Consider the following 56,687-nt stretch of genomic DNA (forward strand, 5'->3'; position numbering starts at 1 on the left):
GAATGGCGCGAGTGACGGGGCTCGAACCCGCGACCTCCGGCGTGACAGGCCGGCGCTCTAACCAACTGAGCTACACCCGCTTAAAGCGTCGAGGCGCGCCAACTAGGCGAGCCGCCGGGGGGTGTCAACGGTCTAATCCGCGCGTCTATTCGCTGGGCTCGTCGGGCGAGCGCTTGCGGTCGCGCTGCTGGTGAACGAGCGTGCCATGTTCGAACAGGAAACCGGTGATGTCGGGCTTGCCCGCGGCACCGATTACAGTCTGGATGATGATCAGCAGCGGCACGGCTAGCAGCGCCCCTGCCGTACCCCATACCCAGCCCCAGAAGCTCAGCGAAATCAGGATCAGGATCGGGCTGATCGTTAGCCGGTGACCAACCACCAGCGGCGTGATCACATTTGCCTCCACTAAGTGGCAGCCGATCATGATCGCCGGGGGGAGCAGTGCGACCCAGATATCCGAAAAGGTCATCAGCCCGCCGACCGCCATCAGGAACGCCGCGACGATGGGCCCGAAGTATGGAACATAGTTGAGCAGCGCGACGATGCCGCCCCACATCAGCGGATAGGGCATGCCGACCAGATACAGCGCGCCGGACACCACCATGCCGAGGATGATGTTGATCACGGTGATCGTGCCGAGATAGGCCGAGACGTCGTCCACCACGTCCTGGATCACCCGCGCCGTCGCCATCGCGCCATCGAAGCTGGTGCGGCCGGTGATGGTGCGCTTGCGCATCCGTGTCCAGCCGGAAAGAAAGAAGAACACGATCAGCACGCCGAAGAAGAATTGCACGATCACCGCCGGCGCCGAGGTGGCGGCGAGTTCCAGGATCGAGCTCGGCGGCGCCACCGCGGCGGTTTGCGGCTGGCGCACCGGCGTGGTCGCAATCTGCCGGAACAACCGGTTTACCGATTTTTCCAGCGTCGAATAGAGATCGAGCAGTGGCGACAGATTGTGCTGGATTCGCGAGATGCGGGTCGGCAGCAGCTGGAAGAAGTCGGTGGCGGGCACCACAATTGCGGCGATCGCAACGTTGGCGACGAGCAGGAAGACCAACACGCAGAACATGGCCGCGATCGGCGACGGCACGCCGCGCCGCTCGAGCCATTCGAGCACCGGCACCAGCGCGATCGCGATCACCAGCGCGGCGGTGAGCGGCATGAAGAATTCGGCGCCCGACTTGAGCGCGAATGGCGTGCCGACCACCAGGCCGATGCCGGCGATCAGCGTCAGCGCCGCGAGCAGACGATCGCGCCGCTGCGCGATCCGCACGATGTCGTCGATCGGCACCCCCGCATGATGGGCGATCGCCTCTTCATTGTCCGCCGCGGCGGGAAAACTGGGGGGGGACGCACCTAGGTCTGCCATGACGACACCCTAGCGTCATTCCCGCGCCGTGTAAGCATCCAGCCACCAGGGCCGAATCTTTACAGAGTTGAACAGCCGGTGTGGTGCGCATGAAGCCCAGTCATGTTTTTCGCTTGATGATATCGGCCAATCCAGCAATATCTTCCGCAGGTTTGAAGAGCGGGTACGCTGCTGAAGCAGTTTCGTGCCGCGCTACGCCCAGTCAACGCGGAGAGAAGAATGGCTGCGTCGATCCGTACCGAGCGGCATGATGACGTCCTCGTCATCATCGCCGACAACCCGCCGGTCAACGCGCTGGGGGCGGCCGTGCGCAGCGAATTGGCAGCCGCGATTGATCAAGGTGAGCAAGACCCCGCAATTGGGGCAATGGTGATCCGCTGCGACGGTCGCACCTTCTTTGCCGGCGCCGACATCACTGAGTTCGGCAAGCCGATGCGGGAACCGGGGCTGCCCGCAGTGGTCGATCGCATCGAGGCTAGCACCAAGCCGGTGGTCGCGGCGATCCACGGTACCGCGCTCGGCGGCGGCTGCGAGGTCGCGCTGGGCTGTCACTATCGGATTGCCGTCGCCTCGGCCAAGCTCGGCACGCCCGAGGTGAAGCTCGGCCTGCTGCCCGGTGCGGGAGGCACGCAGCGGCTGCCGCGGATCGCCGGGGTGGCGCTGGCGCTCGAGATGACCGCGCTCGGCACGCCGATCAGCGCAGCCCGCGCGCTCGATGCCGGGCTGATCGATGGGATCGCGGCGACTGATGATCTGGAAGCCGAGGCGATCGCCTTCGCGCGGAGCAAGGTCGGCGAAACGCCCCTGCCCCGCGCGTCGGCGCGCACGGTCGCGCCCGATCCCGCTGCGGTCGAGGCGTTCACCCGCACACACGCCCGCAAGTTTCGGGGGTTCGACGCACCTGCCGCCAACATCGCCTGCGTGATCAAGGCGACCGAGCTGCCCTTCGCCGACGGCATTGCCTATGAGCGCCAGGCATTCATCCGGCTGATGACCGGCACGCAATCGGCAGCGCAACGCCATCTGTTCTTCGCCGAACGCCAGGCCGCCAAGATCGACGACCTGCCCGCCGGTACGACCCCGCGGACGATCCGCCGCATCGGCGTGATCGGCGCCGGGACGATGGGCGGCGGCATCTCGATGAACTTCCTCGCCGCGGGCCTGCCGGTGACGATCGTCGAGACCGCAGCCGAGGCACTGGACCGCGGCACCGCGGTGATCCGCGCCAATTACGACGCCTCCGCCAAGCGCGGGCGCTTTACCGAGGCTCAGGTCGACGCCATGATGGGGCTGCTCACGCCGACGCTGGACCTTGATGCGCTTGCCGACTGCGACCTGATCATCGAGGCAGTCTATGAGAATATGGCGGTGAAGAAGGAGCTGTTTGGCCGCCTGGACGCAGTCGCCAAGCCGGGGGCGATCCTCGCCTCCAACACCTCCTATCTCAACATCGACGAGATTGCAGCAAAGACGACGCGCCCTGCCGACGTGGTCGGCCTGCACTTCTTCTCGCCCGCCAATGTCATGAAGCTGCTCGAAGTGGTGCGGGGTGCCGCGACTGCGCCGGATGTGCTGGCGACGGTGATGGCGCTGGCGCGGACGATCGGCAAGGTCGCGGTCGTCAGCGGCGTATGCGAAGGCTTCATCGGTAACCGCATGCTGTCGCAGCGTCAGATCCCGGCGACCGCGATGCTGATAGAGGGCGCACTGCCGGCGCAGATCGATCAGGTGCATACACGCTTCGGCCTGCCGATGGGACCATTCCAGATGGCCGACCTCGCCGGGGTCGATATCGGCTGGCACAGGGATCCAACCCGGATCGAGAGCATCCGCGATGCGCTCGCTGCCGAGGGGCGCTGGGGGCAGAAGACGCAGGCCGGCTTCTACGATTACGACTCGCAGCGCACGCCGACGCCATCGGACAAGGTCGCCACCATCATCGACGATTTTCGCCGTCGTGCCGGCGTGACCCCGCGGGAGATCAGCGACGAGGAGATCGTCGAGCGCACGCTCTACCCGATGGTCAACGAAGGTGCGCGCATCCTTGCCGAGGGTATCGCGCAGCGCGCGTCCGATATCGATGTGGTGTGGGCGTTCGGCTATGGCTGGCCGGTGTATACCGGCGGCCCGATGTTCTGGGCCGACACGGTAGGCTTGCCCCGGATCGTCGCCGCGCTCGACAAGCATGGCATCGAGGTAGCGCCGCTGCTTCGCTCCAAAGCCGAGAAAGGTGAGCCCTTTGTCGGATGACGGCGCTGCCCTGGCCGAACCAGCAGGAGGACATGCATGAGCGATCTCGACGCGTTCAGGACCGACGCCCGCGCCTGGCTTGAAGAACATTGCCCGCCGGCGATGCGCGAGCCGGTGCGCAGCGAGCGAGACGTGTGCTGGGGCGGCCGTCGCTACACGCCCAGCTCGCCCGAGCAGAAGGCCTGGCTCGACGCGATGGCGGCGCGCGGCTGGACTGTGCCCGATTGGCCGCGTGCCTATGGCGGTGGCGGCCTGTCGCCGGCCGAGACCAAGATCCTGCGCGAGGAGATGGCCGCGATCCGCGCGCGCAATCCGCTCAACTCGTTCGGCATTTCTATGCTCGGCCCGGCGCTGCTAAAATATGGCACCGAGGCGCAGAAGCTCGAGCATCTGCCACGGATCGCGCGCGGCGAAATCCGCTGGTGCCAGGGCTATTCCGAACCCAACGCCGGCTCGGATCTCGCCGCCCTCGCCACCGCGGCCGAGGACGGCGGCGACCATTATCTGGTCAGCGGCCAGAAGGTGTGGACCTCCTATGCGGACAAGGCCGACTGGATCTTCTGCCTGGTGCGCACCAGCAAGGCGAGCAAGCAGGGTGGGATCAGCTTCCTGCTGTTCGACATGGCGAGCGAAGGCGTCTCCACCCGCCCGATCCTGCTGATCAGCGGCAACTCGCCATTCTGCGAGACCTTCTTCGACAAGGTGAAGGTGCCCAAGGCCAACCGCGTCCATGACGAGAACAAGGGCTGGGACGTCGCCAAATATCTGCTCGGCCATGAACGCGAAATGATCAGCGGCATGGGCTTGGGCCAAGGCGCGCGCAATCCGCTGATCGACGGCGCGCTCGCTACGATCGGTCTCGACGCCGAGGGTCGGTTGGCCGATCCCGTACTGCGTGCGCAAATCGCGCTGTTCGAGGTTCGTGCCCGCGCCTTTTCCGCCATGTCGGAGCGGTTCATCGACCAGCTGAAAGCCGGCCAGGCTCATCCCGCCCAGCCTTCGATGATGAAATATGTCGGCACCGAGCTCAACAAGCAGCGCCATGAGCTGGCGATGGCGGCGGGTGGGTCCGACGCACTCGAATGGGAGAGCGAGGTCTCCAACGGCGGTGCCGCCGCGCGCACCTGGCTGCGCACCAAGGCCAATTCGATCGAGGGCGGTACCAGCGAGATCCAGCTCAACATCATCGCCAAGCGGATCCTCGATCTGCCGGGTGCCTGATCGCCGCTGCCGCAACCACCTCCACGAAGGTTAAGACGATGCCGCTGTACCTTACCGATGAACAGGACATGCTGCGCGACACCGCGCGCGACTTCATCGCCGAGCACGCACCGGTCGCCCATCTGCGCCAATTGCGCGACACCGATGATGCGACCGGCTTCTCGCGTCAGCTGTGGAAGCGCTTCGCCGAAATGGGTTTCACCGGGATCCTGGTTCCCGAAGCCGAGGGCGGGCTCGCGCTGGGGCACGTCGAGGCGGGCATCGTGCTCGAGGAGATCGGCCGCAACCTGTCGCCTACCCCCTTCCTGTCTACCGCGGTGGCGGCGGTAGAGGCGCTGAAGGGCAGTGCGCAGGCCGCGCACTGGTATCCAGGGATTGTCGCCGGCGACACGATCGCGGCGCTCGCGATCGACGACGGCGCCAAGCACCGCGACGCCATCGGGCTTCGCGCCGAACGGGCCGGCAACGGCTTCGTCCTCACCGGGCGCAAGCAGTTCGTGGTCCACGGCCATGTCGCCGATCTGCTGATCGTCGCCGCGCGCACGGCGGGCGCTGTGCAGGACCAGGAAGGCGTCACCCTTTTCGTGGTCGATTCAAAGGCAGCCGGCCTGACAGTCGCGCCGCAGCGCCTCGCGGACGCGAGCCTGGCTGCCCGGATCGACTTCGACCGGGTGACGGTGGACGGCGATGCGGTGATCGGCACCGTCGACCATGGCCGCACGCCGCTCGACCGGCTGCTCCGCGCCGGCCGCGCCGGCGTGGCCGCCGAGCTGCTTGGGGTCGGCGGCGGGGCGATGGCGATGACGCTCGACTATCTCAAGCAGCGCACCCAGTTCGGCCAGGCGATCGGCAGCTTCCAGGCGTTGCAGCATCGTGCCGCGCATCTCTACAGCGAGCTGGAGATCGCGCGCGCGGCGACGCTGAAGGCGCAGCAACTGCTCGACAGCGGCGAAGCCGCGGCCGACGAGGCGGTATCGGTGGCCAAGGCGATGAGCGCGATGGCGGCGACGCTCGCGGTGCAGGAGGGCGTGCAGATGCACGGCGGCATCGGCATGACCGACGAATATGACATCGGCTTCTTCATGAAACGGGCACGAACCCTCACCGAGTTCTTCGGCGACATCGGCTTCCATGCGGACCGGCTGGCGCGGATCGCGGGCTATTGAGGAACGCTAAGCGCTTGTGCCGCGCTTGTGACCCTCTCTAGGCTGGCGCCAACCGGCGCCTGGCGCCCTGATGCGAGACGGTGATGACAGACAAGCAGTCCCCCGAACAACTGACCGCCGGCCTGGTGGCGCTGCTCGATGTCGAGGAGATCGACACCGACCTCTACCGCGGCGCGCGCCAGCCCGGCGGTCGCGGGCGGGTGTTCGGCGGGCAGGTGATCGCCCAGGCGCTGCAATCGGCGCAGCGCTCCACCGAGGGCAAGGACGCGCACTCGCTTCACGCCTATTTCATGCGGCCGGGCGACGAGAACCACCCGATCATCTTCCGCGTGGTGCGCGACTTCGAGGGGCGCAGCTTCGCCACCCGGCGGGTGATCGCGATGCAGCAGGGTCGGCCGATCCTCAACATGGCCGCCTCGTTCCAGACTCCCGAGGAGGGCCTTCACCACCAGGATGCGATGCCCGACGTGCCGCCGCCCGACGAGCTCGCCTCGGAGCATGAGCTGCGCCATCGGCTCGCCGATCAGATTCCCGAGGCGTATCGCGAGACCTTCCTGCGCCGGCAGAGCGCGATCGATATCCGGCCGGTCGATCCGCGCAGCTGGCTTGAGCCGGCCAAGCGCCCGCCGCACGGCGCCTGCTGGTTCCGGATCGTCGCGCCGATCGCCGACGATCCCGCGCTCCACCGCGCCGTGCTCGCTTATGCCTCGGACATGGCGTTGCTCGGGACCTCGATGCTGCCGCATGGCGTGACCTGGCTGATGCCGCAGATGCAATGCGCCAGCCTCGATCATGCCTTGTGGATCCACGAGCCGCTGCGCGCCGACGACTGGCTGCTCTATGTCACCGACAGCCCTTGGGCCGGCCATGCGCGCGGCATGAACCGGGGCACCATCTTCACCCGCGACGGCCGGCTGGTCGCCAGCGTCGCGCAGGAGGGGCTGATCCGCCAGCGCGGCTAGATTAGAACGCCAGGCCGATGGTGACGCCGCCGTCGACCACCATCGCCTGGCCGGTCATGTAGCGGCTGGCATCGCTGGCGAGATAGACCACCGCCCCCGCGATATCGACGGGGTCGCCGAGCCGGCGCAGCGGGGTGGCGCGGCTGCTGCGCTGCTCGGCCTCGGGCGTGTCCCACAAAGCGCGGGCGAAGTCGGTCTTGATCAGCCCGGGGGCGATGCAGTTCACCCGGACGTTGTCGACGCCATATTCGACCGCATAGTTGCGGGCGAGCTGGAAGTCGGCGGCCTTGGAGACGTTATAGGCGCCGATCACCGGCGAGCCGCGCAGGCCGCCGACCGAGGAGACGATGACGATCGAGCCCGCTTTGCGCTCGCGCATCTCGGGGGCGACCATCTGGATCAGCCAGTGGTTGGAGAGGACGTTGTTCTCGAGGATCTTGCGGAACTGGTCGTCCTCTATGCCGGCCATCGGCCCGTAATAGGGGTTGGAGGCGGCGTTGCAGACGAGGACGTCGATGCGGCCGAAGGCGCGGCGGGTCTCGTCGACGAGGTGCTGGAGCGCCGGCTTGTCGGAGATGCTCGCCGCGACCGCGATCGCGCGGCCGTCGCCATGCTCGGTGTTGATCGCGGCCGCCACCGCGTCACAGGCTGCCTGCTTGCGGCTGGAGATGACCACCCGGGCACCCTGACGGGCCAGCTCGATCGCGCTCGCCTGGCCGATGCCACGCGACGAGCCGGTGATGATGGCGACCTTGCCGGTGAGATCGAACAGCGACATGGCTAACTCCCTATCTTGTCTAACTTCACGCATATCGCACACGGTGCGACGCTGAGAGGTGGTGTGAACGGCGGCGGTTAAGCCCCGGCCATTTGGGCGAAATGCCATGAAGCACTCGCCAGGCGATAGACCTGCGCGGCCGATGCCTCGGCCTGGGCGTTCGAGGCCGTGCCATCGACTATGCGCTTCTTGATGCCCTGGACGATGCCGGTGAGGCGAAACAGATTGTAGGCGAAATACCAGTTGAGATCGGGGACGCCGTCGCGGCCGGTGGCACGGCAGTATCGCTCGGTCATCGCCTCGATCGTCGGGATGCCGGTGGCGGCGCCGGTACGGCCGAGCACGCCCGAGCGGCCTTCGGGCTCCGTAACCCAGCTCATCAGGAAGTAGGAGAAATCGGCGAGCGGGTCGCCGAGGGTGGACAGCTCCCAGTCGAGCACCGCGATCACCTGCGGCGCGGCGGGGGCAAAGATCAGATTGTCGACGCGGTAATCGCCATGGACGATCGCGGTGCGGGTCTGCGGCGGCAGCGTGCGCGGCAGGAACTCGATCAGCTGCTCGACCTCGGGCATCGTCTCGGTCTCGCTGGCGCGATATTGCCGGGTCCAGCGCTCGACCTGGCGGGCGAAGTAGTTGCCGGGCTTGCCGTAATCGGCGAGCCCGGCAACTTCATAGTCGATCGTGTGGAGCGCGGCGAGCGTGTCGACCATCGCCTTGTAGAGCGCGGTGCGCTCGGCGGGCGCGCTGCCGGGCAGCGTGCCGTCCCACAAATTGCGGCCATCGGCGAGCGCCATGACGTAGAACATCGCGCCGATCACGCTCTCGTCGGTGCACAGCGCATAGGGGCGCGCGACCGGGAAGCCGGTGGGATGGAGCGCGGCGATCAACCGAAATTCGCGGTCAACGGCATGGGCGCTCGGCAGCAGTGCGCCGAACGGCTTGCGGCGCAGGACATAGGCGCCGCCGGGGGTGTCGAGCCGATAGGTGGGGTTGGACTGCCCGCCGGGGAATTTGGCGTAGCTGAGCGGGCCGGCGAAGCCGGGGATGTGGGCTTCGAGCCAGGGGACGAGCCTGGCGGTGTCGAGGTCTTGCGTGGTGGTCATGGGATCATCGCCCGAGCTCCCCGCTTTCACCGGGATGACGGAACAGTGGCTGGCTCATGCGTGGCGGCCGAGTTCGGCGCGGGCGATGGCGCGGTTGTGGACCTCGTCGGGGCCATCCGCGAACCGCAGGGTGCGCATTGCCGCCCAATCATGGGCGAGCGGGAAATCGGCGGAGACGCCGGCGCCGCCATGCGCCTGGATGGCATCGTCGAGGATCTTGAGCGCCATAGTCGGCGCCTGGACCTTGATCATCGCGATCTCGAGCTGCGCCGATTTGTTGCCGGCGCGGTCCATCATGTCGGCGGCCTTGAGGCAGAGCAGCCGGGTCATCTCGATGTCGATGCGCGCGCGCGCCAACCGTTCTTCCCACACCGAATGCTCGGCGATCCGCTTGCCGAACGCGATCCGCGCCTGCAGCCGCCGCGCCATCGCCGCGATCGCCTCCTCGGCGACGCCGATGGTGCGCATGCAATGATGGATGCGGCCCGGGCCGAGCCGCCCTTGCGCGATCTCGAACCCCCTGCCCTCGCCGAGCAGCATGTTGGCGGCGGGCACGCGGACGGCGTCGAGCACCACCTCGCCGTGGCCATGCGGCGCGTGATCATAGCCGTAGACCGAGAGCATCCGTTCGATCCGCACCCCCGGCGTGTCGAGCGGGACCAGGATCATGCTCTGCTGGGCGTGGCGGCTGGCGGCGGGATCGGTCTTGCCCATCACGATCGCGATGCGGCAGCGCGGATCGCCGACCCCGCTCGACCACCATTTGCGCCCGGTGATGACGTAATCGTCGCCGTCACGGGTGATCCGTGTCTCGATATTGGTCGCATCGGACGAGGCGACCGCCGGTTCGGTCATCAGGAAGGCGGAGCGTATCTCGCCGTCCATCAGCGGGCGCAGCCACTCGTCCTTCTGCGCGCGCGTACCGTAACGATGAAGAACCTCCATGTTGCCGGTGTCGGGCGCCGAGCAGTTGAAGCATTCCGACGCCCAGCCGACCCGCCCCATCTCCTCGGCACAGAGCGCATATTCGAGGTTGCTGAGCTGGGTGCCCGCGAAGGCGAAGCTGTCATCGACCGGCGCCGGCCCGGCGTGAGGCGGCATGAACAGGTTCCACAGTCCCTGCGCCCTGGCGAGCGCCTTCACCTCCTCGATCACCGAGATCACTTTCCAGCGCTCGCCCTCGTTCGCCTGGCGATCATGCTCGGCTTGGCGGGGACGGATGTGCTGGTCGATGAAGCCGCGGACCGAATCGCGCAGCGCGGTCTCGCGTTCGCCCAGCGTGAAGTCCATGACCGCTCTCCTGCCCGTGTCGTTGCCGCGATCTAGACCGTACCGCATCTTCGGTAAAGCACCCCGCACCGTCGCGATGCCACGCCGTTCAGCAGATGGTTGGGCGGCATGACACGGCTTTGGAAAAAACACTGTTTGTTCGAATAGTCGGTTGGTAAGGTGGCCGGATGCAGGAAGACGGCACGGCGGAACCAGACGGCGAACCCCTCGGCGAACAGGGCACCAAGCGGTTTCGGGCGAAACGCGATGCGATCCTCGCCGCGGCGGCGGAGGCGATCAACGAACAAAGCGCGAAGGGCATGACCTTTGCCGACGTGGCGCGGCGTGTGGGGCTCAACACCACCAGCGTCACTTATTACTTCAAGCGCAAGGAGGATCTTGCCGCGGCGGCGTTCGAGCACACGCTCGATTATCTGCTGGTGATGCTCGACACCGCGCTGGAAGAGCCGACGCCGCAGCAGCGGGTCCGGCGCTATCTCGCGCTCAACATGGCGCGGCTGGAGCGCGTGCAGCGTGGCGACGAGCGGCCGATGGCGGTGCTCGCCGATCTGCGCGCCACCGAGGAGCCGATCCTCGGCCGGCTGATGGCGGGCTGGCGCGAGGTGTTCCGGCGCACGCGGAGCCTGTGGGGGACGCCCAAGGGCCGTGCCCAGACCGATCTGTTCGGCGCGCGCGCGCATGTGCTGCTCGAGAACACCTTCTGGCTGCCGGCGTGGCTCGATCGCTACGAGCCCGATCAATATGCGCGGGTGGAAGCGCGGCTGATGGACGTGTTCGCGCATGGCATCGCCGGCGCCGATGCGCGCTGGTCGCCGGCGATGCTCGATCTGTCGCATGGCGAGGCCGAGCCGGGCCGCGCCCAGTTCCTGCTCGCGGCGACGCGGCTGATCAACGAGATGGGCTATCGCGGCGCCTCGGTGCAGCGCATCGCCGCCGAGCTCAACGTCACCAAGGGCAGCTTCTACCACCATCTCGACGCCAAGGACGATCTCGTCACCGCTTGCTACCAGCGCAGCTTCGACACGATCAACCAGGCGCAGGAACTCGCCGACACTGCCGGCGGCAGCTATTGGCACCGATTGTCGAGCACGATCGCGACGCTGCTCGACGTCCAGTTCGCCGAACGCGCGCCGCTGCTGCGGACCACGGCGCTGAGCGGGCTGCCCGCCGCGGAGCGCAGCGCGATGGTGGACCGCTCGAACCGGATTGCGCGGCGCTATGCGGGAACGATCATGGACGGCATCGCCGAAGGATCGCTGCGCGCGGTGGACGCGCTGATCGCGGCACAGACGCTGATGGCGCTGCAGAATGCGGCGTTCGACATGCGCAAATGGGCCTCGACCATGCCGCGCGAGCGGGCGATCGGCATGTATGCCTCGACGCTGCTGTTCGGGTTGTTCGACGACCGGGTGGCGGCGGGATAACGCATTGGGCGATGCCCTTGGACAGGAGCCGCACGAGACCCCAGCTTTCGCTGGGGTGAAGGTTCTACTCGGTGACGGCTCTGCTTGGTGTTGCCCGGCATCAGCCGGCGGTTGCCGCACCCGCCACCCCGCCCCATCTGGCGGGTTCACGGCATAGGAGCTGCGCATGATCGACCTGCATTATTGGCCCACCCCCAACGGTCACAAGATCACGCTGATGCTCGAAGAGACCGGGCTCGATTACCGGATTTCCCCCGTCAACATCGGCAAGGGCGAGCAGTTCGCCCCGGACTTCCTGCGCATCGCACCCAACAATCGCATGCCCGCGATCGTCGATCAGGCGCCGGCTGATGGCGGCGCGCCGGTGTCGGTGTTCGAATCGGGCGCGATCCTGCTCTATCTTGCCGAGAAGACCGGGCGGTTCGGCGGCGACGGCCTGCGCAAGCGGGTCGAGATCACCCAATGGCTAATGTGGCAGATGGGCGGGCTCGGCCCGATGCTCGGCCAGAACCATCATTTCAGCCGCTATGCGCCCGAGAAGGTGCCTTATGCGATCGAGCGCTACGTCAAGGAGACCAACCGCCTTTATGGCGTGCTCGATCGGCGGCTGGCGGATCGCGACTTTGTTGCCGGCGACTATTCGATCGCGGACATGGCGGCCTATCCGTGGATCGTGCCCCACGAAGCGCAGGGGCAGCGGCTGGAAGAATTCCCCAACCTCGCCCGCTGGTTCGCCGCGATCGCCGCGCGCCCGGCGACGGTGGCGGCCTATGCCAAGGGGGAAGCGGTCAGCGCCGGTACCCAGCCGATGACCGACGAAGCCAAGAAGGTGCTGTTCGGCCAGACCGCGCGCTGATCCGTCGTCACCAGGGGACCGACCATGACCGACCTGCCTGCCACCATCGCCGCGCTCGAACCGATCGACGGCGGGTGGCGCGGCGAGGTGCCCGCCAACTGGCTGCAGGGGCGCACCGCTTATGGCGGGTTATCGTCGGCGCTGGCGCTGCACGCGGCGCAGCAGGTGGAGCCAGACCTGCCGCCGCTGCGCTCGGCGCTGGTGGCGTTCATCGGTCCCTTGTCGGGCGCGGTGACGGTCCGGGCGACGCGGCTACGGCGCGGGCGCAACGCCGCCTTCGTGCAGGCGGATGTGTCGAGCGAATCGGGCCTCGGCCTACGCGCGACTTTCGTGTTCATGGCGCCGATCGCCTCGGCGCTCGATCACCGCGGCGGCGGCGCACCCGCGGTGGCGGCGCCGCAGCCGGGCGATCCGATCAGCCGCGGGCGACCAGAGATCGCCTTTACCGGCAATTTCGCGATGCTCGATGCGCCGGCGGGACTCGCGGGGCCGGCCGACTGGCTGCGCTGGGTGCGGCTGGAGGGACGTGCGGGGCTCGACCCGATGGTGGAACTGATCGCGGTGGCCGATGCGCTGCCGCCGGCGGCGCTCAAGCTGCTCGGGCGGTTCGCGCCGCTGAGCTCGATGACCTGGCAGCTCAACCTGCTGACGGCGCAGCCGCGCACCACCGATGGCTGGTGGCTGCTCGGCGCGCACACCGATCATGCCCGCGACGGCAATTCGAGCCAGCGGATGACGATCTGGAACGCCGATGGCGTCGCGGTCGCCGAACAGATGCAGAGCGTCGCGCTATTCGGCTGATGGCTGGCCGATGGTGCCGGCGCGACAGGTTGCGACAGTTTTGCCGGCCGGCCGACACATGGATGCGACATGGCGACGGCATAAGCCTCAGCATCGGGCAGCGGAGGGCCGCGCCTGTTCGGAGACGTACACGTGATGCGCAAGACCATTCTCACCCTCGCGCTCGCCGTCGGCGGGTTGGCGGCGGCAGCGGGAAACGCCCAATCGGCCGATGCCGGCCCGAACGCGATGCGACAGCCGCGCGGCGGACCGATGATGCACGCCGACGCCAATGGCGACGGCGTGATCACCCACGCCGAAGCGATCGCCGACGCCGAGGCGCGGTTCGCGGCGATGGATACCAACAAGGACGGGCGGATCACGCCGGAGGAGCGCCAGGCCGCGCGCGAGGCGATGCGGGCGCGCTTCCGTGATCGCGCCGGCGCCGATGGCGACGCACCGCCACCGCCCCCGGGGATGGGTGGCGGTGGGCCGGACGGCGACCGCGTGATCACCCGCGCCGACTATATCAAGCGCGCCACCGAGCGGTTCGACCGGATGGATGCCAACCACGATGGCAGGCTCGATTCGGGCGAGCTGGCGCGGATGCGACCGATGCGGGGGCCGCGTGGTGGTGGCGACATGCCGCCGCCTCCCCCGGCACCCGCCGACGCGGGCTGATCGAATCGCGCCGGGCGGATGACCTGCCCGGCGCCTCGTCGACGGCGAGCCAAGATCCGCTGGGCAGGAGGCGATGCCATGCTACACCCGCACGCCATGGGAGACATGCCGCACCTGTTGCTCGTCGATGACGAGCGCTCGATCCGCGAACCGCTCGCGCACTATCTCACCAAACAGGGGTTTCGCGTCACCCAGGCGGGCGATGCCGAGAGCGCGCGGACCAGGATGGCGGCTTATGCGATCGATCTCGTCATCCTCGATGTGATGATGCCGGGCGAGGATGGCCTCAGCCTGTGCCGTCACATCGCCGAGACCAGCGACACGCCGGTGATCCTGCTCACCGCGCGTGCCGAGGAGACCGACCGGATCGTCGGGCTCGAGATGGGCGCCGACGATTATGTGGTAAAGCCGTTTTCGCCGCGCGAGCTCGCCGCCAGGGTCAAGGTGGTGCTGCGGCGGCTGACCGCGGGCGGCGCGCGGCAGCATGCGCCGGAGAGCGGCTCCTATGCCTTTGCCGGCTGGGTGCTGCGCACCGGCGAGCGCGCGCTGGTCGATCGCGACGGAGTGTCGGTGCCGCTGTCGACCGGCGAGTATAATCTGCTGCTCGCGCTGGTGACACGGCCGCGCCAGGTGCTGACCCGCGACCAGTTGCTCGACCTCACCCAGGGCCGCGAGGCGGCGGCGTTCGACCGTGCGATCGACAATCAGGTGAGCCGGCTGCGCCGCAAGATCGAGGGCGACGCCAAGACGCCGGAGATCATCAAGACGGTGTGGGGCGGTGGCTACACGCTGGCGGCCGAAGTGACGCGGCTGTGAGGCGGCCGTGAAGACGCTTCGCCAGCGGCTGCGGCCGCGCAGCCTCGCCGCGCAGATCGCGCTGCTGGTCGCGATCGCGCTGTTCGTCGCCCAGGGCATCAACTTCGCGCTGCTGCTGCGCGAGCGCCGCTCGCTCAGGCTCGAGCAGGTCACCGGGCCGGTGGTGGCGCGGCTGATCGACGCGAGCGACCCCGATCCGCGTGACGATCGCCGCGGGCGGGTGCGGCGCGTCGCTACCAACCCGATCGATCCGCGCAGCCCGCGGGTGCCGGTGGTGGAGCGCGCGCTCGACGAGGCGCTGACCGAGGCGGGGATCGCCCATGGCACGATCGTCACCGGGTTGCGGCCGCTGTCGCGCGACGACCACAGCGTGCGCCGGCTGCCGCCGCGACGGGTGGAGCGGTTCATCCGCAGCGGCGCGCAGCTGCAGATCGCGGTCGCGCAACCCGGCCATGGCTGGCTGGTGCTCAACTCGCTGTGGCTGCGCGACGACAGCGACCTGGTCTGGCGGCTGATCGGGCAAACCGTGATCCTCTATGTGGTGGTGCTGGCGCCGCTGCTGCTCGCCGGGCGGCGGCTGTCGCGGCCGCTGAGCGCGCTGACCCAGGCGGCGGAGCGGTTCGGGCCGAGCGACAGCAGCGATCCCCTGCCCGCGCGCGGGCCCGACGACGTCGCGCAGCTGATCGCGGCGTTCAACGCGCTGCGGCTGCGGGTGACGGCGATGCTCGACGAGAAGGACCGGATGCTCGGCGCGATCGGCCACGACCTGCGTACCCCGCTCGCGGCGCTGCGGGTGCGGATCGAATCGGTCGAGGACGATAACGACCGCGCGCGGATGGTGGAGACGATCGCCGAGATGAACCGGACTCTCGACGACATCCTCTCGCTCGCGCGCCTCGGCCGCCCGAGCGAGGCGATCACCGAAGTGGATTGCGCGGCGCTGGTCGACGCGGTGGTGGAGGATTTCCGCGACCTCGGCCAACCGGTGAGCTTCGTCGAGGCCGAGCGGCTGCGGATGCGGCTGCGGCCGTCGCTGATGCGGCGCGCGGTACGGAATTTGATCGAGAATGCGGTGAAATATGCCGGCGCCGCCGAGGTCTCGCTCGAGGCCGGGGCGGAGCAGGTGGCGATCACCGTCGCCGACCGCGGGCCCGGCATTCCCGAAGAGCGGCTGGGCGATGTGTTCGAGGCGTTCACCCGGCTCGAGACCTCGCGCAACCGCGACACCGGCGGGATCGGCCTTGGCCTCGCCCTGGCGCGGACGATCGTGCGCGAGGCGGGCGGCGATATCTGTCTCGCCAACCGCGCCGGCGGCGGGCTGGCGGCGACGATCACCCTGCCGCGCCGCTAGCCGGCGAACTCCCTCAGGCGTCAGTCCTCGCTGATCTGGCTGTGCGTCCTGGTGTCGCGCATGCGCAGGTAGACGATCAGCGACACGCCGATCATCGCGGTGACGTACCAATAGAAGCCGCGCTCGATGCCGGCGTTCTTGAGCCACAGCGCAACATATTCGGCGGTGCCGCCGAAGAGGGTATTGGCGAGCGCATAGGGCAGCGCGACGCCGAGCGTGCGGATGTGCGCCGGGAACAGCTCGGCCTTCACCACCGCGTTGATCGAAGTATAGCCGGTGACGATCACCAGCGCGCCCAGCACCAGCGCCCAGGCCAGCACCGGGCTGGTGACGCGTTCCAGCGACAGGAAGATCGGCACGGTGCAGATCAGCCCGAGCACGCCAAAGCCGACCATCAGCGGCTTGCGGCCGATCCGATCCGACAAGGCTCCCGCCGCCGGTTGCAGCGCCGCATAGAGCGCGAGCGCGGCGGTCATGATCCAGCTTGCGGTCTCACGGCTGAAGCCGCTGGTGTTGACCAGGAACTTCTGCATGTAGGTGGTATAGGCATAGAAAGCGAGCGTGCCGCCGGCGGTGAGCAGCAGCACCGTGAACGCCTCGCGCGGGTGGTCGCGGAACAGGATCCAGCCGCTCGATCTGGGCTTGCCGTCACCGCTCACGTTCTTGAACGATTCGGTTTCGAGCAATCCGCGCCGGATGCGGAACACGGCGATCGCGAGCAGGCCGCCGATCGCGAACGGGATGCGCCAGCCCCAGCGTTCGAGCTGCGCTTCGCTGAGCGTGTTCTGCAGGATCAGCAGCACGCACAGCGCGGTCAGCTGGCCGCCCACCAGCGTGACATATTGGAAGGACGAGAAGAAGCCGCGGCGGTTCTTGCCGGCCATCTCGCTGAGATAGACCGCCGAGGCGCCGTATTCGCCGCCGACGCTGAGGCCCTGGAGCAGCCGCGCGAGCACCAGCAGGGCCGGTGCACCCCAGCCGATCGTCGCATAGCCCGGCGTCACCGCGATCATCAGCGCGCCGACGCACATCAGCGTCACCGACAGGGTCAGCGCCGATTTGCGGCCGTGACGATCGGCATAGATGCCCATGATCCAGGCGCCGACCGGGCGCATCAGGAAGCCGACCGCGAAGATCGCGGCGGCGTTGAGCAACTGCGCGGTGGCGCTGCCCTTGGGAAACATCACCGGGGCAAAATAGAGGGTGAAGGCGGAGTAGACGTACCAGTCATACCATTCGACGAGATTGCCCGCCGAGCCGCCGAGGATCGAGCGGAGACGATGCTCGGGTGGCGGTGCGCCTGCCGGTGCTGCGGTGGCCATGATCGTCTCCCTCATTTTGGGGTATACCTAGAGTATGATGACGTCGGTCGAACCACCTAATCCGTTCGCCCTGAGCTTGTCGAAGGGCATGAGACCCACAGTGCTTCGACAAGCTCAGCACGAACGGATCAATCCCCAGTCGATGTGCTCTACGTGGCTTGCCCGGCGGTGCCGTTGCTGATCGGGTGAAGACGTGGACCCCGAACGAGCTCAGCGCGATGGGGAAGATGGGGCGGCGTTAGCCCCTCTTCGCTGTCCTAATAATGCGTCGTCGAATAGGGCCGCGCGGTCTTGGCGGTGGCCCAGCTCTTGTTGGGAGTGGCCTGCATGGTGAAGCGCAGCTCGCCGCCGGCGACGATCTCCTCGTGGCGGATGAAGCTGCGGTCCAGCGGCTGCCCGTTGAGGGTGACGCGGCCGATGTAGCGGTTGGTGTCGCTGAGCCCGTCGGCGATCACGGTGAAGCGCTTGCCGTTGGGGAGGTTGAGCGCGGCGCGCGACGCGAACGGCCGGCCGATGACATATTGGTTGCTGCCGGGCGTGACCGGATAGAAGCCGAGGCTGGTGAACACGTACCAGGCCGACATCTGGCCGAGGTCGTCGTTGCCGGCGAGTCCGTCCGGCGTCGGCTTGTACTGGCTGTCGACGATCTGCTTAAGCCGCTCCTGGGTGCGCCAGGGCTGGCCGGCGAGCGCATAGAGATAGGCGACGTGGTGGCTCGGCTCGTTGCCGTGGATGTACTGGCCGATCAGCCCGGCGATGTCCTCGGCATGGCTGTAGTCGAGCTTGCTGTTGTCGTAATCGAACATCGCATCGAGCTTGGCGACGACCTTGCGGTCGCCACCAAGGATGCGGAACAGCCCGCCCTGATCCTGCGGCACGAACCAGCTGTACTGCCAGGCGTTGCCCTCGGTATAATCCGAACCATAGTTGATCGCGGTGGGATCGAACGGCGTGCGGAAGCTGCCGTCGCTCTTGCGCGCGCGCAGGAAGCCGGACTTGGCATCGAAGCTGTTGCGCCAATTGCCGGCACGCTTGTCGAATCGGTCGGCGATGTCGGTGCGGCCGAGCGCGCGCGCCATGCGCGCGATGGTCCAGTCGTCATAGGCATATTCGACCGTCTTGGACGCCGCCTCGGGCTCCTTGTCGATCGGCACATAGCCGCGCTTCATATATTCGCCGAGGCCGCCATAGGGCGCGTAATCGGCAGAGGCGACCATCGCATCAAGCGCGGCATTGGCGTCGAACCCGCGCAGGCCCTTCAGATAGGCGTCGGCGATTACCGGCACCGCATGGTAGCCGATCATCGTCCAGGTCTCGCGGCCGTGGAACTGCCAGATCGGCAGAATGCCATAGGGGCTGTAGCGCTGGCTCGCGAGCAGCGACTGGACGACGTCGCTGGTGGTGCGCTCGGGCTGGATCAGGGTCAGCAACGGATGCTCGGCGCGGAACGTGTCCCACAGCGAGAAGGTCGAGCGGAAGGTGTAGCCGGTCGCCTGATGGACCTGATCATCGGGGCCACGGAAGCGGCCGTCGACGTCGCCGAACACGCTTGGCGCGAGCAGGCTGTGGTAAAGCGCGGTGTAGATGTTGGTGCGGGTCGCGGCCGGCGCGTCGAGCTCGACGGCGCCCAGCGCCTGATCCCAGGCGGTGTGGGTCTGGGCGCGGATGGTGTCGAAGTCGCCGGGTTCGCCCTCGAGGTTGGCGAGCGCGCCGGCGGCATCGACGCCGGAGATGGCGACCCGGACCTCGAGCGGCTTGGCGAGCTTACCGAAATCGAGCCGCGCTTCGAGCGCGCGACCGAGCTTTTCGGCGACCTCGTCGCTGTCACGGCTCGGCCCCTGGAAACCCTTGTAGGGCACCTTGGTGTCGCTATCGACGAAGGCATGGCCGGTGAGCGGTGTCGAGAAGCGCATCGCGAAGAACAGTTTGCGGCCAGGCGCCCAGCCGCGGGTCTCGCGCATGCCCGTCACGGTGCCGTCGGGCAGCAGCCGCAGCGACGACCACAGGATCTTGCCGGGATAATCGTACAGCGACGAGCGCAGGTCGATCACCAGATGCGCTGCCTTGCCGCGCGGGAAGGCGTAGCGGTGGACGCCGACGCGGGTGCCGGCGGTGAGCTCAGCGCGGACACCGCTGTCGGCTAGGGTGACGGCATAATAGCCGGGCTTGGCGATCTCGGTGGCGTGGCTGAAGCGCGAGCGATAGCCCGAGTTCGGCGTGGTGGGATCACCCGGATCGAGCGACACCGTGTCGCCCGCCGCGGGCATCACCAGGATATCGCCGAGATCGGAATGGCCGGCGCCGGAGAAATGGGTGTGGCTGAAGCCCTGGATGGTGGGATCGTCATAGCGATAGCCGGCGGCATGGCCGTAGCATTTACGGATCTCGCAGCCGGTGTCGGTATCCGGGCTAAGCTGGACCATGCCAAACGGCGCGGTCGCACCGGGGAAGGTATGCCCCTCCCCGCCGGTGCCGATCATCGGATCGACCGCGTCATAGGGCGACACCGCAGTCTGTGCGGCGAGCGGGGTGGCGGCGAGTGCCGGGAGCAGCGAGGCGGCGGCGAGCAGGACGACGGATAAGCGCATCACCGCCTTAGAGCAGGCAAGGTCGGCGCTGAAAAGCCCGTCAGCGCTGCTTGTTGGCCTCCTTAGCAGCGAGGATCAGCCGCCGTCCGGTTTCGTCCGCCGATTCCGGCGTCATCGACACCGCGACGCCGTCCGGCCCGTCGAGCATGACCTCGCCAGCTTCGGCAACGGCGCTGCCCGGACCTGGTTCCGGGCTATGCGGCACGCCGGTGTCGTTATCGCCATCGTGCTCCGCGGGCATGTGCGACATTACCTGTGTTCCCCATAGAGATAACTCGGTTCGAATTCGGCTATCTGCGCCAAACGCTTGGGATCGAGAATGGTCACGGCGCCGCTGCGAAACAACAGCACATTCGTCTCGCGCAACGCCTTGAGCGTACGGTTGACGTGAACGCCGGTGAGCCCGCAGGCCTCGGCGAGATCGGGCTGGGTGAGCGGCAGATCGAACCGGCCGTCGCTGGCCAGCCCGACCATCTCGAGCCGACAGTTGAGCTCGCAGAAGAAGTGCGCCAGCCGGCCTTCGGCGCCGAGCCGGCCGAGGCGGAAGATCCATTCGCGGTGCATCGCCGCGTCGACCAGGGTCGCGAACCACAGATGGCGGGTGAGTTGCGGGTGAGTGGCGGTGAGATCGGCGAGCACGCGATGCTCGAACATCGCCACCGTCACTGGCCCGAGCGTGCCGACATCATGATCGAGGCGCTTGAGCGGAAAGGCGTGAAGATCGATGAAATCGCCGGGGACATGCACCGACACGAGCTGGCGATGGCCCTCGCGGTCATCCATGTTGCGCGCGACATAGCCGTCGACCAGCAGCATGCTGACGTCGAGCGCCTCGCCGGCGCGGACCAACTGGTGGCGCGCAGGGTAGCGGCGCACCGTGCCGACCGCCGCCTCGAGCGCGGCCTTTTCCTCGTCCGACATCCGGTCGCGGCCACGACCGAGCAGGAAGCGCCCGGTGATCGGCTCCCCGGTCGGCGCTGCTGCCGTTGCTAGCTCCCGATCCTGGTTCGTCATCGCCGTCAATCTCACTTCGCTGCCAAGCAGCGGCGAGCCAAGCCTATTCCGCGGCGCAAGGCAACGCCTCCGTCAGCTGGGGCCGGGCGTTGCCCAGCTCGGCGGCGAACCAGGCGACGGTCTGGCGCAGGCCGTCGGCGAGCGGCACGCGCGGTGCCCAGCCGAGCAGCGTGCCCGCGCGGGTGATGTCGGGACGGCGGCGGCGCGGGTCGTCGACCGGCAGCGGCATGGTCACGGTCGAGGCGGTGCTGCCGGTGAGCGCGACCACGTCGGCGAGCAGTTCGTTGACGGTGAGCTCGACCGGGTTGCCGAGGTTGACCGGGGCGAGACCGTCGAACTCGCTGTCCATCAGCGCGATCAGCCCGGCGACCATGTCGGACACGTAGCAGAAGCTGCGGGTCTGGCTGCCGTCGCCATAGATGGTGATCGGCTCGCCCGACAGCGCCTGGCAGATCAGGTTGGAGACGACGCGGCCGTCGTCGGGGTTCATGTTGGGGCCATAGGTGTTGAAGATCCGCGCGACGCGAACCTCGGCGCGGCCCATCCGCGCGAAGTCGAACGCCAGCGCCTCGGCGGCGCGCTTGCCCTCGTCATAGCAGGCGCGCGGGCCGGTGCAGTTCACCCAGCCGCGATAGCCCTCCTGCTGGGGATGGACCTCGGGATCGCCATAGACCTCGCTGGTCGAGGTGAGCAGGAAGCGGGCGCCCGCGGTCTCGGCGAGGCGCAGCAGGTGGCTGGTGCCGACGACGTTGGTGAGCATCGTATGCTCGGGGTCTGCCTGATATTGCGGCGGCGAGGCGGCGCAGGCGAGATTGTAGACGCGGGCGAAGCGGCTCGCGCGATCGGTGACGGCGGCGGGCAGCGGGTTGACGACATCGGCCTCGATGAACTCGAAGCGGGGATGATCCTCGAGGCTGCGCAGGTTGGAGGGCCGCGCCGTCTGCAAATTGTCGAGGCAGACGACATGCTCGCCGCGGTCAAGCAGCGCCTTGCACAGATGCGAGCCGATGAAGCCGGCGCCGCCGGCGACCAGGGTGATCGGCCTGTCGGTCATGGTATTCCCCTTGTTGTTCTGTTCTGCGGCGGCGGTGAGATAGGCCTCGAGTTCGGCGGCGCGATGCTGCGCGGTGTGGGCGGCAAGCACGCGGGCGCGCGCGGCGTGACCAAGCGCCTTGGCGTCCCGCTCGAGCGCGGCGACGACGTCGGCGGTGGTGTCGGCGAGGATGATCTCGCTGCCGGCCGCGAAGATCTGGTCGAGCCCCTCCCAGCGGTCGGAGATGATCGGCGTGCCGCAGGCCGCCGCCTCGAACAATCGCACCGACGGCGACCAGCCGGCGGCGATCATGTCGGCGCGGGTGACGTTGAGGGTGAAGCGCGACGCCGAGTAGAAAGCGGCATGGTCGGCGGGGGGCAGATGCTCGATCCGCTCGACGTTGGCGGGCCAGTCGATGGCGGCGGGATATTGCGGGCCGGCAACGGCGAAGCGCTTGTCCGGGCAGGCGCGGGCGACGTCGATCAGCAGGCGTGTGAGCGTCGGCTGGCGATCGTCGCTATAGGTGCCGAGATAGGACAGGTCCCAGCGCAGCGGCACGTCGAGCGGGCGATAGGCATCGGCGTCAACCGAACAATAAAGCGCGCGGGCGGCGGGGGAGCCAAACTCGCGCTCGAGCCGGTCGAGCGTCGGGCCGCCGGTGAAGGAGAGGTAGACGTCATAGCCCGGGATCACCGCGGGCGAGAGATACTCGAAATCGTCGCGGGCGAGCTTGGCGAGCGTCACCGGGGTGTCGATGTCGTAGAAGGCGGTGACGCCCCGCGCCTCGCGCTGGACGTAGCGGCCGACCGCGACGCCCTCGGGAACGTAGGAGCCGACGATCACGGCGTCGGCGCCGGCGATCTCGGGCTGCCAGCGTTCGAGGTCCGCCAGATCGGCATAATATTCGAGGCGACAGAAATCGGGGTTCGGCAGGTCGCGGTGGTCGCCGGCGTACCAGGGCACCTCGCGTTCGAGGAACAGGATGTCGTGGCCGCGCGCGGCATAGGCGCGGAGCAGCGCGCGGAAGGTGGTCGCATGGCCGTTGCCCCACGACGACCCCAGGCTGAGACCGATAACGACCAGCTTCATGCGGCCACACTCGCGCGGTGATGCCGGAACAGCGCGTCGACCTCGGCACCGCGCAGGTCATAGGTATGCTCGGCGAGCACCTTGGCGAGCGCGGCCCGACCGATCTCGCGGGCGCGCGCCTCGGTAAGCCCGGCAAGATGATCGGCGACATCCTGGCCGTCGCGCGCGACCAGCACTTCCTTGTCGGGGATCAGGAACTGCTCGATGCCCTCCCAGGCATCGGTGATCAGGCAGGCGGCGGCACCGGCGGCCTCGAACACGCGGGTCGCCGGCGAGAAGCCGATGTGCGCCATCGAATCGCGCGCGACGTTGAGCACCGCGCGGGGAGTGCAATTGAAGGCATTGTGCTCGGCGGTGTAGACGTGGCCGCGGTGGCGGACGTTGGCGGGCATCGCCTTGCTGTCCCAGCCGTTGCCGCCGATCAGGAAGCGCTGGTCGCCGAGCAAGGCGGCGGGCTTGAGGAAGAACTCCTCCACCCGCGCCTCGCGATCGGGCAGGCGGTTGCCGAGGAAGGCGAGATCGCAGGCGAAGCGCTCGTCGCGCGGCACCGGGTGATGCGTCTCGGGGTCGAGCGCATTGTAGACGGGGATGCACTGGGCCGCGCCGAAGCCGGTATAGGCGTCGATCACCGGCGGGCCGCCGCCATAGGTGAGCACCATGTCGAGGTCCGGCAGCGCGCGGAGCACCGGGTGGGAGGCGTCGGCGCGCATCTCGTCGAGCGTCGCCGCGGCGTCGACGTCCCAGAAGATCTTGAGCGCGCCGGGACGGGCATGGTCGACGATGCCGGCGAGCAGCTCGGCATCGAACACGCCGACGCCATTGGCCTTGACGACGATGTCGGCGCCCGCGGCTTCGGCGAGCACCCCCCGCAGGGCATCGTGGGTCGCGGGGTAGACTACCGACTTGGCATAGGGCGGCGGATCGATGTCGCGGTGCTGTTGGCGATCGAAGGCGTCGGGCTCGTAGAAGGTGATGTCATAGCCGCGGGCGTGGAGCGCCTTGAGGATGCCGCGATAGTAAGTGGCGGCGCCGTTCCAGTAGCTCGACACGAGGCTGGAGCCGTAGAATGCGATCTTCATGCGGCGTCTCTCTGTTGGGCGCGGTTCTGGAGGGTGGCGACGATGGCGAGCAGCTCGTCGACGCGGTGGCCGCAGGTGTGGCGCGCGAGGATGGTCTCGAGGCCGGATGCGACGAGCGAGGCCCTAAGTTCGCTATCTTCGCGCATAGCGCGCAACGCCGCGGTCATTTCGTTTCCGGAACGAACCATCAGGAAGTCACTGTTAAGGCGGAACAATCCCTCGGAGTCGTCCCAGGGCGCCGAGACCAGCGGAATGCCGCAGGCAAGCGCCTCGAACACCCGGATGGTCGGGATGCCGGGGAGGATCGTCGCATAATAGCGGCGCGGGACGTGGACGGTGGCAAGATGGCTGGCGAACAGCCCCGGCGCGGCGGCGTTGGCGGCCCAGCCGTGATAGGCGATGCCGTAGCGCTTGAGCGTCGCCTGCGCCGCGGCGGGATAGCGGACGCCATAGATGTCGAGCGGCAGGCCGGCGGCCTCGGCCGGGCGGAACAGATAGTCCTCGAGCTCCTCGGTGCGCTCGCCGTCACCCCAATTGCCGACCCAGACCAGCCCTGCGCGATCCTGCTCGACCAGCGGCGGATGGAAGCGGCGGATGTCGGCGGCCTCGTGCCAGGTCCACACCCGTCCACCCCAGCCCCAGCCGCGATAGACCTCGCTCAGCGTCTCGCCGAAGGCGAGCACGCCATCATAGCCCGACAGATCATAGGCCTTCATCGCCTCGGGCTCGCTGACCGCGCGGTGATGGGTGTCGTGGAACAGCAGGTTCCAGGGCGCCCCACGCTTGCGCAGCGCGCCGATGTCGGCGACCAGCTTGTGCTCGTTCCACTCGTGGACCACGACCAGATCGGCGCCGTCGACCATCTCGGTGACGTCCGCCTCGGCCGGATAGGATACCGAACCGAGCTCCGGGTAAGCGGCGCGATAGGCGTCGAGTCCCTCGGGGCCGTGATCGGCGACGAGGTTGGTCAGGCTCCAGCTGTTCTCGGGCGCATAGACGCGCACGTCATGGCCGCGCGCGATCAGCTCGCTCAGCACGCCGCGCAGGAAATGGGCGTTGCCGTGGTTCCAGCAGGAGGCGAGGCTGTGGGTGAAATAGACGATCTTCAAGGATGATGCCTCATGCGGCAGCTTGGCGCTGGGGTGGACGGGCAGCGATGACCTCGCGGTAGAGCGCGAGCATCTGGGTGGCGGTGGCATCGGGCGTATAGCGGGCGGCGCGGACGCGGGCGGCCTCGCCGAGCGCGCGGCGGCGATCGGTGTCGAGCACCAGCGCCTCGATCGCGGTGCACCAACCGTTGCCGTCGAGCGCGACGAAGGTGGCGGCGCCATCCCACAATTCGCGGAACACCGGATTGTCGGCGAGCACCAGCGCGCAGCCAGCCTGGGCGGCTTCGAGCACGGCGAGGCCGAACGGCTCGAAGCTCGCCGCGGAGACGAAGATCGGCCGCCGGGCAAGGTGCGCGGCGATCGCGTCGGCGCCGAGCTGGCCGAGTTCACGCAAATGGCTAAGCGCGATCGTCTCGCCATGCGGCCCGCGGGTGGCGCCGGCAGCGAGGAACGGGATCGGCAGCCGCGCGGCGGCGCCGTCGAGCAGCGCGGCGTTCTTCACGCCGTCCCACAACCGGCCGACCGTGAGCGCGACATCCGCCATCGGTGCGGCGGCATCGAAGCTGCGCAAGGGGCTGCGGCCGTTGTGGATCGCCAGCACCGGCCGCGCGAGCTGGTAGTGATCGGCGACGATGGCGGCATAGGCAGCGCTCGGTGCGACGACGCGGTCGACCGCAGCCAGGCCATCGGCGGTCAGCGCGCGATGCCACCGATAGTCGGCGGCGAGCGGCGTGCTCCGCGCATGCGCCCACCAGGTCGCGACGCAGCCATGGGTGACGGCGATCGACGGGATCGGCAGCGTCGCGGCGGCAGCGAGCGTCGGCATGTTGAACTGGACGAGATCGACCGCATGATCGGCGGCGAGCGCGGCGATCGCAAGCCCGGCGGCGCGGACCGGCGCGGCCGAATCGCACATCCAGTCGAGCGGCAGGCCGGTATCGATCAGGGTGATAGGAGCGAGCGGCCCCCTGCCCGCCTGCTCCGGCGGACGCAGGCGCACGGCGGCTGGTGACGAGCCATGACCGACCAGGGTCGCCCGCTGGTCAGCCGTTGGCGCCGGACCCAGCACCGCGACGACGCTCTCCACCCCCTGCGAGGCCAGCGCGTGGGCGAGCTCGGTGGTATATTGCCAGACGCCGCCGACCGCATCGGTGGTGAGCAGAAGCTTCATCCCGCGGCGTCGCTCAGCTCCGCCACGGCGGCGCCGATCGGATGATTGAAGCCGCGTTCGGCGGCAAGCCAGCGGGCCAGATTGGCGACGCCCTCGCGCCACGACACCTTCGTGCCGAGGCCGAGCTCGGCCTCCGCCAACCGGGTGTCGGCGACGAAATAACGCTGGTCGCCGGCGCGCCAGTCCGAGAAGCTGACATCGACATCGCGGCCGATGAGCTGGCCGATGTGGGCGAGGAGGACGCGCAGCGACACCGCGTTCGACGCACCGCCGCCAAGATTGAACGCCCTGCCCTTGACCGTATCGATCCGCTGCCAGGCGCCGAGATAGGCATCGACCGCATCGGACACGTCGAGGATGTCGCGCACCTGATAGCCGTCGCCGTACAGCGTGATCGGCTTGCCTTCGAGGGCACGGATCAGGAAGTGGGCGACCCAGCCCTGATCCTCGGTGCCCATCTGGCGCTGGCCGTAGATGCAGCTCATCCGCAGCACCGCGGCGGGCACGCCGAAGCTGCGCGCGTAATCGAGCACATATTGGTCGGCGGCACCCTTCGACACGCCGTAGGGCGTGTGGAAATCGAGCGGGCGGGCCTCGCCGATGCCATGGGCATGGATCTCGGGGTCGACGGGCACATAGGTGTCGCCCTCGCGCGCGAAATCGAGGTCGGCGAGGTCGCCGTACACCTTGTTGGTCGAGGCGAAGACAAGCGGGGTATCGCCCTTCTTCCGCAGCGCCTCAAGCAGGTTGAAGGTGCCGAGGATGTTGATCTCGAAGTCGTCGCGCGGATTGTCCATGCTGGTCGTCACCGCGACCTGCGCGGCCATGTGGAACACAGCCCTAGCCTCGCCCACCGCGCGCGCGAGTTCGTCATTCTGGCGGATATCGGCCTTGATCGCCGTGATCCTGGCGCCGTGACGATCCTTCAGCCACTGCAGGTTGCGCTCGACGCCGGGACGGGTGAGCGCGTCATAGATCAGGACGTCGTGCCCCTGGCCGGCGAGGCGGTCGGCGATGTTGGAGCCGATGAAGCCGGCGCCGCCGGTGACGAGGATGGGGGCGTCAGCCGCCATTATGCGACCAGTCCGCGCTTCTCGAGCTCGGCGCGCGCCTTGCTGACATTGTCTTCGGCGGTCTGCTCGCCGACCCATTCGGCGAGTTCGGCGAGACCCTCGATGAAGTCCTGGCGCGCGGTGAAGCCGATCTTCTCGGCGGCGAGGCTGGTGTCGCAGAAGCAGTGGCGGATGTCGCCGATCCGCGCCTTACCGACGATCTCGGGACGGATGTCGTTCTTGCCCATCGCCTTGGCGAGCGCCTCGGCGACCTGGGTGACCGAGCGATCATGCCCTGAGCCGATGTTGAAGGTCTGGTCGACCGCCTCGGGCAGCACCAGCGCATCGGCGAAGGCGCGCGCGACGTCCGAGACATGGACGAAGTCGCGGCGCTGCTCGCCATCCTCGAAGATCATCGGCTGCTGCCCGTTGAGCAGCCGCGAGGCGAAGATCGCGAGCACGCCGGTGTAGGGATTGGAAAGCGCCTGGCCGGGGCCGTAGACGTTGAACAGGCGCAGGCACACGCCCTCGATGCCATAGGGCTTGGCCATGATATGGGTGGTGCGCTCCTGGACATATTTGTTGAGCGCATAGATCGAGGCAAGGCTCGGCCGCTTCCACTCGGGGGTGGCGACCGGGGTCAGCGTGCGCCCCTGCGCGTCGACCGGATCCCAATTGGCCATGCCGTCACGCACCGCGCCGCGCTCGGCATTCTCGACCAGCGCGCCATCGGCGTCGCGGTACAGGCCCTCGCCGTAGATCGACATCGACGAGGCGGTGACGACGCGGCGGACCGGGTTGTCGATCAGTTTCTCGAACAATACCGCGGTGCCGACGTCGTTGGTGGAGGTGTAGCGCTCGACCTCGTACATCGACTGGCCGACGCCGACCTCGGCGGCGAGATGGATGACGCTGTCGACGCCCTTCAGCGCGCGGGCGACCGCGTCGCCGTCGCGGATGTCGGCCTTGATCAGTTCGACGTCGTCGCTGAGCAGCGGCGGCCGCTCGACGTCACCATGGACCTGGGGAATGAGGCTGTCGAGCACGCGGACCTTGTTGCCGCGGCGCATCAGTTCTTCGCCGACGAAGCGACCGATGAAGCCGGCGCCGCCGGTGATCAGAACGGTTTCGGTCATGCTGCGTCAGTTCCCCTATTGATCGAGATCAACGACAAAGCGGCCCGGGAACGCCGACAAGGCCAGCACATCATTGTTCCCCCCGCAATCGCTTGATCGCCGTATTGCCAACCAATGCATCTTCTTCTTCTTTGTTCCCGGGCATGAGGAACTTAGATGCTGAATGATTGGTTCAGCCGCCGTAACGATCGTCGTGGCGGCGATCCTGGGGCCATGTGCGGGGAATTTGGTGACGGCGACGCTCTACTTCATTCGCCACGCGGCGCATGGCCATCTCGGCCAGACGCTGTCCGGTCGGATGCCGGGGGTCAGCCTCAGCGACGACGGCCGGGCGCAGGCCGCGGCGCTGGCGCGGCACCTTGCCGGGCGCTGGTTCGCCGCGATCCATGCAAGCCCGGTGCAACGCGCGCGCGAGACCGCCGCGGCGCTCGCAACCGGTCGCGACCTTGCCGTCAGCGTCGCGCCCGCGCTCGACGAGATCGATTTCGGTGCCTGGACCGGTCGCCGCTTCGCCGAGCTGGACGGCGATCCGCACTGGACACGCTGGAACTGCGAGCGCGGCTCGGCTCGGGTGCCGGGCGGCGAGACCATGGCCGAGGCGCAGGCACGCGCGCTCGGCTTCGCCGCCGCGGTTGCGGCGCGCCATGACGGTGGGGCGGTGGCGCTGGTCAGCCATTGCGACGTGATCCGCGCCGTGCTGGCGGGGTATCTTGGCCTGCCGCTCGACCAGGCGTTGCGCTTCGACATCGATCCCGCCTCGGTCAGCCGCGTCAGCGTCGGCGACTGGGGCCATCAGATCCACTCCATCAACGAGGTAATGGCATGAGCGCACGCGAGGATGTAGATCCCGCCCCCGGCAGCCTGCGAGCCCGCGTCGAAGCGCTGGCGCCGTGGTTTCATAACATCGATCTCGGCGACGGGCTGACCACTGCGCCCGAGCATTTCCTCGGCGATTATCCGAGCTTCAAGTTCAAGCGTTTCGCCGACGCGATCCCCGCCGATCTCACCGGCAAGAGCGTGCTCGACATCGGCTGCAACGCCGGCTTCTATTCGGTGGAGATGAAGCGGCGCGGCGCGGCGCGGGTGGTCGGGATCGACAGCGACGAGCGCTACCTGGCGCAGGCGCGGCTCGCCACCGAAGCGCTGGGGTTCGACGGCATCGAGTTCCGCAACCTCTCGGTCTACGACGTCGCCGCGCTTGGTGAGACGTTCGACCTCGTGATCTTCATGGGCGTGCTCTACCACCTGCGCCACCCGCTACTGGCGCTGGACCTGATCCGCGAGCATGTCGCGGGCGACCTGCTGCTGTTCCAGACCATGCAGCAGGGATCGAAGGAGGTGTATCCGGTGCCGGACGATCACCCCTTCCACAAGCCGGGCACGCATCAGCCGCCAGCGTTCTTCGACGAGCCGGGCTATCCCAAGATGCATTTCATCGAGCGCGAATTCGCGCACGACTGGACCAACTGGTGGGCGCCGAACGCGGCGGCGAGCCAGGCGATGCTGCGCGCGGCAGGCTTCACGATCGAGGCGCAGCCCGAGAGCGAGGTTTATCTGTGCCGGGTCGCGCCGGTGCCTTATGGCGACTATGGGCCGCATGCCGTCTACCCGGCAGCGGGCTCGAACAAGGGGGAATGAAGCGTTGATCGAAGCCGCGATGATCTGGAACGAGCCCAACAACAAGTCGCATTGGGATCCCGAGGTCGACCCCGACTGGACGCTGTTCGCGGACACGGTGATCCGCGCCGGCACCGCGATCCAGGCGGCCAATCCCGCGGTCAAGCGCGTGCTCGGCGGCATGTCGCCGATCGACCCGGCGTGGGTGGAGCGGATGCGCAGCCTCGGCGTGCTCGACGCGGTCGACGTGGTTGCGGTGCACGGCTTCCCGCTCGACTGGAACCTGTGGCCGATCCACGCCTGGCCTGACAAGATCGCCGAGATCGAGGCGGTGGTGCCCGACAAGGAGATCTGGGCGACCGAGGTCGGCGTCGGCTCGTTCGGTGCCGAGGAAGTGCAGCAGTTCGGCGTCGCCAAGACCGCCGAATTGCTGCTCGGCCGGGTGCCGCGGGTGTTCTGGTATTCGCTCTACGACCTGCCCCACGCCTGGGGCGCGACCACCCGCCACCGCGAGGCGGAGGGATCGAGCTATTACCGACATTTCTACATGGGGCTGATCCGCGAGGACGGCACGCCCAAGCCCAGCCTCGACGATTACGCCAAGGTCGCCGACCGAATGGGGCTGATGCAATGGTTCCATTACCAGGACCCGCGGCTCGACGATGCGGTGGCGTGGATGAAGCGGCTCGGCACCCGCAAGCTGCGCACCGGGCTCAGCTGGGCGGACAGCTTCCGCCCCGACGCGATCGACTGGTTCGACCGGCAGATGGCGGCGCTCGCCGATTTCGACGTCACCGTTACCTTCTGCTTCACGCCCGAGCATCTCGGCATCCAGCCGCATCATACCAGCGCCGCGCGCGACCCGCAGCAGTTCGCCGATTTCTGCCAGTGGATGATCGAGCGCTATGCGCCCGCGGGGGTGAGCGTCGAGGCGGCCGAGCCGGTGGCGGCATCGGCCTGATCCGCCGGATGACCCGGCTGTTCCTGCGTTGAAGGGTGTACGATTGACCGACCATATGACCGCCGCGGTGCTCGCGGCCCCGCGGACCATCGCCATTGAGGTAGCGCCACTGCCCCGGCCCGGGGCGGGCGAGGTGCGGATCCGGCTGGAGGGCTGCGGGGTGTGCGCGTCCAACGTCGAGCCGTACGAGGGCCAGCCGTGGTCGACCTTCCCGGGCCAGCCGGGCGGCATGGGGCATGAAGGCTGGGGCGTGATCGACGCGGTCGGCGACGGTGTCGATCCGGCCGCGATCGGCACGAGGGTCGCGGCGCTGTCGGGCAACAGCTTTGCCGGCTATGACATCGCCAGCGCCGATATGGTCGCCCCCCTCCCCGCCGCGCTCGACGGCCAGCCGTTTCCCGGCGAGCCGCTGGGGTGCGCGTTCAACATCTTCCGGCGCGCCGACATCCGCGCCGGCCAGACGGTGGCGATCATCGGTATCGGCTTCCTCGGCGCGGTGCTGACCAAGCTCGCGAGCGATGCCGGCGCGCGGGTGATCGCGATCTCGCGGCGGCAGGAGAGCCTCGACCTTGCCACCCACTATGGCGCCGCGGAAACGGTGCCGATGCACGATCATTGGGCGATCATCGATGCCGTCAAGCAGCTGACCGGCGAGGCGATGTGCGAGCGGGTGATCGAGGCGGTGGGCAAGCAATGGCCGCTCGACCTCGCCACCGCGCTGGTCGGCTTCGGGGGCAAGCTGGTGGTCGCGGGCTATCACCAGGACGGGCCGCGGCAGGTCAACATGCAGGAGTGGAACTGGAAGGGCATCGACGTGGTCAACGCGCATGAGCGCGACCCCAAGGTGCAGATGCAGGGGCTGACCGAAGCGATCGACGCGGTCGCGAGCGGCCGGCTCGATCCCGCGCCGCTCTATTCGCACCATTATCCGCTTGACCGGCTGGCCGAGGCGCTCGACGCGACGCGCGACAAGCCGCAGGGCTTCGTCAAGGCGCTGATCGACCTCGCATGAGCACCGCAGCTGGACATGACCGCGTGATCAGGCCGCGGGTCGGCTTTCTCGGCACCGGCTGGATCGGCCGCCACCGGATGGCGGCGATGATCGGAACCGGCGGCATCGAGGCGGTGGCGATCTGCGACCCCTCCGCCGATTGCCTCGCCGAGGCAACGGCGCTGGCGCCCGGCGCCGCCGTGGTCGACTCGCTCGAGGCGATGCTCGCGGGCGGCGTGGATGCGGTGGTGATCGCCACGCCGAGCGCGCTCCATGCCGACCAGTCGATCCAGGCACTGCAAGCCGGCGCCGCGGTGTTCTGCCAGAAGCCGCTCGGCCGATCGGGCGCCGAGACCCAGGCGGTGATCGACGCCGCGCGGGACGCCGACCGCCTGCTCGGGGTGGACCTTTCCTACCGGCACACCGAGGGGATGCAGCGCATCGCGCCGCTGGTGCAGGACGGCACGCTCGGCGCGCTGTTCGCGATCGATCTGACCTTTCACAACGCCTATGGGCCCGGCAAGCCGTGGTTCTTCGATCCCGCGCAATCGGGCGGCGGCTGCGTGATCGACCTTGGCGTCCACCTCGTCGACCTCGCGCTGTGGACGCTGGGCTTCCCCGCGGTCGACGATGTCCAGGCGACGCTGCTCGCCGGCGGCAAGCCGCTGAAGCCAAGCCAGGTGGAGGATTATGCCACCGCGCGCTTCACCGCCGGCGGCGTCGACATCCGCCTCGCCTGTTCGTGGAACCTCCACGCCGGGCGCGAGGCGGTGATCGAGGCGGCGTTCTACGGCTCGGCAGGCGGCGCGGCGCTGCGCAACGTGGCCGGGTCCTTCTACGATTTCACCGCCGAGCATTTCACCGGTACCGGCTCCACCCTGCTTGCAGGTCCACCCGATGCCTGGGGGGCGCGCTCGGCGGCAGCCTGGGCGGAGCAGCTTGCGCGCGACGCGCGCTTCGATCCCGCCGCCGAGCAGTTCGTGCAAAGTGCCGCGGTGCTCGACCGCATCTATGGACGTTAACGCAACCGGCGCTACGACGGGGCCGATGCTGGAACCCGGACGCAATTGCTGGCGGATCGAACCCGCCGAGCGCCTCGCCGTGATCGTCGACGCCGATCGTTATTTTGCCGTGGCACGCGAGGCGCTGCTGCGCGCCAAGCGGCGGATCATGCTGATCGGCTGGGATTTCGACGCGCGGATCGACCTGTGCGGCAGCGAGGGCTGCAACGAGGGACCGCGACGGATCGGCGAGTTCCTCTACTGGCTGGTCGAGCGTAACCCCGAGCTCGACCTCTACCTGCTGCGCTGGGACGTGGGCGCGGTGAAATCGATGTTCCGCGGCTCGACGCCGTTCACGCTGCTGAAGTGGCTGCGCCACCCCCGCATCCACCTCAAGCTCGACGGCCATCATCCGCTCGGCTCGTCGCATCACCAGAAGATCGTCTCGATCGACGACTGCCTCGCCTTCTGCGGCGGCATCGACATGACCAGCGAGCGCTGGGACACGCGCGCGCACCGCGACGACGATCCCGGGCGCAAGCGGCCGAACGGCAAGCCCTACAAGCCGTGGCACGACGCCACTACCGCGCTCACCGGCCGGGCCGCGGTGGCGCTCGGCGAGCTGTGCCGCCAGCGCTGGCAGATCGCCGCGGGCGAGACGCTGGCCCCCGTTACCGACGCCGGCGATTGCTGGCCGCAGGGGCTGGCGCCGACCTTCACCGATCTCGAGGTAGCGATCGCGCGCAGCCAGCCGCCGATGGACGACACCGACGCGATCACCGAGATCGAGGCGCTGTTCGTCGACCAGATCGCCTCGGCGCAGCGGCATCTCTATTGCGAGAGCCAGTATTTCGCCTCGCGCCGGATCGCCGAGGCGATCGCCGCGCGGCTCGGCGAGCCGGATGGCCCCGAAATCGTCATCGTCAACCCGCAATCAGCGCAAGGCTGGCTGGAGCCGCTGGCAATGGACACCGCGCGGGCGCGGCTGATGGAGACGCTGCGCCGGCGCGACACCTATGGCCGATTGCGCCTCTACCATCCGTTCACCCGCGGCGGCGCGCCGATCTACGTCCATGCCAAGATCACCGTGGTCGACGACCGGCAGCTGCGGATCGGATCGGCCAACATCAACAATCGCTCGATGCGGCTCGATACCGAATGCGACGTGCTGGTCGATGCCGCACGACACCCCGGCGCGGGGCTGGAACAGGCGATCACCGGGGTGCGCGACGATCTGATCGCCGAGCATCTCGACGTGCCGCCGGCGCGAGTGACCGCGCTGATCGAACGCACCGGGTCGCTGATCGAGACGATCGAGCAATTGCGCGGCCCCGGGCGGACGCTGGTGCCCTATGAGGTGCCAGATCTGCCGGCGGTGGAGAAATGGCTTGCCGATCATGAGGTGCTCGACCCCGAGGGCCCCGACGAGATGTTCGAAGCGGTGTCGGCGCGCGGGCTGTTTCGCGGCCGACTGCGCCGGCGGGGTTGATCGCGACGGGCGGGGACGGAACGCTCCCGCCCCTCCAGCGCTGTAGCAGCTCGCCCTATTTACCTGATCCCGAAGGACATTCCATCATGGCCGACCAACCCAGCGCGACGCTCTACCGCATGGTCCTGCCCGAGCACGTCTGCCCGTTTGGCGTCCGCGCCAAGCAGATGCTCGAGGGACAAGGCTATGCGGTCGACGACCGGATCCTCGGCTCGCGCGACGAGGTCGACGCGTTCAAGGCCGAGCACGGCCTGGCGACGACGCCGCTGATCGTGATCGACGGCGAGGCGATCGGCGGTAGCGACGATCTGGAGCGCTATCTGGTCGCCAGCGCGGATTGAACCGGCGCCGTCATGGCGGCGGCCGATTGAACGGGCGGCATCTTGCCGCCATGGGGAACATCCTGGCGCCTCCCGGCGCTATGCCTGCCACTGCGGCGACACCGCCGCCGATGAACCACGGAGAACACGCATGGCTGCTGACCGGCTCGATATCGACACTGCAAGCATCCTCGACAACGTCAACGAACGACAGGTAGAATTCGCCGGCGAGGTCGACGCCGAGGAGTATCAGTTCGCGGTGCAATATGACGTGCTTGAAGCGCTGAGCGGCGATGCGCCCGAGGATGACGACGCGGTCGACATGTTCAACCGCTTCTCCGACGCGATCGCCGAGGCAGGCCTCGCCGCCCTCGCCCGCAACACCGACCAGAGCCTGGTGGTGATCAGCGAGAGCGACCTCGAATAAGCGGACACGCTGACGACGGAGACGGACGATGATGGCGAAGACGGTGAAGACGGTGAGTGGATCCGGCGCGATGCTGGTTGCGGCACTGACGCTGGCGGGGTGCGGGAAACCGGCCCCGGACGCGACCGTCGCACCGGCCGCCAGCCCCGCCGCCGGCCATTATGTCGAGACGGTAACGGCGCTGCCGGAGGGGCAGCGCCGCGGCGTGCTGTTCCGCGCGATCGCCGACGCCGGCCACGACTGCCAGTCGATCGTCGACAGCCGCCGCGAAGACGCGGTGAAGGGCCAGGCCGCCTGGTCAGCACGATGCGCGGACGGGGCCGTCTGGCTGGTGGCGCTGGGCAACGACGGCATCGCTCAGGTTAGCCAGGCGCGCGCCACCCGATAGGCGACCGGCCGTCTGACTTGCCGGGATGCTCGAGGGCGGGTGGCTTTCGCCACGTCTCTCCTCCGGAAGTCAGTCCGGCGAAAAGCTGGGGTCTCTCGTGGCCCCTCCCGTTTCGTCAGGCTCACTTGTTTCGCCGTCCAGGCCGCGCCGTTTCGCTCTTGGCGGGCGGCGGGTGCTGGATCCTGAAACACGTTCAGAATGACGAAGTGGGTGGCGATGCGACGCTCGCCCCCGAGGATTGGACAGGCAGACCGGCCGTCCCTGCCCCGTCATGCTGAACTCGTTTCAGCATCCATGGCCCCACCGCTTCGCTCTTGGCGGCGGCAGGTGATGGACCCTGAAACACGTTCAGCATGACGAAGCCGATCAGCAATCCCCTCGGCTTACTTTGCCAGCCACGCCTGCACCGCCGGCCGCAGCCGGTCCGCGGTCGCCTTGCGCACCGCAATCTGCGACAGCGCGCGCTTGGCGCCGCCGCGCGACGAGGCAGGCAGGTATTTGTCGGCGAAGGCGGTGATCTTGCCGGGCATGGCGGGATCGTTCGATCCCGCGCCGAGGCCGACGATATAGCCCGGCCGCGAGCTTTCCTCGATGAAGCCCTCCGCCAGCGTGCGGTTGGCGACCGCCCAATCGAAAGCGAGATCGGGGTGCGAACCGGCGATCGCGCGCAGCAGCGCAGCCTTTTGCGGCGCGGTGATGCTGTCGGTCTTGAGCAGCGCCAGCGCACGGCCGGCGGTCGCGTCGTCACGCGCCGCGCCGAGCAGCGACACGAAGCGGTTCTTGGCGACCGGGCTGGTCTCCGCCTGCGTGAGCTTGAGCAACTGATCCCATTCCGCCGGCGTGGCATTGGCGGCGAAGGTGGACAGGATCGGCGCGCGGATGGTGGGCGGGATGGCGGTGGGATCGGCCGCGAGCCGGGCGACGTAACCGCGGGCGAGCGCCATCACTGCGGGATCGCCATTGCTGCCGAGCCGGCCGAGCAGCGTCTCGCGCAAATTGGTGACAAGCGGCGATTCGCCGGCCGCCGCCTGCATGCCGATGCGGTGCAGCACCGGCCCAAGCAGCGCCGCATCGCGCTGGCGCAGCGGCGCCTCGAGCGCCGTGCCGTGATACAGGCCGCCGAGCGCGCCGAGATCACCGGCGACGGTGGACCATTCGAGCGGATCGGCACTGGCGCCGATCTGCGCGACCAGCGCGAAGTAGCGCGACAGATCCTGATAGCCGCCGGCGGCGAGCGCATAATCGTCGCCGAGCGTGCCGAGCCGATCTGCCAGCGTCAGCCGCGCATAGTCGCGCACCAGCGCCTGATGGCCGGCCTCGTCATACATGACGCGGGTGTAGCTGCCCTTGCCGCGGTTGAGCACGATCGTGCCGCAGCCCTGGACGGTGACGCTGGTGGTAGGGCCGGTGACGACCGCGCGGGTCTCGCCGCCGCCGAGGGTGGCGACCACCATCGGCACATGCCAGGTCTGCGGGGTCTTGGATGCCGCATCGAGCCCGAACCGGCCCTGCGCCAGCGTCGCCACGGTGCTGCCATTGGCACAGCGCGTGCCGGTCAGCGTCACCAGCGGCACGCCGCCCTGCAGGGTGAAATCGTGCGCGATCGTCTCGACCGGCGTACCGGCGGCCGCCGACAGCTCGGCCCACAGCTGGTCGGTGACGGTGTTGCCGTATTTATACTTGGCCATGTAGTGGCGGATGCCGGTGCGGAAGGTGTCCGGGCCGAGCGTCGACTCCATCATGCCGATCACCGCCTGGCCCTTGGCATAGGTGATGCCGTCGAACGCCTCGCCGATCTGGTCCACCGTCTCGATCTTGCGGATGATTGGGTGGGTGGCGCTGGTCGCGTCAATCCCCATCGCCTGCTCGCGCTCGCTCGCCACCGCGGCGGCGTCCGCCTTCCAGGTCGGGTTGAGGTCGTTGGACGAGCGGCCCTCCATCCACGAGGCGAAACCCTCGTTGAGCCACAGATCGTCCCACCAGTTCATCGTGACCAGATCGCCGAACCACTGGTGCGCCATCTCATGCGCGACGACGGTGAAGATCCGCTGGCGGCCGCTCTCCGTGGTGCGCTTGGGATCGAACAGCAGCTCGTTCTCGAAATAGAAGATCGCGCCCCAATTCTCCATCGCGCCGAAAAACTGGCTGGAGCCCGGACCGGCGATCATGTCCATCTTGGGCAACGGATAAGGCGTACCGAAATAGTCGTTATAGTAGCTCAGCAGGCGCTTGGCCTGGGCGAGCGCGTAATCGCCCTGGTCGGACACGCCGCGGCGGGTGATCACGCCGATCTCGACCTTGCCGGCCTGCACCGTCTTGCGCTCGAGATCGCCCATGCCGAGGTAGAGCAGGTAGCTCGACATCACCGGGGTCTCGGCGAAGCTGTAGAGCTGGCTGCCGTCCGCCTGGCGGGTGATCGAGGTCGACGGCATGTTGGAGAAGGCGAGCTGGCCGGCGGGCGCCACCGTCTTGAGGCGGAACTTCGCCTTGAACGCCGGCTCGTCCCATATCGGCGCGAAGCGGCGCGCATCGGGTGCCTCGAACTGGGTGGCGAGCATCCGCGCCTTGGAGCCGTCGCCATTGGTATAGTCGATCGCGAACAGGCCGGCCGCGGATTCGTTGATCTTGCCGGTCCAGGCGAAGGCGACCTGGTGGCGGCCGACGCTCGCGGCGGCGGGCAGCGTCAGGGTGAGCAGCTGGTGCTCCTTGTCGAGCGCGGTCTTGACCGGCGTGCCGTCGAGCGTCGCCTTGGTGATCACGAGATCGGCGGCGTTAAGCGTGATGGTGCGCGTCGCCTGCTTGACGTCGATCGTCACCGTCTCGGTGCCCGAGAAGGTCATCGCCTTGGCATCGGGGGTGACGGCGATGTCGTAGAGCACCGGCGCCACCGTCGTTGGCAGGCTGCCGGCGGCGAGCGCGGGCGCGGATACGGTGAGGGCAAGAACGGCGGCAACGGCAAGCTTCATGGGGGCGGCGCTCCAAGTGAGATTGGGTCAGCCCTTACGCCATTGATCGCCGGCCGCAACCGCGGCTTGCTGGACAGGCGGGCGGGTTGCGCTAGGAAATGCCGCCATGAGGATGCCACCGATATTCAACCGCCTGCGGCTGCCCGTGATCGGCTCGCCGCTGTTCATCATTTCCGGCCCCGAGCTGGTGATCGCGCAATGCAAGGCGGGAATCGTCGGCTCGTTTCCCGCGCTCAACGCGCGGCCGCAGGCGCTGCTCGACGAGTGGCTGCACCGCATCACCGAGGAGCTGGCCGCGCACAACCGCGATCACCCCGATGCGCCGGCGGCGCCGTTCGCGGTCAACCAGATCGTCCACAAGTCCAACGACCGGCTCGAGGCGGATCTCGCCACCTGCGCCAAATGGCAGGTGCCGATCGTGATCACCTCGCTCGGCGCGCGCGAGGATCTCAACACCGCGGTCCATGGCTGGGGCGGGATCACGCTCCACGACGTGATCGACGACCGCTTCGCACGCAAGGCGATCGAGAAAGGCGCAGACGGGCTGATCGCGGTGGCCGCGGGCGCCGGCGGCCATGCCGGGCGGCTGTCGCCGTTCGCGATCGTTCAGGAGATCCGGCAGTGGTTCGCCGGCCCGCTGGCGCTGTCGGGCGCGATCGCTACCGGCGATGCGGTGCTCGCGGCGCAGGCGATGGGCGCGGACTTCGCCTATATCGGCTCGCCGTTCATCGCCACCGCCGAGGCCAATGCCACCGCTGAGTACAAGGACGGGATCGTCGCCGGCAAGGCCGCCGACATCGTCTATTCAAACCTGTTCACCGGGGTGCACGGCAATTACCTGCGCGCCTCGATCGTCGCGGCGGGTCTCGATCCCGACGCGCTGCCCGAGGGCGATCTCAAGACCATGAACTTCGGCGCGGGCGGCAACGACGGCAGCAAGGCCAAGGCGTGGCGCGACATTTGGGGTTCGGGCCAGGGCATCGGCGCGGTCGATCGGGTGGAGAGCGTCGCCGAGCGGGTCGAGCGGCTGGCGGCGCAATATATCGCGGCGCGGGCGCGGTTGGGGGTCTAGCGCCGGCTGCGGCTTGAATCGGCCGAGGAGGGACAGGCCTGCGCCTGCCCCTCCCCTGCTGCCGATCGCCAGTCGCGATCAGAAGCCGAGCCGTGCCGTGAAGGTCACGTGTCGCGGCGTCTGGTAGCTCACCGGCAGGCGATAGGTGCTCGACGCCGAGCCGCCATCGTCGGTGCCGACCTCGTTATAGTCGAGCTTCGACTGGAAGTTGAAGATGTTGATGACATCCACCTGGAACTGCAGGTTGGTGTTGTCCGCATTCGGACGGTAGACGAAGTTCAGGTCGAGCTGCTTGTTCCAGTCGCTCTTGAACACGCTGCCGCGCGGCACGAGGATCACCGGATTGTCGTTGCTGACCTCGCCGTCCGACAACGGGCAATAATGGCCCGCGGCGCCATAGGCGTTGGCGAACTGATCGACCGAATCGGGCACCAGACCGATGCACCCGAAGCTGCGCGGTGACTGGACCTGGATCTGCGCACCGATGTTGAGGTTCGGCGTGATCAGGTAGCTGCCGTACAACTTGAAGTTGTGACGACGATCATTGGGCAGGTTGCCATAGGCGCCATAGGTAAAGCCGGGCTGATCGAAGTCCTCGGTCAGGCCGGAGTCGGTCTGGCCGTTGTCCGATTTGACGCCACCCTCAATGTTACCCCGGGTGCGGCTCCAGGTGTAGGACGCCGACAGCGACCAGCGGCCGTCGAATTCGCGATCGAAGGTCGCGGTCACCGCCTCATAGGTGCGCTTGGCCTTGACGTAGTTGAGATCGGCGGCGCTGAAGGCCACCGTTCTCGCCGTGGATTCGCCGTTGATCGGATCCGCCAGGGTGATCGTCATCGCCGAGCCAGGGTTGATCAGCACATATTGATGAAAGCCGGTCCAGATATCGTCACAACCCGTGATGCCCTGCGCAGTGCAATATTTGAGCACCGCCTGGTCGATCGCCGCATCCTCGAGAGAGCGGACCAGCTTGTTGTAGGTGCCATAGACGCTGAAGCGCATGCGCTCGCCGACCCGCCGCTCGATGCCGAGGATGTAATTGTCGACCGCCTGCGGCTTGAGGTTCTTGGCCACCGTCGCCTCGGTCGGCGTCGCGGTGCCGTCGCTGACCAGGGTACAGTTCGCCACCGTCGTGCCGGGGCAGTTGGCGGTCGCGTTGGTATAGCCGGTCAGCGGCGCGCCGAGCACCGGCGAGCCGTCGGCGTTCACGCCCGACAGGGCATAATATTGGGTGTAATCGGTCTCGGCGCCGGCCAGGCGGATGTTGGTATTGGTCGGTACCGGGAGGAAGGTGCGGCCGTAGAAGCCCCAGATCTTGGTCTTGCCCGACCCGGTGGGATCGAAGGTGAAGCCGAGCCGCGGTCCCCATTGATCGCCGGAGCGATAGTAGACGTCGCCATCGACGTTGCGATCAACAAAACGATCGTCACGGATGCCGAGCTGGAGGTTGAGCCGGTTGCCGAACATCGACCAATCGTCTTCGAGGTAGAAGGCCTCGTTGCGGGTCTTGAAGGTACCGCCGTTCATATAGGTGCGCGCGGCCACATATTCCGTACCCGCCGGCGCATAGCGGTTGCCGGTCGCGGCGAGATAGTAGCTGTAGGTCGCGCCATCGACGTAGGAGGAGTCCGCGAACGAGGTCAGGTTCTCGCGATCATAGCCGCCGCGCACGTGATGCGAGCCGAGCAGCTTGAAGTAGAGATCGACGTCGCCACGGAAGAACTCACGGGTGTCCTTGTTCTCGGCGATCGACGCCGAGCTGTTGCCGATCAACGTTCCCGTTCCCGAACGATAGTCGACGACATAAGGGTTCGTGCCGCCCGGTGCCGAGCTCGTGTTGGCGATGCTCTTGCCATAGGCGCCGGAGACGGTGATCCAGTCCGCCATCTTGCCGGTGTAGCGGCCGACGAAGTTGTTACCGCCGTATTTGGTGACGTTGTTGCCGGCAAAGGCGCTTTGCGTGTCCGTGTCGGGATTGAACTGGTAGGTGCCGCTGTAATAGGTCTGCCGGTTGCGGAAGTAGGTGAACTCCAGCCGCTGCCCGTCGGTGATCACCGCATCGACCTTGCCGCCGAAGAACGGCGACGATGAGGTCTGCGTCGTGTAGGTGTTTGCCGCCAGCGTGCCATCAGGGTTATGGTTGTTGCTGCCGTCGCCGGTTTTGTAATAGCGCGGCGAATACAAGCCGTAGAAGAACAAGTGGTCTTTGATGATCGGACCGGACAGGTAGAAGTTCGACTCAATGGTTTCGCGAATGTCGCTATTATTATCCGAAGCATAGGTATTGGGCGAATCTGCATACAATTTGTCTGGCGTATAGCTGAACACCGCGCCGGCATGCCAATCGTTGCTGCCCGACTTGGTGGTCGCCGTGATAAAGCCACCGGTCGAGCGGCCGAATTCGGCCGGATAGCCGCCGTTCTTGACGTCCACCGTCTGGTAGAATTCATAGGGGATCGACGACGAACCGAGGCCCGTGCGGAAGTTGGTGATGTCGAGGCCGTTGATGAAGAACTGGTTCTCGGACACCGACGCGCCGTTGATCGACGGCAGGTTGCCGAATGCCGAATCGCCCGCCGCAGTGCCTGGCGCGAGCAGGATGATCGAGGTGAGATCACGACCGACGGGCACACGGGTCTGCAGATCGGCGACATCGACCGACTTGCCGGTCGTGGTCGAATCGAAGTTGATGACGCGCTGGCGCCCGGCGGTGACGACGATGTCGGTGCCGTTGGCAGTGGTGCCCGCCGAGGCGGGGGCCAGCGTGAACTGATTGGCGGATTCGTTGGCGGTCAATCGCACCGCATTGTCGACAAATGGCGAATAGCCGTCAGCCTCGATCGCGAACGTGTAGCTTCCCGGGCGAATCTGCGGAAACTTGAATGCTCCGTTGCCATCGGTCCGCGCCGTCTGAGAGAAGCCTTGGTCGTTCGACGTGATCCGCACCGTGGCCCCTGATACCGGTTTGCCATCGGTGCCCTGCACCCGCCCGCTAGCGGTGACGTTGGTAAAATCCTGGGCGGCGGCAATTTGCGGCATGAGCGCAACGGCCGAGACGCCAGCAGCGAGCAATGCGATCGCGCGCAAGGCGTGGCTCGCCGATCGCAATCCGGTCTGACGATTGGCACGGAAAAGCTTCATCAACATGGCCCCTTTGCTGATAATATTATGGTCGAGAACCAAATAAGATCAGAAAGATGCGCAGGTTGTAAGATGAACAATCCGCAAGCGTATACGATGTGGTCAACCCGTGGCCAAGCGGACACAGCGAGATTGAATATTGCATGAACAAGGAGGTTAATTTACTGTACGTTGACCAATACTACAAAACGTTACCGATACATTGCTCGACAATACTTGGCATAATGCTGTGTGTCGCATGTCAACGTGAAGCATCGAACAGCAACTGCCATTCGCCGCCGTTGATCAAGGCGATCAGAAGCTGAGTGCAAGCCGGCTTTGCAGCTGATGGACGGGGCTCAGCGCGATTCCGGCGGGGATGCCCTGGGCCGCATCGAGCAGGCTGACGCGGCGGTGGAGATCGGCGCTGGAGGCGACCAGCAGGGCTGCGCGGGGCGGCAGGCCACGGAGCAACTCGCTGTCGACCAGCGGCGACACGCCGAGCCGGCGCGAGGGATCAAGTGCGGCGCCCGCGGTGAGCTCGCCGGCATCGATCGCGCGCTGGGTAAGCAGCCAGGCGATGACGTGCATCAGCCGCGTCGTCACCTTGAGCGATTCGCAGGAGAAGCCGACGCGGACCAGCGGATCGAGCGCCTCGCGCTCGGCACGGCCGGCTTCGTCGAAATAACCGCGTGCTTCGTCGGCGAGCAGCATCGCCTCGGTGTAGAGGGAGTCGATCAGGCGGCGATGAAGCCGCGAATCGCTGCTGCCGGTCATGGCCGCAACGGTGACACAGCCGGCTGCGGCTGCCCAGAGGGACCGCGAAGCCGCCGCACGGTCATGCGATGATGTCCGGGATCAGTTGATCCTCCAGCGTGGCGATTTCGTCGCGCAGCCGCAGCTTGCGCTTCTTGAACCGCGCGAGCTGCAATTGGTCCGGGCTGCCGGAGAGCGCGAGCGCGCCAATCGCCGAATCGAGATCGCGATGCTCCACCCTCAGCCGTTCGAGCGCCATCATGATCTGCGCTTCGTCCACCAGCATCCCCCGTCGGCCCCGTCCGCTCCCCGCTCCTAGCCAGCTTCGTGGCTGTCACCAAGCGCTATGCCGATCATCGCAAAAACAGCCACGGTTGGTCGCGGTAAACCATCTTTGCTGACGACTTTTGCGCGCTTCGTTGGTTTACTCATTCCCCCAACCGAATGCATCAGGAGGTACACCACCATGCAGACGACGCATCAGCAGGCCCTGGAAACCAAGCACGCGACGCTCGATCGCCGCATCGCCGACGAGGTCCACCGCCCGATGCCCGACGCGACCATCCTGACCGGTCTCAAGCGCCAGAAGCTTAAGCTCAAGGAAGAGCTGAGCGGCCTCTAAGACGTTGCGGAGCCCCTCCCGATCGTGGAGGGGCTTTTTCGATGGCGTCGCGCTCAGCATTCGCCGGCGTTGCCGCTCCCCTATCAAACAGCTGCCGAACTGCTTGGCGATCGCTGGCCGTGGATCCTGAAGCGACTTCAGGATGACGGCCGGGAATCGCGAATCGCGTGGAGCCTAGCGAACGGCCGGCTTGGCGTATTCCGGGGTGGTGGTGCCTGCCCCTACCGGCTTGCGCGCCTTCTTGGGATCGATCGGCGTATCCAGAGCGATGCCGATGCGGCCTTCGGTGCACCAGGCGATCTTGCCGCTGACCTCGCCGATGCCTCGTACCTCGAGCATCACCGGCGTGCCGGTGTCGGCCACCCGCGTGCATTCGGCCATCAGCCCGCCTTCGGACAGGTTGCGCACGCGCACGTCGCGCCCTTCCTGTTCGTCGGCGAAGCGCAGCCGCGCCATCAGGAACAGGCTGTCGCGACCCCGCGAGCGCTGGCTCGCACCGCGCGCGCCGCCATCGGCGGGTACGGGATCGCGGCTGAAGCTGTCCATGCGTCGATGTCTCGCGTTGCAAGCTGAAGGAGAGCGCTTCGCGTAACCGCAAAGCCTCGCCAAACCCTTAAACCAACCAAGCCCTTAACCCAAGCAGGGGCCTCCAGCCAAGCGTTGCCGTGCGGCGCCGCTCAATCCTCGCGCGACACCTTCTCGTTGCGCTCGTGGCGCTCCTGCGCCTCGACCGTCATGGTCGCGATCGGCCGGGCCTCGAGACGGCCGAGGCTGATCGGCTCGCCGGTCACCTCGCAATAGCCATATTCGCCCTCGTCGATCCGGCGGATCGCCGCATCGATCTTGGACACCAACTTGCGCTGGCGATCGCGGGTGCGCAGCTCGATCGACCAGTCGGTCTCACTCGAAGCGCGATCGGTGAGATCGGCCTCGCGCAGCGAATCGATCTGCAGCTGGCTGAGCGTGCCTGCTGCGTCGAGCAGGATCGCATCCTTCCAGCGCAGCAGCTTGGTGCGGAAATAGGCCTGCTGGCGCAGGCTCATGAACGGCTCCTCCGCGGAAGGCCGATAGCCCGTGTCGGCGTCATTGGCCGCAAATGACGTGAACGTCGTGTCAGGTACGCGATTAATTACCGTTGCCATACCACTCTCCCTTCGGCCCCATAGTGCCTCGGGGCCGCCCCCAAAATGGTGAGAGCGCCTATAATCATGCTTATCTGAAACGACAAGCGATCAGACCTGTGCTTTTTTCATGGTTCGCGAACGTTTGTTGCAAACCGTGGCTTTTTCGCACGCGAGCATCGGCAGGTCGGTGGCATGGACCAAACGGTTAATAGCTGATCGCGCTTCTGTCCCATCGTGACACGTTAACTGCGCGGTGACCGGAAGCACCGTGAGAAAAGCGGGCGGTAGGTGCGCGATCACGGTTAATGGTCTTGCGCTTAATCGTTTGTTTTGCACTTGGTGGCATAGCAAGATCTCGCGTGGCTCCGGTCGAAACATCGACGGGGGGAGCGCCAGCAGCGAAAGAGAGACAGCATGTCTGTGAGGATGGCCCTGGCTAAATTGTGCGCCTGCGCGTGCGGCGGCGCCCTCATCGGTGGCGGTGCGGTGCATGTCGCCGAGCGACCCAGCCGCCCGATCATGACCAAGCAGATCAAGAAGCGCGTGGTCCAGCGCCAGGTGGCGGCGGTGCATCGCGGCGGCGTCAAGCGGCGAGTCGTGACGACCACGACCACGACGTGCGCGCCCTCGGTAATCACCGTCGCCAGCCAGGCAGCGCCGGTGCCGCTACCCGCGGCGGAAGGCTTCGTCAGCGGCAGTGGCGGCGGCGTGCCGGTGGTGATCGGCGGCAGCGGCGGCTTTGGTGGGGGATTCGGCGGCGGCTTTGGCGGCGGATTCTTCGGCGGCGGCAGCTCGGGTTCGAGCGGCAGCATCGTGATATCGTCGACCAGCAGCGGCGGCTCGACCTCGACCTCGAACGGTGGTTCGTCTACGTCCAATGGTGGCTCGTCGACCTCCAATGGCGGATCGTCGACCTCGACGTCGAACGGGGGATCATCCACGTCGAACGGCGGGTCTTCCACCTCGACCTCGAACGGGGGGTCCTCCACCTCGACGTCCAACGGCGGCTCGTCGACCTCGACATCATCGAGCACCAGCGGCTCGACATCGACATCGACCAGCACCAGCGGATCGTCGTCCAACTCCTCCTCGACCAGTTCGTCGAGCTATGGCTCGAGCAGCAAGGGCTGGAGCACCAGCGGCGGCTGGTCGTCGAATGGCGGCTGGACCTCGAGCGGCCATCACGGCGGCCCGCCCCCCGGCCCGCCCGGTTCGCCGGAAGGCCCGCCCGCACCGGTGCCGGCGCCGCCGATGGTGTTGCTGTTCGGTGCCGCCGCGGCGGCGCTGGTCGCGCGCAAGCGGTTCGCCAAGCCGGCGGCGGCCTGACCGCCGCCGCTCCACGGTCCCGATCCCGTCACCCCGGCCGCATGCCGGCGTGACGGCGATGATCAGGCGGCGGCAAGCGCCTTCTCGATCTCGTCCACCGGATGCCCGGTCAGATCCTTGGCGAGCTCGCCGGCGAGCCGGTCGCTGACTTCCTTGTGATAATGCTTGCGCAGCTCGCCCAGCGTCTTGGGCGGGGCGACGATGATCAGCGTCTCGAACTCATGGGCGAGCGCGCGGCGCTTGAGCATCGCCGCAGCCTCGGCGGCGAAGCGATCCTCCTCCTGCTGGTGGAAGTCGGTCTCGCCGAGCGAACCGCCGCCCGGGGCGAACTGGCCGCCACGCAGCGACGAGGCCGAGCCGGCGGCATCGGTCTTCTGATCGCGATCGGCGGCATCGGCCTGTTCCTCGGCGAGCTCGACTTTGAGATTGGGGTAATCGGCATCACCCTCGTTGCGGAAGAACAGCATCTTGCGGCCGTCGGCCACCAGCACGAACGCGTTGTGGGGCACCTGCATCGTCGGTCTCCTGATCGTTATCGGTCGAGGAGGTAACGCGGGGTGCCGCCGCTGGTTGCCGGCTTGCGCCGGGTTGCCGGCCCCGCCATAGCCCGGCGATGCACGATATCCGCGCCCTTCGCGACGATCCCGCCGCCTTCGATGCCGCCCTCGCCCGGCGCGGCGCCGCGCCCCAGGCCGAGGCACTGCTCGCCATCGATGACCGCCGCCGCGCGACCATCCTCGCCGCGCAGGACGCCCAGGCCCGCCGCAACGAGCTGTCGAAGAGCATCGGCCAAGCCAAGGCGGCCAGGGACGAGGAACGCGCGCAGGCGCTGATGGCCGAGGTCGCCGCACTGAAAGAGGCGCTTCCCGGGCTCGAAACCGAAGAAAAGACGGCGGGCGAGGCGCTCGATGCGGCGCTGGCGGCGCTGCCCAACCGCCCCGCTGCGAACGTCCCCGAGGGCACCGACGAGCATGACAACGTGCTGGTGGGCGAGCACGGCACCCCGACCGCGCTCGGCTTTGCGGCGCGCGAGCACGATCTGATCGGCCCGGCGCTGGGGCTCGACTTCGAGACCGGCGCGGCGATCGCCGGCGCTCGCTTCACGCTGGTGCGCGGGCCCGCGGCACGGCTGCAGCGCGCGCTCGGCCAGTTCATGCTCGATTCGCTGACCCGCGAACATGGCTATGAGGAGGTCGCGCCGCCGCTGATGGTGCGCGACGAGGCGATGTTCGGCACCGGGCAGTTGCCCAAGTTCGCCGAGGATCTGTTCCGGACCACCGATGGCCGCTGGCTGATCCCGACCGCCGAGGTGTCGCTGACCAACATCGTCCGCGACAAGATCCTCAAGGAAGGCGAGCTGCCGCTGCGCTTTGCCGCGCTCACCCCCTGTTTTCGCTCCGAGGCGGGCGCGGCGGGGCGCGACACCCGCGGCTACATCCGCCAGCACCAGTTCGACAAGGTCGAGATGGTCTCGATCGTCACCCCCGAGGCGTCGGACGCCGAGCATGAGCGGATGACGCGCTGCGCGGAAGGGCTGCTCGAGGCGCTCGAGCTGCCCTACCGGCGGATGCTGCTGTGCGCGGGCGACATGGGCTTCGCCGCGGCGCGGACCTATGATCTCGAGGTATGGCTGCCTGGCCAGGCGCGCTATCGCGAGATCTCGAGCTGCTCCACCTGCACCGATTTCCAGGCGCGGCGGATGAACACCCGCTATCGGCCCGAGGGCGAGAAGGCGACGCGCTTCGTCCATACGCTCAACGGCTCGGGACTGGCGGTGGGCCGCACGCTGGTCGCGGTGCTGGAGAATTACCAGCAGGAGGACGGATCGGTGGCGGTGCCGCGCGCGCTCCAGCCTTATCTCGGCGGGCTCACCCGGCTCGACCCCAGCCGGTAAGGCAGCGACGATGCGGCGGCTGGCGGCGACCACAGGGCTGATGGCGGCGACGCTGGCCGGGTGTATCCCGAGCGTCGATGCGCCCGGCACCGCGACGCCGCCGCCGCCGTCCTATGAGGCGCGTCCCGAACAGCCGCCGCGGGCGTCACCGCCACCACGCTGGCGCCGGCCGCTCGACGAGCAGCGGCCTCCGCCGCGCGAGCAGGACCGCCCGCGTGCCGCTGCCGACGTGTCGATGCCCGCCACCGCGAGGCCGGCATGGGAGGCGCGCCCGGTGGCGCCAGATGCGCGGGCGGTTTCGGCCGGAAGCTACGTCGTCCAGCCTGGCGATTCGCTGGGGCGGATCGCGGACCGGACCGGCGCGGCGGCAGAGGCGATCGCGCGCGCCAACGGGTTGCCGGCGCCCTACACGGTCAAGCTCGGCCAGCGGCTGACGATCCCCGCCGGCCGCTATCATCTCGTCCGCCAGGGCGAGAGCGGCATTGCCATCGCCCGCGCTTATGGGGTGGAATGGTCGCGCATCGTCGCCGCCAACCAGCTCGCCGAACCCTATGTGCTGCGCGCCGGGCAGCGCGTGCTGATCCCCGGCGACAACGCCGCCGCGCCGAGCCGTGCCGAACGCGCGGCCGCCTTCACGCTCGACATCGACGACATCATCACCGGCGGCGAACCGGCGCCGGCACCACGCCAGGCGCCCGCCAGGCCTGTGACGACGCCGCGCCGGGTGCTGCCGCCGACCGCGGTGGTCGCGGCCCCGGCGCGGCTGCCCGGCGGCGCCTTCCTGTGGCCGGTCGACGGCGAGGTGGTGCGGCGGTTCGGCCCCGGGCGCAGCGGCGAGCGCAACGACGGGATCAAGATCGCCATTGCAGCTGGCTCGCCGATCCATGCCACCCAGGATGGCGTGGTCGCCTATGCCGGGACGGGGATCGCGGCGCTTGGCGGGCTGATCATCATCAAGCATGGCGGCGGCTGGACCAGCGTCTACGGCCATGCCTCAAAACTGCTGGTCCAGCGCGGGCAGAGCGTGAAGCGTGGCCAGACGATCGGCCTGTCGGGCGACACCGGATCGGCGGACCGGCCCGAGGTGCATTTCGAGCTGCGCCGGGGACGCACGCCGGTGGACCCGCAGACGGTACTGGCGCGGCGATAGGCGCTGTCCCCACCCCGGCGCACGTCCGGGGTGACGGTCTCCATGCGGCGGTGTAAGGCGCGGCCATCATGACCGATTACCAGTCCGACCTGCTCCGCACCCTCGCCACGCGCGGCTATATTCACCAGGTGACCGACGCCGCGGCGCTCGATGCGCTCGCCGCGCGCCAGGTGGTGCCGGGCTATATCGGCTTCGATCCGACCGCGCCGTCGCTCCACGTCGGCAGCCTGGTCCAGATCATGCTGCTGCGCCGGCTCCAGCAGGCAGGCCACAAGCCGATCGTGCTGATGGGCGGCGGCACCGGCAAGATCGGCGACCCCTCGTTCAAGGACGAGGCGCGCAAGCTGCTCGGTGAGGACGGGATCAAGGCCAATGTCGCCTCGATCAAGCGAATCTTCGAGCGCTTCCTGACCTTCGCGCCGGAAGGTGAGCTGGGCGACCCTACCGACGCGGTGATGCTCGACAATGCCGAGTGGCTCGACGCGCTCGAATATATCCCGTTCCTGCGCGATGTCGGACAGCATTTCTCGGTCAACCGCATGCTGAGCTTCGATTCGGTCAAGCTCAGGCTCGATCGCGAGCAGTCGCTCTCCTTTCTCGAATTCAACTATATGATCCTCCAGGCTTATGACTTCCTGGAGCTGTCGCGCCGCGCCGGCTGCCGCCTGCAGATGGGCGGATCGGACCAATGGGGCAATATCGTCAACGGCATCGAGCTTGCCCGGCGGATGGACCAGACCGAGGTCTATGGCGTCACCACGCCGCTGATCACCACCGCCGACGGCGCCAAGATGGGCAAGACCATGGCCGGCGCGGTGTGGCTGCACGAGGACCAGCTGCCGCACTTCGATTACTGGCAGTTCTGGCGCAACACCGACGATCGCGACGTCGGTCGCTTCCTGCGCCTGTTCACCGACCTCCCGCTCGCCGAGATCGCACGGCTGGAGGCGCTGGAAGGCGCCGGGATCAACGAGGCCAAGAAGATCCTCGCCAATGAGGCAACGGCGATGTGCCGCGGCCGCGATGCGGCAAGCCAGGCAGCGGAGACGGCGCGGCGGACCTTCGAGGAAGGCAGCGCCGGCAATTCGCTGCCGAGCTTTGCGGTTGCCGGCGGCACCATCGGCATCGTCGAGGCGCTGATCGGGCTGGGCTTCTGCGCGTCGCGCGGCGAGGCGCGACGGCTGATCGCGGGCGGCGGCGCACGGGTGGATGGCGAGAAGGTCAGCGATGAGGCCGCGACGATCGCGGTGGCGGCGAACCCTGTGCGGATATCCGCCGGCAAGAAGCATCACGGCTTGCTCGTCGGAGCGTAAGCCTCTGTAAACCAGATGGATGTACCAGCAGACTCGACGGCCTTCCGACGACGGGCCGAAGGAGTGCAGCGTGTCCAGTGGCGTGTTGAACGAGTTCAGCGAAGTCCGCGCAGAGCCGCGCGATGAAGTTCATTACCGCACCCGAGCCCTCCGCGCCGATCGGCGATCGCTGCCGGTGACGGTGGTCAACCTGTCCGCCAACGGGCTGATGATCCGCAGCGACACGGACATCGCGGTCGGCGAGACGGTCAAGGTGCAGTTGCCGGTCGCCGGCCAGATGGACGCCGTGGTGCGCTGGGCACTCGGCGGGCGGGCGGGCTGCCAGCTTTCGCGCGCGATCCCGCCGGCCTTGTACCATAGCGTGTTGGCGCTGATGCGCGGCTAGCCGGCCTTCCCTAGCGGGCTCGACCATCAGCCCGAGCGCAGCAGCGCCACCCCGGCGTCGCGCTCGAACAGGTAGAGCGCGGTGCGGGCCGCCTGGCCCCTCGGTCCCTCCAGCCCGCCGTCGCGATCGATCAGCAGCCGGGCATCGTCCTGCGCGCATTGCAGCAGGTCGGCAAGCATCTCGGGCGTCGCCAACCGGAACGCGAGATCGCCCGACTGCCGGGTGCCGAGCATGTCGCCGGCGCCGCGCAGCCTGAGATCCTCCTCGGCAATGCGGAAGCCGTCGTTGCTCTCGCGCATCAGCGCGAGGCGCGCGCGCGAGGTTTCGCTGAGCGCGTTGCCGCGCAGCAGCAGGCAGCGCGACAGCCCCCCACCCCGGCCGACGCGGCCGCGCAACTGGTGAAGCTGGGCGAGGCCAAACCGGTCGGCGTGCTCGATCACGATCAGCGTCGCATTGGGCACGTCGACCCCGACCTCGATCACCGTGGTGGCGACCAGCACGCTCAGCCGGTTGCCGGCGAACGCCTCCATCACCGCATCCTTCTCGGCGGGCTTCATCCGGCCATGGACGACGCCGATGCGGTCGCCGAACCGCTGCTGGAGCATCTCGGCACGCATCTCGGCGGCGGCAAGGTCGCTCTTTTCGCTCTCCTCGACCAAGGGGCACACCCAATAGGCCTGGCCGCCATCGGCCATGTGGCGGCCGATCGCGTTGATCACCTCGTCGAGCCGCTCCTCGGAGACGACGCGGGTCTCGATCGGCTCGCGACCGGGGGGCATCTCGTCGAGGCGGCTGACGTCCATCTCGCCATATTGGGCGAGCGTCAGCGTGCGCGGGATCGGCGTCGCGGTCATCGCCAAAAGGTGCGGCGGGGTCTTGCCCTTGGCCTGCAGCTCCATCCGCTGGGCGACGCCGAAGCGGTGCTGCTCATCGACGACGACGAGGCCGAGGTCCTTGTAGCCGACCGCTTCCTGGAAGATGGCATGGGTGCCGACGAGGATGTCGATCTCGCCCGCGGCCAGCCCCATCAACGTCGCCTCGCGCACCCGGCCCTTGTCGCGCCCGGTGAGCACGCCGATCGTGATCGGCAGGCCGGCGAGCTGCTTGCGCAGCGTCTCGTAATGCTGGCGGGCGAGGATCTCGGTGGGGGCGAGCATCGCCGCCTGGGCACCGGCCTCGACTGCGATCAGCATCGCCATCGCCGCGACCAGCGTCTTGCCCGAGCCGACGTCACCCTGGAGCAGGCGGAGCATCGGCGCGGTCTGGGCCAGGTCGCCCTCGATCTCGCGCACCGTGCGCGCTTGGGCGCCGGTGAGCTGGTACGGCAGGCGGAGCAGGTCGCGCAGCCGCCCGTCGCCGGCGAGCGCCCTGCCCCGCCGCTTGCGGGTGTCGGCGCGAACCAGGGTCATCGCCAGCTGGTTGGCGAACACCTCGTCATAGGCGAGCCGCTCATGCGCGAGCTTGTCGGCGGGATCGGCGTGGAAACGGGCGAGCGCGTCGCGCCAGTCCGGCCAGCCGCGCTGGCTCTTGAGGCTTGGTTCGATCCATTCGCCCAGTACGGGCGCGCGATCGACCGATTGCGTCGCCAGCGCCCCGAGCCGGCGCGAGGTGAGCCCTTCCGACAGCGGATAGATCGGCTCGCGCTCACGAAACTCTTCGCCCGGGTCGCCGAGATCGGGATGAATGATCTGCAGCGTCTCGCCATATTGCTCGAGCTTGCCCGAGACGCGGCGCGGCTCGCCGACCGGGAGCAGCTTCTTCACCCAGCCCGACGATCCGCCGAAATAGACAAGGCTGACGGTGTTTCCCTTGGCGTCGCTGGCGGTGACCCGGGTTGGGCCACGCCCGCTGCTGACTCGGTAATCGGTGGGCGTGAGGGTGATGGCGATGATCCGCCCGACGTCGCTGGCGTCGAGTTCCTCGCGCGGCCAGCGATCGACCCAGCCGGTCGGCAGATGGAAGGCAACGTCGACCACGCGCTTGAGGCCCAGCCGGTCGAGCGGCTTGGCGAACGCGGGCCCGACCCCCTTGAGGGCGGTAACTTCGGCGAACAGCGGATTGAGGATGTCGGGGCGCATGACTACATGACGCGACTACCCAGCCCTCACCGGTCATGCCAGCGAAAGCTCGCGTCTCGGCTTAAGACGGATTGTTGATGGACCACGCTACCCGCCTCAAGCGCCTCAAGTTCCGGGCCTGGCACCGCGGCACCAAGGAGGCCGATCTGATGATCGGCGGCTTCTTCGACATGCATGGCGCGCGGTGGACGCCGGCGGAGCTCGACTGGTTCGAGGCGCTGCTCGAGGAGCAGGACGTCGACATCATGGGCTGGGCGATCGGCTCGATGCCCACCCCGCCGGCCTGGGAAGGGCCGATGATGACCAGCATGCGCTCGATCAGCTACGTGCCCGTCGCCGAGTAAACCCTGCCCTTACCTCGCCGCGCAGGCGGGTACCCGCGGCGGCTGCCGTTGCCGCCCACCACCCTGAGCTCCTGCCGATGCGGGAGCACGACGCCGAAAGCCCGCCTTGCCCGACCTGAAGACGATCCTCACCGCCAAGGCTCCGCTGACCCTGTCGGGTGTGCCGACGGGGTTCCAGCCGTCGCTGCTCGCCGATCTCGCGCGCGCCGCCGCCCACTCGGGAAAGGGCGGCCGGGCCGTGTTCATCGTGCCCGACGATGCGGCGATGCGCGCGGTGGCAGCGACCGCGGCGTTCTTCGCGCCCGAGCTCGAGGTGATCAGCTTCCCGGCGTGGGATTGCCTGCCGTATGACCGCGCTTCGCCGACGCTGCGGATCATGGCGGAGCGGATCGCGGCGCTCTACCAGTTCCAGAAGAAGGCAAAAGGACCGCAGCTGGTCCTGACCACTGCCAATGCCGCCACCCAGCGGGTGCTGACGCCGTTCCGCATCCGCCAGCTGGTGGCGACGCTGGAGCCCGGCGCAAGGATCGATCGCGACGATCTCGCCCGGCTGCTCCAGGCCAATGGCTATGTGCGCACCGAGACGGTGCACGACCAGGGCGAATATGCGGTGCGCGGCGGCATCGTCGACCTGTTCCCGAGCGGCGAGGATCAGGCGCTGCGGCTCGACTTCTTCGGCGACGAGATCGAGACGGTGCGGACCTTCTCGCCCGAGGACCAGCGCACCACCGGGCGGGTCGACGGCTTCACCCTGCTGCCGGCGTCCGAGGCGTTGCTCGACGAGGAATCGATCAAGCGCTTCCGCACCCGCTATCGCGACAAGTTCGGCGCCACCGCGACCGGCGATCCGCTCTACCAGGCGATCAGCGACGGCCGACGGCTGGCGGGCATGGAGCATTGGCTGCCGCTGTTCGAGGACAAATTGTCGACGCTGTTCGACCATCTCGGGCCCGACGACGTGGTGGTGCGCGAATTCGGCGTCACCGGCGCAGTGGAAGGCCGCCTCGAATCGATCGCGGACTATTACGAGAACCGCCAGCGCGCCGAGGCGGCGCAGCCCGGGAGCTATCGCCCGCTCGCGGCCAAATCCCTCTACCTCGACGACAAGGAATGGCAGGCGGCGATGGTCGCCGCGACTGCGCATCTGACCACGCCGTTCCACGAGCCCGAGAGCGCGAGCGTGCTCGACTTCGGCGTCGATGGCGCACGCGATTTCGCGCCCGAGCGGGCGAGCGGGGTCAACATCTACGAGGCGGTGGTCGAGCATCTCGGCAAGCTGCGCAAGGGCGGCCGCAAGCCGATCCTCGCGAGCTATTCGGTCGGCGCGCGCGAGCGGCTCGGCAGTCTGCTGAAGGACCATGGCCTCAACGGCGCCAAGGCCGCCGACAGCTGGCAGCAGGCGCTGGGCATCGCCGACACCGCCAAGACCGCTGGCGTCGCGCTGGTGGTGCTGCCGCTCGACCATGGCTTCACCGCTCCCGACATTGCGGTTCTGACCGAGCAGGACATGCTCGGCGACCGGCTGGTGCGCCGCGCCAAGCGCAAGAAATCCGCCGATGCCTTCCTTGCCGAGCTGGCGACGCTGACCCCGGGCGATCTCGTCGTCCACAGCGATCATGGCATCGGCAAATATCTCGGCCTGACCTCGATCCCGGTCGGCAAGAGCCCGCACGATTGCGTCGCGGTGGAATATGCCGGCGGCGACAAATTGTTCGTGCCGGTCGAGAACCTCGAGGTGCTATCGCGCTACGGCTCGAGCGAGGAAGGCGCGAGCCTCGATCGCCTCGGCGGCGAGGCCTGGCAGCGCCGCAAGTCGAAAATGAAGGAGCGGATCCGCGAGATCGCGGGCGAGCTGATCAAGACCGCGGCGGAACGCGCGCTCCACCAGGGCGACGTGCTCGAGCCCGACGCGAGCGGCTACCCGAGCTTCGTCGACCGCTTCCCTTATGCCGAGACCGACGACCAGGACCGCGCGATCGAGGACGTGCTCGGCGACCTCGCGGCGGGCAAGCCGATGGACCGGCTGATCGTCGGCGACGTCGGGTTCGGCAAGACCGAGATCGCGCTGCGCGCCGCGTTCGTTGCGGCGATGGCGGGCAAGCAGGTCGCAGTGGTGTGCCCGACGACATTGCTCGCGCGCCAGCATTTCAACAATTTCGCCGCGCGCTTCGAGGGATTCCCGATGAAGATCGGGCGATTGTCGCGGCTGGTGACGGCGAGCGAGGCCAAGGCGACCCGCGACGGGCTTGCCGCGGGGACGGTCGACGTCGTCATCGGCACCCATGCACTGCTCGCCAAGAACATCGATTTCAAGCGATTGGGGCTCGTCATCGTCGACGAGGAACAGCGATTCGGCGTCACCCACAAGGAGCGGCTGAAGGCGCTGCGCGCCGACGTCCACATGCTCACCCTCACCGCGACGCCGATCCCGCGCACGCTGCAGATGGCGATGAGCGGGATCCGCGAGCTCTCGGTGATCCAGACCCCGCCGGTCGATCGGCTGGCGGTGCGCACCTATGTAATGCCCTGGGATCCGGTGGTGCTGCGCGAGGCGCTGCTGCGCGAACATTACCGCGGCGGCCAGAGCTTCTTCGTCACCCCGCGCCTGTCGGACCTTCCCGATATCGAGGACTATCTGCGCAACGAGGTGCCCGAGATCCGCTATGTCGTCGCCCACGGACAGATGAGCCCGACCGAGGTGGA

The 56,687-nt window shown here is 67.8% G+C and carries 51 protein-coding genes and 1 tRNA gene (1 of these 52 only partly in view); 28 read left to right on the top strand and 24 right to left on the bottom strand.

What is annotated here, in order from left to right; all coding sequences use genetic code 11:
- Positions 1-3: 3 nt before the first annotated feature.
- Together AC07M8_RS11785 and AC07M8_RS11790 are read right to left on the bottom strand one after the other, a co-directional pair.
- Positions 4-80, bottom strand: a tRNA-Asp gene (locus AC07M8_RS11785).
- Between the two features lie 65 nt (positions 81-145).
- Positions 146-1,369: an AI-2E family transporter gene (locus AC07M8_RS11790; RefSeq protein ID WP_495174515.1), complete on the bottom strand. Its 1,224-nt coding sequence runs from the start codon at positions 1,367-1,369 to the stop codon at positions 146-148.
- Between the two features lie 219 nt (positions 1,370-1,588).
- Between AC07M8_RS11790 and AC07M8_RS11795 the strand changes: the two genes are divergently transcribed.
- The 4 genes from AC07M8_RS11795 (at position 1,589) to AC07M8_RS11810 (ending at position 6,968) form a co-directional block, all read left to right on the top strand.
- A complete protein-coding gene (locus AC07M8_RS11795) occupies positions 1,589-3,619 on the top strand; it encodes a 3-hydroxyacyl-CoA dehydrogenase NAD-binding domain-containing protein (protein ID WP_495174516.1) in 2,031 nt (676 codons plus the stop codon).
- Between the two features lie 36 nt (positions 3,620-3,655).
- Positions 3,656-4,840 (top strand): acyl-CoA dehydrogenase family protein, encoded by a 1,185-nt coding sequence (locus AC07M8_RS11800; RefSeq protein ID WP_495174517.1) that lies wholly within the window; start codon positions 3,656-3,658, stop codon positions 4,838-4,840.
- 38 nt (positions 4,841-4,878) lie between these two features.
- Positions 4,879-6,006, top strand: coding sequence for an acyl-CoA dehydrogenase family protein (locus AC07M8_RS11805; RefSeq protein ID WP_495174518.1), 1,128 nt, complete (start codon positions 4,879-4,881; stop codon positions 6,004-6,006).
- Between the two features lie 83 nt (positions 6,007-6,089).
- A complete protein-coding gene (locus AC07M8_RS11810) occupies positions 6,090-6,968 on the top strand; it encodes an acyl-CoA thioesterase (RefSeq protein WP_495174519.1) in 879 nt (292 codons plus the stop codon).
- A 1-nt stretch (position 6,969) separates the two neighbouring features.
- Here the strand turns inward: AC07M8_RS11810 and AC07M8_RS11815 are convergent, their stop codons facing one another.
- From AC07M8_RS11815 to AC07M8_RS11825, 3 genes are all read right to left on the bottom strand, one after another.
- A complete protein-coding gene (locus tag AC07M8_RS11815; RefSeq protein WP_495174520.1) occupies positions 6,970-7,746 on the bottom strand; it encodes an SDR family oxidoreductase in 777 nt (258 codons plus the stop codon).
- A gap of 77 nt (positions 7,747-7,823) precedes the next feature.
- Positions 7,824-8,849, bottom strand: coding sequence for a phosphotransferase family protein (locus tag AC07M8_RS11820; RefSeq protein ID WP_495174521.1), 1,026 nt, complete (start codon positions 8,847-8,849; stop codon positions 7,824-7,826).
- Positions 8,850-8,903: 54 nt separating this feature from the next.
- The gene (locus AC07M8_RS11825) at positions 8,904-10,139 is read right to left on the bottom strand and encodes an acyl-CoA dehydrogenase family protein (RefSeq protein ID WP_495174522.1); all 1,236 of its coding nucleotides are present in this window, start codon (positions 10,137-10,139) and stop codon (positions 8,904-8,906) included.
- A 167-nt stretch (positions 10,140-10,306) separates the two neighbouring features.
- On the opposite strand from AC07M8_RS11825, the gene AC07M8_RS11830 reads away from it, so the two are divergent.
- From AC07M8_RS11830 to AC07M8_RS11855, 6 genes are all read left to right on the top strand, one after another.
- Positions 10,307-11,563 carry a TetR/AcrR family transcriptional regulator gene (locus AC07M8_RS11830; RefSeq protein WP_495174523.1) on the top strand — a complete coding sequence of 419 codons (1,257 nt, stop codon included), beginning with the start codon at positions 10,307-10,309 and terminating at the stop codon, positions 11,561-11,563.
- A gap of 166 nt (positions 11,564-11,729) precedes the next feature.
- The gene (locus AC07M8_RS11835; RefSeq protein WP_495174524.1) at positions 11,730-12,419 is read left to right on the top strand and encodes a glutathione binding-like protein; all 690 of its coding nucleotides are present in this window, start codon (positions 11,730-11,732) and stop codon (positions 12,417-12,419) included.
- 24 nt (positions 12,420-12,443) lie between these two features.
- A complete protein-coding gene (locus tag AC07M8_RS11840; protein ID WP_495174525.1) occupies positions 12,444-13,220 on the top strand; it encodes a thioesterase family protein in 777 nt (258 codons plus the stop codon).
- A 135-nt stretch (positions 13,221-13,355) separates the two neighbouring features.
- Complete coding sequence (locus tag AC07M8_RS11845) at positions 13,356-13,880, top strand: EF-hand domain-containing protein (RefSeq protein ID WP_495174707.1); 525 nt, start codon at positions 13,356-13,358, stop codon at positions 13,878-13,880.
- Positions 13,881-13,976: 96 nt separating this feature from the next.
- Positions 13,977-14,696, top strand: a complete 720-nt coding sequence (locus AC07M8_RS11850) for a response regulator (RefSeq protein ID WP_267393598.1) — start codon at positions 13,977-13,979, stop codon at positions 14,694-14,696.
- A gap of 7 nt (positions 14,697-14,703) precedes the next feature.
- Positions 14,704-16,047 carry a HAMP domain-containing sensor histidine kinase gene (locus AC07M8_RS11855; RefSeq protein ID WP_495174526.1) on the top strand — a complete coding sequence of 448 codons (1,344 nt, stop codon included), beginning with the start codon at positions 14,704-14,706 and terminating at the stop codon, positions 16,045-16,047.
- 20 nt (positions 16,048-16,067) lie between these two features.
- Here AC07M8_RS11855 and AC07M8_RS11860 read toward each other — a convergent pair whose 3' ends face one another.
- From AC07M8_RS11860 to AC07M8_RS11905, 10 genes are all read right to left on the bottom strand, one after another.
- Entirely contained in the window at positions 16,068-17,369 is a 1,302-nt protein-coding gene (locus AC07M8_RS11860; protein WP_495174527.1) for an MFS transporter, read from the bottom strand.
- A 257-nt stretch (positions 17,370-17,626) separates the two neighbouring features.
- Positions 17,627-19,957 (bottom strand): GH92 family glycosyl hydrolase, encoded by a 2,331-nt coding sequence (locus AC07M8_RS11865; RefSeq protein WP_495174528.1) that lies wholly within the window; start codon positions 19,955-19,957, stop codon positions 17,627-17,629.
- A gap of 40 nt (positions 19,958-19,997) precedes the next feature.
- Positions 19,998-20,207 carry a hypothetical protein gene (locus tag AC07M8_RS11870; RefSeq protein ID WP_495174529.1) on the bottom strand — a complete coding sequence of 70 codons (210 nt, stop codon included), beginning with the start codon at positions 20,205-20,207 and terminating at the stop codon, positions 19,998-20,000.
- Complete coding sequence (locus tag AC07M8_RS11875) at positions 20,207-20,971, bottom strand: Crp/Fnr family transcriptional regulator (RefSeq protein ID WP_495174530.1); 765 nt, start codon at positions 20,969-20,971, stop codon at positions 20,207-20,209. Before AC07M8_RS11875 ends, AC07M8_RS11870 begins: the two co-directional genes overlap by 1 nt.
- Positions 20,972-21,014: 43 nt before the next feature.
- Positions 21,015-23,093, bottom strand: a complete 2,079-nt coding sequence (locus AC07M8_RS11880; RefSeq protein ID WP_495174531.1) for a bifunctional glycosyltransferase/UDP-glucuronate decarboxylase — start codon at positions 23,091-23,093, stop codon at positions 21,015-21,017.
- The gene (locus tag AC07M8_RS11885; RefSeq protein ID WP_495174532.1) at positions 23,090-24,172 is read right to left on the bottom strand and encodes a CgeB family protein; all 1,083 of its coding nucleotides are present in this window, start codon (positions 24,170-24,172) and stop codon (positions 23,090-23,092) included. Before AC07M8_RS11885 ends, AC07M8_RS11880 begins: the two co-directional genes overlap by 4 nt.
- The gene (locus AC07M8_RS11890; RefSeq protein ID WP_495174533.1) at positions 24,169-25,281 is read right to left on the bottom strand and encodes a CgeB family protein; all 1,113 of its coding nucleotides are present in this window, start codon (positions 25,279-25,281) and stop codon (positions 24,169-24,171) included. Before AC07M8_RS11890 ends, AC07M8_RS11885 begins: the two co-directional genes overlap by 4 nt.
- A 10-nt stretch (positions 25,282-25,291) precedes the next feature.
- Positions 25,292-26,452, bottom strand: a complete 1,161-nt coding sequence (locus tag AC07M8_RS11895; RefSeq protein WP_495174534.1) for a glycosyltransferase family 4 protein — start codon at positions 26,450-26,452, stop codon at positions 25,292-25,294.
- Complete coding sequence (locus AC07M8_RS11900; protein WP_495174535.1) at positions 26,449-27,525, bottom strand: SDR family NAD(P)-dependent oxidoreductase; 1,077 nt, start codon at positions 27,523-27,525, stop codon at positions 26,449-26,451. The genes AC07M8_RS11895 and AC07M8_RS11900 overlap by 4 nt, the downstream gene beginning before the upstream one ends.
- Positions 27,525-28,640, bottom strand: a complete 1,116-nt coding sequence (locus AC07M8_RS11905; RefSeq protein WP_495174536.1) for an NAD-dependent epimerase/dehydratase family protein — start codon at positions 28,638-28,640, stop codon at positions 27,525-27,527. Before AC07M8_RS11905 ends, AC07M8_RS11900 begins: the two co-directional genes overlap by 1 nt.
- Positions 28,641-28,803: 163 nt before the next feature.
- Here AC07M8_RS11905 and AC07M8_RS11910 point away from each other — a divergent pair, with 163 nt between their 5' ends.
- The 9 genes from AC07M8_RS11910 to AC07M8_RS11950 all read left to right on the top strand — a co-directional run bounded on the left by AC07M8_RS11910 (position 28,804) and on the right by AC07M8_RS11950 (position 35,834).
- Complete coding sequence (locus tag AC07M8_RS11910; protein WP_495174537.1) at positions 28,804-29,466, top strand: histidine phosphatase family protein; 663 nt, start codon at positions 28,804-28,806, stop codon at positions 29,464-29,466.
- Positions 29,463-30,278: a TIGR04290 family methyltransferase gene (locus AC07M8_RS11915; RefSeq protein ID WP_495174538.1), complete on the top strand. Its 816-nt coding sequence runs from the start codon at positions 29,463-29,465 to the stop codon at positions 30,276-30,278. Before AC07M8_RS11910 ends, AC07M8_RS11915 begins: the two co-directional genes overlap by 4 nt.
- A gap of 4 nt (positions 30,279-30,282) precedes the next feature.
- Complete coding sequence (locus AC07M8_RS11920) at positions 30,283-31,218, top strand: beta-xylosidase (protein WP_495174539.1); 936 nt, start codon at positions 30,283-30,285, stop codon at positions 31,216-31,218.
- A gap of 43 nt (positions 31,219-31,261) precedes the next feature.
- Complete coding sequence (locus tag AC07M8_RS11925) at positions 31,262-32,230, top strand: MDR/zinc-dependent alcohol dehydrogenase-like family protein (protein WP_495174540.1); 969 nt, start codon at positions 31,262-31,264, stop codon at positions 32,228-32,230.
- A 23-nt stretch (positions 32,231-32,253) separates the two neighbouring features.
- A complete protein-coding gene (locus AC07M8_RS11930; RefSeq protein ID WP_495174541.1) occupies positions 32,254-33,231 on the top strand; it encodes a Gfo/Idh/MocA family protein in 978 nt (325 codons plus the stop codon).
- A gap of 25 nt (positions 33,232-33,256) precedes the next feature.
- Positions 33,257-34,699 carry a phospholipase D-like domain-containing protein gene (locus AC07M8_RS11935; protein ID WP_495174542.1) on the top strand — a complete coding sequence of 481 codons (1,443 nt, stop codon included), beginning with the start codon at positions 33,257-33,259 and terminating at the stop codon, positions 34,697-34,699.
- 86 nt (positions 34,700-34,785) lie between these two features.
- Complete coding sequence (locus tag AC07M8_RS11940) at positions 34,786-35,040, top strand: glutathione S-transferase N-terminal domain-containing protein (RefSeq protein ID WP_495174543.1); 255 nt, start codon at positions 34,786-34,788, stop codon at positions 35,038-35,040.
- Positions 35,041-35,170: 130 nt separating this feature from the next.
- On the top strand, positions 35,171-35,446 hold the full coding sequence (locus AC07M8_RS11945) for a hypothetical protein (protein ID WP_495174544.1): 276 nt from the start codon (positions 35,171-35,173) through the stop codon (positions 35,444-35,446).
- 28 nt (positions 35,447-35,474) lie between these two features.
- Entirely contained in the window at positions 35,475-35,834 is a 360-nt protein-coding gene (locus AC07M8_RS11950) for a hypothetical protein (protein ID WP_495174545.1), read from the top strand.
- A 383-nt stretch (positions 35,835-36,217) separates the two neighbouring features.
- Here AC07M8_RS11950 and AC07M8_RS11955 read toward each other — a convergent pair whose 3' ends face one another.
- On the bottom strand, positions 36,218-38,800 hold the full coding sequence (locus AC07M8_RS11955) for a M1 family metallopeptidase (RefSeq protein WP_495174546.1): 2,583 nt from the start codon (positions 38,798-38,800) through the stop codon (positions 36,218-36,220).
- Between the two features lie 106 nt (positions 38,801-38,906).
- Between AC07M8_RS11955 and AC07M8_RS11960 the strand changes: the two genes are divergently transcribed.
- Positions 38,907-39,872 carry an NAD(P)H-dependent flavin oxidoreductase gene (locus AC07M8_RS11960; protein WP_495174547.1) on the top strand — a complete coding sequence of 322 codons (966 nt, stop codon included), beginning with the start codon at positions 38,907-38,909 and terminating at the stop codon, positions 39,870-39,872.
- 78 nt (positions 39,873-39,950) lie between these two features.
- Here AC07M8_RS11960 and AC07M8_RS11965 read toward each other — a convergent pair whose 3' ends face one another.
- The 3 genes from AC07M8_RS11965 to AC07M8_RS11975 all read right to left on the bottom strand — a co-directional run bounded on the left by AC07M8_RS11965 (position 39,951) and on the right by AC07M8_RS11975 (position 44,034).
- Positions 39,951-43,013, bottom strand: coding sequence for a TonB-dependent receptor (locus tag AC07M8_RS11965; protein ID WP_495174548.1), 3,063 nt, complete (start codon positions 43,011-43,013; stop codon positions 39,951-39,953).
- A gap of 294 nt (positions 43,014-43,307) precedes the next feature.
- Positions 43,308-43,769 (bottom strand): DUF1465 family protein, encoded by a 462-nt coding sequence (locus AC07M8_RS11970; protein ID WP_495174549.1) that lies wholly within the window; start codon positions 43,767-43,769, stop codon positions 43,308-43,310.
- Between the two features lie 61 nt (positions 43,770-43,830).
- Positions 43,831-44,034: a YdcH family protein gene (locus AC07M8_RS11975; protein ID WP_267393372.1), complete on the bottom strand. Its 204-nt coding sequence runs from the start codon at positions 44,032-44,034 to the stop codon at positions 43,831-43,833.
- A 180-nt stretch (positions 44,035-44,214) separates the two neighbouring features.
- Here AC07M8_RS11975 and AC07M8_RS11980 point away from each other — a divergent pair, with 180 nt between their 5' ends.
- Complete coding sequence (locus tag AC07M8_RS11980; RefSeq protein ID WP_267393373.1) at positions 44,215-44,370, top strand: YdcH family protein; 156 nt, start codon at positions 44,215-44,217, stop codon at positions 44,368-44,370.
- A gap of 174 nt (positions 44,371-44,544) precedes the next feature.
- Here AC07M8_RS11980 and AC07M8_RS11985 read toward each other — a convergent pair whose 3' ends face one another.
- From AC07M8_RS11985 to AC07M8_RS11995, 3 genes are all read right to left on the bottom strand, one after another.
- A complete protein-coding gene (locus AC07M8_RS11985; RefSeq protein ID WP_495174550.1) occupies positions 44,545-44,916 on the bottom strand; it encodes a PilZ domain-containing protein in 372 nt (123 codons plus the stop codon).
- A gap of 131 nt (positions 44,917-45,047) precedes the next feature.
- Positions 45,048-45,512 (bottom strand): RNA polymerase-binding protein DksA, encoded by a 465-nt coding sequence (dksA, locus tag AC07M8_RS11990; RefSeq protein WP_495174551.1) that lies wholly within the window; start codon positions 45,510-45,512, stop codon positions 45,048-45,050.
- A 90-nt stretch (positions 45,513-45,602) separates the two neighbouring features.
- Positions 45,603-45,986, bottom strand: coding sequence for a hypothetical protein (locus AC07M8_RS11995; RefSeq protein ID WP_495174717.1), 384 nt, complete (start codon positions 45,984-45,986; stop codon positions 45,603-45,605).
- Between AC07M8_RS11995 and AC07M8_RS12000 the strand changes: the two genes are divergently transcribed.
- On the top strand, positions 45,921-46,820 hold the full coding sequence (locus AC07M8_RS12000) for a hypothetical protein (protein WP_495174708.1): 900 nt from the start codon (positions 45,921-45,923) through the stop codon (positions 46,818-46,820). The two genes, AC07M8_RS11995 and AC07M8_RS12000, sit on opposite strands and share 66 nt — an antisense overlap.
- Positions 46,821-46,882: 62 nt before the next feature.
- On the opposite strand, the gene AC07M8_RS12005 is transcribed toward AC07M8_RS12000, so the two are convergent.
- Positions 46,883-47,335, bottom strand: coding sequence for a host attachment family protein (locus tag AC07M8_RS12005; protein ID WP_495174552.1), 453 nt, complete (start codon positions 47,333-47,335; stop codon positions 46,883-46,885).
- Between the two features lie 98 nt (positions 47,336-47,433).
- Between AC07M8_RS12005 and serS the strand changes: the two genes are divergently transcribed.
- The 4 genes from serS (at position 47,434) to AC07M8_RS12025 (ending at position 51,562) form a co-directional block, all read left to right on the top strand.
- Positions 47,434-48,714 (top strand): serine--tRNA ligase, encoded by a 1,281-nt coding sequence (gene serS, locus AC07M8_RS12010; protein ID WP_495174553.1) that lies wholly within the window; start codon positions 47,434-47,436, stop codon positions 48,712-48,714.
- A gap of 10 nt (positions 48,715-48,724) precedes the next feature.
- Positions 48,725-49,864 (top strand): peptidoglycan DD-metalloendopeptidase family protein, encoded by a 1,140-nt coding sequence (locus AC07M8_RS12015; RefSeq protein WP_495174554.1) that lies wholly within the window; start codon positions 48,725-48,727, stop codon positions 49,862-49,864.
- A 68-nt stretch (positions 49,865-49,932) separates the two neighbouring features.
- Positions 49,933-51,177: a tyrosine--tRNA ligase gene (gene tyrS / locus AC07M8_RS12020; RefSeq protein ID WP_495174555.1), complete on the top strand. Its 1,245-nt coding sequence runs from the start codon at positions 49,933-49,935 to the stop codon at positions 51,175-51,177.
- 70 nt (positions 51,178-51,247) lie between these two features.
- On the top strand, positions 51,248-51,562 hold the full coding sequence (locus AC07M8_RS12025; RefSeq protein WP_495174556.1) for a PilZ domain-containing protein: 315 nt from the start codon (positions 51,248-51,250) through the stop codon (positions 51,560-51,562).
- 26 nt (positions 51,563-51,588) lie between these two features.
- Here the strand turns inward: AC07M8_RS12025 and recG are convergent, their stop codons facing one another.
- Positions 51,589-53,640: an ATP-dependent DNA helicase RecG gene (gene recG / locus AC07M8_RS12030; RefSeq protein WP_495174557.1), complete on the bottom strand. Its 2,052-nt coding sequence runs from the start codon at positions 53,638-53,640 to the stop codon at positions 51,589-51,591.
- Between the two features lie 77 nt (positions 53,641-53,717).
- On the opposite strand from recG, the gene AC07M8_RS12035 reads away from it, so the two are divergent.
- Positions 53,718-53,984 (top strand): FAD assembly factor SdhE, encoded by a 267-nt coding sequence (locus tag AC07M8_RS12035; RefSeq protein ID WP_495174558.1) that lies wholly within the window; start codon positions 53,718-53,720, stop codon positions 53,982-53,984.
- 106 nt (positions 53,985-54,090) lie between these two features.
- A protein-coding gene (gene mfd, locus AC07M8_RS12040; protein ID WP_495174559.1) for a transcription-repair coupling factor crosses the window boundary here: on the top strand, positions 54,091-56,687 show its 5' portion. It continues 889 nt past the right edge of the window; 2,597 of the gene's 3,486 nt are visible here — the first part of the coding sequence; it begins with the start codon at positions 54,091-54,093; the stop codon falls past the right edge of the window.

This window comes from Sphingomonas sp. GW821-FHT09E03 (genome assembly GCF_059416225.1).

Coding starts and splice junctions, on each gene's coding strand:
- AC07M8_RS11790 (WP_495174515.1), bottom strand. CDS start 1,369: ATGGCAGACCTAGGTGCGTCCCCCCCCAGTTTTCCCGCCGCGGCGGAC.
- AC07M8_RS11795 (WP_495174516.1), top strand. CDS start 1,589: ATGGCTGCGTCGATCCGTACCGAGCGGCATGATGACGTCCTCGTCATC.
- AC07M8_RS11800 (WP_495174517.1), top strand. CDS start 3,656: ATGAGCGATCTCGACGCGTTCAGGACCGACGCCCGCGCCTGGCTTGAA.
- AC07M8_RS11805 (WP_495174518.1), top strand. CDS start 4,879: ATGCCGCTGTACCTTACCGATGAACAGGACATGCTGCGCGACACCGCG.
- AC07M8_RS11810 (WP_495174519.1), top strand. CDS start 6,090: ATGACAGACAAGCAGTCCCCCGAACAACTGACCGCCGGCCTGGTGGCG.
- AC07M8_RS11815 (WP_495174520.1), bottom strand. CDS start 7,746: ATGTCGCTGTTCGATCTCACCGGCAAGGTCGCCATCATCACCGGCTCG.
- AC07M8_RS11820 (WP_495174521.1), bottom strand. CDS start 8,849: ATGACCACCACGCAAGACCTCGACACCGCCAGGCTCGTCCCCTGGCTC.
- AC07M8_RS11825 (WP_495174522.1), bottom strand. CDS start 10,139: ATGGACTTCACGCTGGGCGAACGCGAGACCGCGCTGCGCGATTCGGTC.
- AC07M8_RS11830 (WP_495174523.1), top strand. CDS start 10,307: ATGCAGGAAGACGGCACGGCGGAACCAGACGGCGAACCCCTCGGCGAA.
- AC07M8_RS11835 (WP_495174524.1), top strand. CDS start 11,730: ATGATCGACCTGCATTATTGGCCCACCCCCAACGGTCACAAGATCACG.
- AC07M8_RS11840 (WP_495174525.1), top strand. CDS start 12,444: ATGACCGACCTGCCTGCCACCATCGCCGCGCTCGAACCGATCGACGGC.
- AC07M8_RS11845 (WP_495174707.1), top strand. CDS start 13,356: ATGCGCAAGACCATTCTCACCCTCGCGCTCGCCGTCGGCGGGTTGGCG.
- AC07M8_RS11850 (WP_267393598.1), top strand. CDS start 13,977: ATGGGAGACATGCCGCACCTGTTGCTCGTCGATGACGAGCGCTCGATC.
- AC07M8_RS11860 (WP_495174527.1), bottom strand. CDS start 17,369: ATGGCCACCGCAGCACCGGCAGGCGCACCGCCACCCGAGCATCGTCTC.
- AC07M8_RS11865 (WP_495174528.1), bottom strand. CDS start 19,957: ATGCGCTTATCCGTCGTCCTGCTCGCCGCCGCCTCGCTGCTCCCGGCA.
- AC07M8_RS11870 (WP_495174529.1), bottom strand. CDS start 20,207: ATGTCGCACATGCCCGCGGAGCACGATGGCGATAACGACACCGGCGTG.
- AC07M8_RS11875 (WP_495174530.1), bottom strand. CDS start 20,971: ATGACGAACCAGGATCGGGAGCTAGCAACGGCAGCAGCGCCGACCGGG.
- AC07M8_RS11880 (WP_495174531.1), bottom strand. CDS start 23,093: ATGAAGCTGGTCGTTATCGGTCTCAGCCTGGGGTCGTCGTGGGGCAAC.
- AC07M8_RS11885 (WP_495174532.1), bottom strand. CDS start 24,172: ATGAAGATCGCATTCTACGGCTCCAGCCTCGTGTCGAGCTACTGGAAC.
- AC07M8_RS11895 (WP_495174534.1), bottom strand. CDS start 26,452: ATGAAGCTTCTGCTCACCACCGATGCGGTCGGCGGCGTCTGGCAATAT.
- AC07M8_RS11900 (WP_495174535.1), bottom strand. CDS start 27,525: ATGGCGGCTGACGCCCCCATCCTCGTCACCGGCGGCGCCGGCTTCATC.
- AC07M8_RS11905 (WP_495174536.1), bottom strand. CDS start 28,640: ATGACCGAAACCGTTCTGATCACCGGCGGCGCCGGCTTCATCGGTCGC.
- AC07M8_RS11910 (WP_495174537.1), top strand. CDS start 28,804: ATGATTGGTTCAGCCGCCGTAACGATCGTCGTGGCGGCGATCCTGGGG.
- AC07M8_RS11915 (WP_495174538.1), top strand. CDS start 29,463: ATGAGCGCACGCGAGGATGTAGATCCCGCCCCCGGCAGCCTGCGAGCC.
- AC07M8_RS11935 (WP_495174542.1), top strand. CDS start 33,257: ATGCTGGAACCCGGACGCAATTGCTGGCGGATCGAACCCGCCGAGCGC.
- AC07M8_RS11940 (WP_495174543.1), top strand. CDS start 34,786: ATGGCCGACCAACCCAGCGCGACGCTCTACCGCATGGTCCTGCCCGAG.
- AC07M8_RS11945 (WP_495174544.1), top strand. CDS start 35,171: ATGGCTGCTGACCGGCTCGATATCGACACTGCAAGCATCCTCGACAAC.
- AC07M8_RS11950 (WP_495174545.1), top strand. CDS start 35,475: ATGATGGCGAAGACGGTGAAGACGGTGAGTGGATCCGGCGCGATGCTG.
- AC07M8_RS11955 (WP_495174546.1), bottom strand. CDS start 38,800: ATGAAGCTTGCCGTTGCCGCCGTTCTTGCCCTCACCGTATCCGCGCCC.
- AC07M8_RS11960 (WP_495174547.1), top strand. CDS start 38,907: ATGAGGATGCCACCGATATTCAACCGCCTGCGGCTGCCCGTGATCGGC.
- AC07M8_RS11965 (WP_495174548.1), bottom strand. CDS start 43,013: ATGAAGCTTTTCCGTGCCAATCGTCAGACCGGATTGCGATCGGCGAGC.
- AC07M8_RS11970 (WP_495174549.1), bottom strand. CDS start 43,769: ATGACCGGCAGCAGCGATTCGCGGCTTCATCGCCGCCTGATCGACTCC.
- AC07M8_RS11975 (WP_267393372.1), bottom strand. CDS start 44,034: ATGCTGGTGGACGAAGCGCAGATCATGATGGCGCTCGAACGGCTGAGG.
- AC07M8_RS11980 (WP_267393373.1), top strand. CDS start 44,215: ATGCAGACGACGCATCAGCAGGCCCTGGAAACCAAGCACGCGACGCTC.
- AC07M8_RS11985 (WP_495174550.1), bottom strand. CDS start 44,916: ATGGACAGCTTCAGCCGCGATCCCGTACCCGCCGATGGCGGCGCGCGC.
- dksA (WP_495174551.1), bottom strand. CDS start 45,512: ATGGCAACGGTAATTAATCGCGTACCTGACACGACGTTCACGTCATTT.
- AC07M8_RS12000 (WP_495174708.1), top strand. CDS start 45,921: ATGGCCCTGGCTAAATTGTGCGCCTGCGCGTGCGGCGGCGCCCTCATC.
- AC07M8_RS11995 (WP_495174717.1), bottom strand. CDS start 45,986: ATGCACCGCACCGCCACCGATGAGGGCGCCGCCGCACGCGCAGGCGCA.
- AC07M8_RS12005 (WP_495174552.1), bottom strand. CDS start 47,335: ATGCAGGTGCCCCACAACGCGTTCGTGCTGGTGGCCGACGGCCGCAAG.
- serS (WP_495174553.1), top strand. CDS start 47,434: ATGCACGATATCCGCGCCCTTCGCGACGATCCCGCCGCCTTCGATGCC.
- AC07M8_RS12015 (WP_495174554.1), top strand. CDS start 48,725: ATGCGGCGGCTGGCGGCGACCACAGGGCTGATGGCGGCGACGCTGGCC.
- tyrS (WP_495174555.1), top strand. CDS start 49,933: ATGACCGATTACCAGTCCGACCTGCTCCGCACCCTCGCCACGCGCGGC.
- recG (WP_495174557.1), bottom strand. CDS start 53,640: ATGCGCCCCGACATCCTCAATCCGCTGTTCGCCGAAGTTACCGCCCTC.
- AC07M8_RS12035 (WP_495174558.1), top strand. CDS start 53,718: ATGGACCACGCTACCCGCCTCAAGCGCCTCAAGTTCCGGGCCTGGCAC.